The organism is Bacteroidia bacterium (assembly GCA_041391665.1).
GTDB lineage: Bacteria > Bacteroidota > Bacteroidia > J057 > J057 > JAGQVA01.
Genome location: JAWKNO010000003.1, coordinates 2,133,843 through 2,181,087, shown reverse-complemented (window position 1 = coordinate 2,181,087; position 47,245 = coordinate 2,133,843). Strand labels below are relative to the sequence as shown.

34 protein-coding genes (1 of these 34 running past the window's edge) are annotated in these 47,245 nt (G+C 46.5%); 23 read left to right on the top strand and 11 right to left on the bottom strand.

Going from position 1 to position 47,245, the window contains the following annotated elements:
• From R3D00_31540 to R3D00_31530, 3 genes are all read right to left on the bottom strand, one after another.
• A partial coding sequence (locus R3D00_31540; protein MEZ4777750.1) for a PEP/pyruvate-binding domain-containing protein occupies window positions 1–1,761 on the bottom strand: 1,761 nt, incomplete at its 3' end.
• Between the two features lie 107 nt (window positions 1,762–1,868).
• Window positions 1,869–4,145, bottom strand: coding sequence for a glycoside hydrolase family 2 TIM barrel-domain containing protein (locus R3D00_31535; GenBank protein MEZ4777749.1), 2,277 nt, complete (start codon window positions 4,143–4,145; stop codon window positions 1,869–1,871).
• Window positions 4,146–4,250: 105 nt separating this feature from the next.
• Complete coding sequence (locus R3D00_31530) at window positions 4,251–8,957, bottom strand: gliding motility-associated C-terminal domain-containing protein (GenBank protein MEZ4777748.1); 4,707 nt, start codon at window positions 8,955–8,957, stop codon at window positions 4,251–4,253.
• A 147-nt stretch (window positions 8,958–9,104) separates the two neighbouring features.
• Between R3D00_31530 and R3D00_31525 the strand changes: the two genes are divergently transcribed.
• Together R3D00_31525 and R3D00_31520 are read left to right on the top strand one after the other, a co-directional pair.
• Window positions 9,105–9,674, top strand: a complete 570-nt coding sequence (locus R3D00_31525; GenBank protein ID MEZ4777747.1) for a sigma-70 family RNA polymerase sigma factor — start codon at window positions 9,105–9,107, stop codon at window positions 9,672–9,674.
• A gap of 12 nt (window positions 9,675–9,686) precedes the next feature.
• Window positions 9,687–10,457, top strand: coding sequence for a hypothetical protein (locus R3D00_31520; GenBank protein MEZ4777746.1), 771 nt, complete (start codon window positions 9,687–9,689; stop codon window positions 10,455–10,457).
• On the opposite strand, the gene R3D00_31515 is transcribed toward R3D00_31520, so the two are convergent.
• Window positions 10,454–13,345 (bottom strand): CHAT domain-containing tetratricopeptide repeat protein, encoded by a 2,892-nt coding sequence (locus tag R3D00_31515; GenBank protein ID MEZ4777745.1) that lies wholly within the window; start codon window positions 13,343–13,345, stop codon window positions 10,454–10,456. The two genes, R3D00_31520 and R3D00_31515, sit on opposite strands and share 4 nt — an antisense overlap.
• A 301-nt stretch (window positions 13,346–13,646) precedes the next feature.
• On the opposite strand from R3D00_31515, the gene R3D00_31510 reads away from it, so the two are divergent.
• A complete protein-coding gene (locus R3D00_31510; protein ID MEZ4777744.1) occupies window positions 13,647–14,060 on the top strand; it encodes a T9SS type A sorting domain-containing protein in 414 nt (137 codons plus the stop codon).
• Here R3D00_31510 and R3D00_31505 read toward each other — a convergent pair whose 3' ends face one another.
• Window positions 14,061–15,500 carry a hypothetical protein gene (locus R3D00_31505; protein ID MEZ4777743.1) on the bottom strand — a complete coding sequence of 480 codons (1,440 nt, stop codon included), beginning with the start codon at window positions 15,498–15,500 and terminating at the stop codon, window positions 14,061–14,063.
• A 286-nt stretch (window positions 15,501–15,786) separates the two neighbouring features.
• On the opposite strand from R3D00_31505, the gene R3D00_31500 reads away from it, so the two are divergent.
• Genes R3D00_31500 through R3D00_31485 form a run of 4 tightly spaced genes read left to right on the top strand, consistent with a single transcriptional unit; the run spans window position 15,787 to window position 20,136 of the window.
• A complete protein-coding gene (locus R3D00_31500) occupies window positions 15,787–17,628 on the top strand; it encodes a hypothetical protein (GenBank protein MEZ4777742.1) in 1,842 nt (613 codons plus the stop codon).
• Window positions 17,629–17,673: 45 nt separating this feature from the next.
• Complete coding sequence (locus R3D00_31495) at window positions 17,674–18,171, top strand: hypothetical protein (protein MEZ4777741.1); 498 nt, start codon at window positions 17,674–17,676, stop codon at window positions 18,169–18,171.
• A gap of 12 nt (window positions 18,172–18,183) precedes the next feature.
• A complete protein-coding gene (locus R3D00_31490; GenBank protein MEZ4777740.1) occupies window positions 18,184–19,122 on the top strand; it encodes a DUF6175 family protein in 939 nt (312 codons plus the stop codon).
• A gap of 12 nt (window positions 19,123–19,134) precedes the next feature.
• Window positions 19,135–20,136: a hypothetical protein gene (locus R3D00_31485; protein ID MEZ4777739.1), complete on the top strand. Its 1,002-nt coding sequence runs from the start codon at window positions 19,135–19,137 to the stop codon at window positions 20,134–20,136.
• 399 nt (window positions 20,137–20,535) lie between these two features.
• Here R3D00_31485 and R3D00_31480 read toward each other — a convergent pair whose 3' ends face one another.
• A complete protein-coding gene (locus R3D00_31480; GenBank protein ID MEZ4777738.1) occupies window positions 20,536–20,811 on the bottom strand; it encodes a transposase in 276 nt (91 codons plus the stop codon).
• A gap of 291 nt (window positions 20,812–21,102) precedes the next feature.
• Here R3D00_31480 and R3D00_31475 point away from each other — a divergent pair, with 291 nt between their 5' ends.
• From R3D00_31475 to R3D00_31425, 11 genes are all read left to right on the top strand, one after another.
• On the top strand, window positions 21,103–21,984 hold the full coding sequence (locus R3D00_31475; GenBank protein MEZ4777737.1) for a hypothetical protein: 882 nt from the start codon (window positions 21,103–21,105) through the stop codon (window positions 21,982–21,984).
• A 768-nt stretch (window positions 21,985–22,752) separates the two neighbouring features.
• The gene (locus R3D00_31470; GenBank protein ID MEZ4777736.1) at window positions 22,753–24,183 is read left to right on the top strand and encodes a PhoPQ-activated protein PqaA family protein; all 1,431 of its coding nucleotides are present in this window, start codon (window positions 22,753–22,755) and stop codon (window positions 24,181–24,183) included.
• A 10-nt stretch (window positions 24,184–24,193) separates the two neighbouring features.
• The gene (locus tag R3D00_31465) at window positions 24,194–25,252 is read left to right on the top strand and encodes an alcohol dehydrogenase family protein (protein ID MEZ4777735.1); all 1,059 of its coding nucleotides are present in this window, start codon (window positions 24,194–24,196) and stop codon (window positions 25,250–25,252) included.
• Between the two features lie 204 nt (window positions 25,253–25,456).
• Window positions 25,457–25,954, top strand: a complete 498-nt coding sequence (locus R3D00_31460) for a hypothetical protein (GenBank protein MEZ4777734.1) — start codon at window positions 25,457–25,459, stop codon at window positions 25,952–25,954.
• Between the two features lie 193 nt (window positions 25,955–26,147).
• Window positions 26,148–26,708, top strand: a complete 561-nt coding sequence (locus R3D00_31455; GenBank protein ID MEZ4777733.1) for a hypothetical protein — start codon at window positions 26,148–26,150, stop codon at window positions 26,706–26,708.
• 55 nt (window positions 26,709–26,763) lie between these two features.
• Window positions 26,764–29,160 (top strand): gliding motility-associated C-terminal domain-containing protein, encoded by a 2,397-nt coding sequence (locus R3D00_31450; GenBank protein MEZ4777732.1) that lies wholly within the window; start codon window positions 26,764–26,766, stop codon window positions 29,158–29,160.
• A 74-nt stretch (window positions 29,161–29,234) separates the two neighbouring features.
• A complete protein-coding gene (locus R3D00_31445) occupies window positions 29,235–30,686 on the top strand; it encodes a sulfatase (GenBank protein ID MEZ4777731.1) in 1,452 nt (483 codons plus the stop codon).
• A gap of 142 nt (window positions 30,687–30,828) precedes the next feature.
• The gene (locus R3D00_31440) at window positions 30,829–31,143 is read left to right on the top strand and encodes an HPF/RaiA family ribosome-associated protein (GenBank protein ID MEZ4777730.1); all 315 of its coding nucleotides are present in this window, start codon (window positions 30,829–30,831) and stop codon (window positions 31,141–31,143) included.
• Between the two features lie 46 nt (window positions 31,144–31,189).
• A complete protein-coding gene (locus R3D00_31435) occupies window positions 31,190–31,531 on the top strand; it encodes a hypothetical protein (protein ID MEZ4777729.1) in 342 nt (113 codons plus the stop codon).
• Window positions 31,532–31,545: 14 nt separating this feature from the next.
• The gene (locus R3D00_31430; protein MEZ4777728.1) at window positions 31,546–31,878 is read left to right on the top strand and encodes a hypothetical protein; all 333 of its coding nucleotides are present in this window, start codon (window positions 31,546–31,548) and stop codon (window positions 31,876–31,878) included.
• 108 nt (window positions 31,879–31,986) lie between these two features.
• Window positions 31,987–32,589: a YhgN family NAAT transporter gene (locus tag R3D00_31425; GenBank protein MEZ4777727.1), complete on the top strand. Its 603-nt coding sequence runs from the start codon at window positions 31,987–31,989 to the stop codon at window positions 32,587–32,589.
• A 47-nt stretch (window positions 32,590–32,636) separates the two neighbouring features.
• On the opposite strand, the gene R3D00_31420 is transcribed toward R3D00_31425, so the two are convergent.
• From R3D00_31420 to R3D00_31405, 4 genes are all read right to left on the bottom strand, one after another.
• Complete coding sequence (locus tag R3D00_31420; protein MEZ4777726.1) at window positions 32,637–33,314, bottom strand: DUF1080 domain-containing protein; 678 nt, start codon at window positions 33,312–33,314, stop codon at window positions 32,637–32,639.
• Between the two features lie 10 nt (window positions 33,315–33,324).
• On the bottom strand, window positions 33,325–34,614 hold the full coding sequence (locus R3D00_31415; GenBank protein MEZ4777725.1) for a Gfo/Idh/MocA family oxidoreductase: 1,290 nt from the start codon (window positions 34,612–34,614) through the stop codon (window positions 33,325–33,327).
• 34 nt (window positions 34,615–34,648) lie between these two features.
• Window positions 34,649–35,344: an amidotransferase gene (locus R3D00_31410; GenBank protein MEZ4777724.1), complete on the bottom strand. Its 696-nt coding sequence runs from the start codon at window positions 35,342–35,344 to the stop codon at window positions 34,649–34,651.
• A gap of 113 nt (window positions 35,345–35,457) precedes the next feature.
• Window positions 35,458–37,563, bottom strand: a complete 2,106-nt coding sequence (locus tag R3D00_31405; protein ID MEZ4777723.1) for a hypothetical protein — start codon at window positions 37,561–37,563, stop codon at window positions 35,458–35,460.
• Between the two features lie 128 nt (window positions 37,564–37,691).
• Between R3D00_31405 and R3D00_31400 the strand changes: the two genes are divergently transcribed.
• The 3 genes from R3D00_31400 to R3D00_31390 all read left to right on the top strand — a co-directional run bounded on the left by R3D00_31400 (window position 37,692) and on the right by R3D00_31390 (window position 42,057).
• Entirely contained in the window at window positions 37,692–38,339 is a 648-nt protein-coding gene (locus R3D00_31400; protein MEZ4777722.1) for a response regulator transcription factor, read from the top strand.
• A gap of 84 nt (window positions 38,340–38,423) precedes the next feature.
• Window positions 38,424–39,659: a T9SS type A sorting domain-containing protein gene (locus tag R3D00_31395; GenBank protein ID MEZ4777721.1), complete on the top strand. Its 1,236-nt coding sequence runs from the start codon at window positions 38,424–38,426 to the stop codon at window positions 39,657–39,659.
• 64 nt (window positions 39,660–39,723) lie between these two features.
• A complete protein-coding gene (locus R3D00_31390; GenBank protein ID MEZ4777720.1) occupies window positions 39,724–42,057 on the top strand; it encodes a TonB-dependent receptor in 2,334 nt (777 codons plus the stop codon).
• A gap of 9 nt (window positions 42,058–42,066) precedes the next feature.
• On the opposite strand, the gene R3D00_31385 is transcribed toward R3D00_31390, so the two are convergent.
• The gene (locus R3D00_31385) at window positions 42,067–43,182 is read right to left on the bottom strand and encodes a ThuA domain-containing protein (GenBank protein ID MEZ4777719.1); all 1,116 of its coding nucleotides are present in this window, start codon (window positions 43,180–43,182) and stop codon (window positions 42,067–42,069) included.
• Window positions 43,183–43,373: 191 nt separating this feature from the next.
• Here R3D00_31385 and R3D00_31380 point away from each other — a divergent pair, with 191 nt between their 5' ends.
• Both R3D00_31380 and R3D00_31375 read left to right on the top strand, forming a co-directional pair.
• Entirely contained in the window at window positions 43,374–46,712 is a 3,339-nt protein-coding gene (locus R3D00_31380; GenBank protein MEZ4777718.1) for an ATP-binding protein, read from the top strand.
• A gap of 90 nt (window positions 46,713–46,802) precedes the next feature.
• Window positions 46,803–47,245: the 5' portion of a phospho-sugar mutase gene (locus R3D00_31375; GenBank protein MEZ4777717.1), read on the top strand. Its footprint extends 1,297 nt past the window's final position; only the first 443 of its 1,740 coding nucleotides appear in the window; it begins with the start codon at window positions 46,803–46,805; its stop codon lies off the right edge, out of view.

Sequence of the window (47,245 nt, the reverse complement as noted above, 5' to 3'; positions counted from 1 at the left end):
AAAACTGCGGGCAACCTGTGCGTCGTGTGGGGTATCGGCATTGGCCCATACACCCATGCGGGAATATTTTTCGGCGATAGTAATCAGCGTACCCAGATCTCCGCTGAGTTCGGGTTTTTTGGTGCGGATTTGGCCGTTATAGACATGACCCGCGGTACCATTGATGGAAATCCAGTCGCCTTCCTTGAGTACCTGATTGCCGATCGTGAGCGTGCGGTCTTTATAACTAATGTGCAATTCGCCTGCGCCGGAGACACAGCATTTGCCCATACCGCGGGCAACTACCGCTGCGTGAGAAGTCATACCACCGTGAGTGGTGAGAATGCCTTTGGCGAGGTTCATGCCTTTGATATCTTCGGGAGAGGTTTCTATTCTGACCAGAATGACCGACTCCCCTCTTTCAGCCCATTCTTCGACATCTTCAGCAAAGAAGACAATCTGCCCTGTAGCTGCGCCCGGAGAGGCGGGAAGGCCTCTGGCGATAACAGTAGCGGTTGCCAGTGCTTCCGGGTCAAATATCGGGTGGAGGAGTTCGTCAATTTTGGCGGGTTCTATTCTCAGAATGGCTGTTTTTTCGTCTATAAAACCTTCGCGGAGCATATCCATGGCGATTTTCACCATTGCCGCGCCTGTGCGTTTGCCGGTACGGGTTTGAAGGAGCCAGAGTTTTCCCTGTTGAATGGTAAACTCAATATCCTGCATTTCGAGGTAGTGTTCTTCGAGCCGGAGGCGAATTTCGTCGAGTTCGTGGAATACGTCGGGCATCACTTCTTCCAGTGATGGATAGTTGGCAGCTCTTTCGGCTTCGCTGACATGGGCGAGTTTTGCCCAGCGTACAGACCCTTCCAGGGTGATTTGCTGCGGGGTACGTGTACCCGCCACAACGTCTTCGCCCTGTGCATTGATGAGGTATTCGCCGACAAAACGATTTTCGCCGGTTGCAGGGTCGCGGGTAAATGCCACACCGGTTGCAGAATCATTACCGGTATTTCCAAAAACCATTGCCTGAACATTGACTGCTGTGCCCCAGGCTTCGGAAAATCCGTTGAGCTTGCGGTAAGTAATCGCACGTTGGTTCATCCAACTGTCAAAAACGGCCGTAATGGCGCCCCAAAGCTGATCCCATGGATCGGTAGGGAATTCCTGGCCGGTGTGGCTTTGTATAGCATTAAGAAAACGAGAGGATAATTCTTTCAGGTCAGAAACGGTAAGTTCCGTATCAAGCGTAACGCCCTTTTCTGATTTCAGATCAGTTATAATTACTTCAAAAGGATCTTCATCTTCTTTGTTCTGTGGTTTCAGGCCCATGACCACGTCTCCGTACATTTGGATAAACCGGCGGTAAGAGTCCCATGCCGCTCTTTCATTGTTCATCTTCTTCGCAAGCCCTTCCACCACTTCGGCATTCAGTCCGAGGTTCAGTACGGTATCCATCATACCTGGCATCGACACTCTTGCGCCTGATCTGACGGAGAGAAGAAGGGGGTTTTCTTTACTTCCAAACCGGGTACCTACGATAGTTTCTGTTTCGCTCACGGCGGCGGCTACCTGTTCTCTCAGCAGGGCAATTAGTTTTTCCTTACCGATGGAATAATAGTCGTTACAGGCTTCAGTCGTTATCGTAAATCCGGGAGGTACAGGAATTCCGATCAGATTCATTTCTGCAAGGTTTGCACCTTTGCCGCCCAGCAATTCTTTCATTCTGGCATTACCTTCAGCGTGTTTGTCGCCAAATGTGTAAACATACTTTAACTTTTCCACGGGATGATTCTTTAAGTTGGCACGAGATAACCAAGTATTTCGTACCAAAGCTAGAATCCACGAAGAAGGATGCAGATGATATTAGGCGCTGAGGTAAATGCTTTTTATCACCTTCCCATGCCTGTGTACCAAAGTGCGATCTGCAGGGCAAACAGGAGAATCAAACCTGTCAGGAATAGGTAAAATGCGATTTTCCAGATGCGGGTTTTCCATGGTTTGCGTTTCCTTTTTTGGCGGCTGAAGGCACTTCTCCATAGATAGATCAGTATGAAAAGGCCTGCAATCAGCGCTGGTTTTACATAAGGAAGCAGGTCGAAAATTTTGGAAATGACGGCCATTCTCGATTCGAGAACCCATACGCAGGCGTCTTCATATTCTTTTCCGTTTCTTTTTCCCGTAACTTTTATCTGGTTATTGCCGGGCTCAAGGGTGATTTCCTCCCAGACAAACACGCCATTTTCTCCTGTGGTCGTACCTACCGATTTTCCATTGACCCAGAGGGTTACCTCATCGGTATTGGCATAGACTTTTACCGGAGTTTTTTTGTCGTTTCGGAGCGTATATCTTCTGGAAGTAATGTACAGCACAGGTTCTTCTGACCAGTTGGCTTTGTATAGATAAAAAGCGTCTTTTTTGACCTTTCGGTCGTAAGTTACAAGTCCTTTATCGTTTCGCCCGGGGTGGTCTCCTTCTCTTCGGAAGTCGGCACTAAAGTCAAACATGTTCCACAAAAAGGTTCCCCATACATAAGGCCGCTCTTTAAATGCCTTGTAATGCGCTTCGTGGTAATAGTTTTGCCACTCTTCGGGGTGCGGCGAGCCAAATGGATTGGGCCGGCCGGGATCAATTTCGTGCTGGTAAATACTTGCTCCTGCACCGTATTCGCTGATTCCGATTGACCAGGATGGGTATTTTGCGTGAGTTTTGTCCAGCCACTCCCCTATTTTCTCCGGATCGTTGTAATACCATCCGAAGTATTTATTCCACGCAATCACATCCGTAATATCGTGGATCGGCTCTTCTGTATCAAGCATGCTGGCAGCCGTTGTGATGCGGGTGGGATCTTCTTTATGGGCCAGATTGTTGAGCTTTTTCACCAGATCGACCGGACTTGCATCTTTCGGGTTTTGGATTTCGTTGAAAATACCCCAGAAACAGATAGAAGGGTGGTTGTAGTTCTGCCGAATCAATTCGGTAAGCTGCTGCATGGCATTGGCGTGAAACTCCTCAGAGTTGATATATCCGTTGTTTGAACGGCCAAAGCCCGGCATTCCGACAAAAGGTATTTCCGCCCAGATGACCAGCCCTGCCGTATCGGAAAGGCTGTACATTTCTTCCGCCTGCTGATAGTGCGCGAGGCGAATGGTATTTGCCCCCAACTCCATGATCAGATCCACATCTTCTTTGTGATCTGCTGTTGAAAGTGCAGATCCCATATCTTCCTTGTCCTGATGCCGGCATACCCCTCGCAGCGGATAGGGAATTCCATTCAGGAAAAAACCTTCACTGGGGGTAACGTGAAAATAGCGAAGTCCCAGAGGTTCGGACAATTCCTCAATGACCTGATTCATTCGATACATCTGAACCCTTACCCGATAGAGATAAGGATCTTTGCGACCTTTCCATAGGTGCGGTTTGTCAATATGTAGCGATTGGACCATGGTCTGGTTTCCTGGCTCACAGCGATACACTGAGTCTGCCGTGAGGACAATATTTCCTTCTGCATCAAATACTGTCGAACGAAATAAAACCAGTGCAGCCTGTTCTTCTCCGTGGGAAATAATAGCCGAAAGCTCTATTTCAGCGTGGTGCTCAGATACGAGTTTTTGTTTGAGGTAAATCCCTGATGAGCCATAGTCGAGCGGTGAAATACAGGTTTTGCTGGTGACCAGCAGGGATACCGGACGGTAGATTCCTCCATACAGGTTAAAATCCCCAGCCAGCGGGAGTATTTCTTCGGTGATTGCATTGCTGGCAATTACTTCGATATTATTTTCCTCTCCAAAACGGATAAAATCGGTGATCTCGTAGCAGAAAGCCGAATATCCGCCTTTGTGTTCGCCCAGAAGATTGCCGTTAAATGAAACCCGGGCACTGCTCATGACTCCTTCAAACCGTATAAATACGCGCTTTCCCTGCCAGTTTGGTTCTGCAACCAATGTTCTGACATAACGACCCTCGCCCCTATAATAGGGAATTCCGGCCTGAGCGTCTTTTGCATTCCACGTATGGGGAAGGGTTACCTGGCCCTCAATTTTATTTCCGGTTACATCTGCGCCGCTAAATTGCCATTGATCTGAAAGGGTGATTTCCTGGCGGGATTGTGCGAGGGTCGCAACCATTCCGGCGAGGAGGTAAAAAAACATTAGGTACAACTGTTTCATGACAATGAATTAAGGCGTCGGGGCAAATTAAGAAAAACCGGGGATTTATGTGTATTATATCTAAATCCTTGTTAATCATTCATTTCTGTCCGTACAGCTAATAACTTAACGTATTAACGTAATCGTCCCCGCCCGCTCAAATTTTTTGCCTGTATTAAAAGTGCCTCTTACTACATAGGTGTAAACGCCTTCCGGTGCCGGATTTCCATTTTGCGTATGGCCATTCCACCCCTGATCCAGTGCCGGAATCGTAGCGATCATTTCTCCCCACCGGTTGAATATCATGCCGTGGAGTTCGACAATTCCTTCCCCGCCAAAATAAAATATATCGTTGTTGCCGTCATCATTGGGAGTAAAAGCATTGGGGAAAAATATGGCTCCGTCAGGGAGAATTTCGATGGTAAGGGAATAGGTCGTCGGACAAACCCAATATTCGTTGTATGCCGTAAGTGTGATCGTGTAAATGCCCGGGTCGGCGTAAGTGAATAATGGATTCTCTTTGTCTGACATTCCCTGGAAAACGCCGAAGTCCCATTCGTAGCCTGCCGCTCCCTGTGACCGGTTGATCATCTGCAAGGGCTGTTGGGAAAATGTAATGGGTTGATCTGTGGGGGGAGATGTAACAAAGTCGGGAATAGCGGGTGGTGTATTTCCCACAAAAACAGAGAGTGAATCCATACATCCCAGCGCGTCTGTAACCCAGGCGGTGTAGGTTCCTCCGAAAATATTATTTGCTTCCGGACCGTCAAGCCCGGGTATCCCATCCCACCGGAAATTGTAAGGCATGGTTCCTCCGATTGCGGTTACTGCTGCAAAGCCATTGTCCCAATCGCAAAATGCATCTGAGGTGGAAACCAATCCCAGCAACAGGGTGTCGGGCTGTGAAATAGTAAGCGAGCTGGTATCTGTACACCCGAGCGAATCGGTGATGAGGATAGAATAGATTCCGGCAGATAGATTTGAGACAGAGGGAACAGACGCCAGCGAAGGGTCATTCCATACTATTGTATGTGGCAGATTTCCTCCTGAAATGGCTGCGGTGAGACTGCCGTCATTTCCGCTATGGCAACTCACATCTTCTCCTGAAAGCATAACCACCAGCGTATCTGGTTCGGAAATCGCGATCTGACTGATCTGCTGGGTACAGCCGTTATCATCCGTGAGCAATATATCATAATTGCCGGGAGAAAGGCTGTCAAACAGGCTGTCCGCAACGCTTATACCACCGTTTAACTGAAATCCATAAGGCTTTATTCCTCCTGAAGGCGAAACGCTGATCCTGCCGTTATCTTCACCAAAACAGCGCACATCTGTTTGTGAAATCAGGCTGAGAACAAGCAATGGCGGCTCTGTAACCGTATCAGAAACTGCGGCAAGGCATCCCTGCGAATCCACAACGGTGAAGGCATAATTGCCGGAAGGTAAATTCGCGAACAGCGAATCGGCCTGTGGGCTGCCATTGTTTACCGAATAAATATACGGCTGCGTACCGCCAGAGACGGTTAACCGGATACTGCCTGTGCTGTCGCCAAAACAGGCGACAGGAATATTGTCAAAAATATCAGCCACCAGCGTGTCGGGCTGGCTGATGACTACGGAAACTGTATCGGTACAGGCATTGTCGTCGCGTATCACTACCTGATAATTACCGGCAGCGAGGCTGTCAAACACAGGCGAATTGCCAAATCCTGCGCCGTCTATTTCATAAGTGTAAAGTCCTGTTCCGCCGGAAACCCCTATGCTAAACCATCCGGTTTCATTTCCCCAACAATCAACAGTCGTCAGCGAATCAATGACCCCGGCCAGTAAATCTGGTTGGGAGATGGCCGTATCTGCCATTGCTACACATCCGCTGTCGTCGGACATGACGATTTGATACACGCCTGCGGGCAGACCTGAAAAGACGGAGTCGCTTTGCGCTATTCCTCCATTCAGGGTAAAAGCATACGGTTTTACGCCCCCTGCTGCGTGGAGCGCAATGGTCGAACTGCTGTCATTAAAACAGAGAATATCGCTGACACTTGCAATAGAAAAATTGAGCGGCTGGGGTTGTGTGATATAATAGGGAATGGGCACAAGACATCCGTTGGCGTCGTATCCGAGTAGGGTATCGGAAGAAGCGGGCAGACTGCTGAGCGGCTGTGTGAGCGGGAAAAAATTTATGCCGTCGGCAGTATATTGATAAGGGCCCGTACCGCCGATGGCTTTGAAGGTGAGCATTCCCGTGCTGTCGCCAAAACAACTGACATTGTTTTGCTGGTCGATACCGATGGCAAGCCCGGTGGGCGTGGTGATCAGGGTATCCACGGTAGCCAGACAGCCATTGTCGTCGAGTACACTCAGGGTATAAAACCCTGCATAGAGCGAATCAAATACCGGCTGATTCTGGAATGGAAATGCGTTGATCGCATATTGAAAAGGAGCTGTCCCGCCTGATCCGGCAACGCCTAAAACTCCGGTATTATTCCCAAAACAATCGACATCCTGCCGCTGGTTAACCGAAGCAACCAGCAGCGTTGGTTCGGTAATCGTTACGATCTGGCTGTCGGTACAACTGCTGTCATCCCTGACGACGAAGGTATAACTGCCCGCTGCCAGTCCGGTAAATGCAGGACTGCTGCTGAACGTGCCGCCACTCAGCGAAAATTCCCAGGGAGCCGTTCCGCCAGCAACAGACAGTGTCGCCGAACCGGTATTATTCCCAAAACAATCAACCATAGAAAGCGCCGGATTCTGGAAAGTAAGTTGGGGAGGCTGGGTAATCTGAACGGGAAATGTTGCCACACATCCGCTGTCATCCTGAATGCTGACGGGGTATATTCCCGCTGCCAGTCCGCTGTAAATCGTATCGTTGGAAAATGGCCCATTCGACAAGGCAAACTGATAGCCGGCAATACCTCCGGAGGCGCTGACGGCAAATACGCCCGTAGCATTTCCAAAACAATTTACATTGGAGATTACCTGTGAATTCAAAGAAAGGGGTGCCGGTTGGGTAATGATAAAGGTCGTGGTACTGATACAGTTTAATCCGTCTCTGATCCAGGCGGTATAAGTGCCCGCGGTCAAACCCGTAAAAGACGCACCCGGTTGGAAAACGGTTCCGTCAAGCGAATAGCTGTATCCGCCCGTTCCGCCGCTTCCGTTTAGGAAAACTTTGCCCGTATTACCGCCATAGCAGGCTACAGATATGGTTTGGGTAACTGCTACATTCAGCACCGGATTTTGAGTAATGGTAATCACCACCGTGTCCAGGCAGTTGTTGGCATCGCGGACAAAGCAGTTGTAAGTACCGGCTGCGAGGTTGTTGTAGGTGGGAGAATTCTGAAAAGGTGAGCCATTTACAGAAAACTGGTAGGGGGTTGTGCCACCTGTAGCCTGAACCTGAAACGAGCCTGTGCTGGCACCTCCGCAATTGACATTCTGTTGTTGCAGGAGGGAGATATTTAGGGCAGGGGGTTCTGTGATGGAGAAATTGATCGTGGTATCGCAGCCATTTCCATCCAGGACCGTGAGTGTATATGTTCCCGGAGAAAGCCCGGAAAGAAGATTCTGGTTAGCATTTGTGCTGGCAGTTTGGAGGGTAGTTCCGGTTCCGTTTTTCCAGGTGAAAGTATAAGGTGCGACGCTGGAAATAGTAGCCAGCGCCGAACCGTTGTTGTTTCCATTGCAGGAAACATTTGTAATATTGAGTGAGGGAGCGGCCTGTGGCAATACGACAATACTATCGGTCACGGTATCGCAGGGAGTAAAGACGGTAACCCCATAAGTGCCTGGCAGGGTGATGGTAACGGTGGAGTCCGTACTTCCATCAAACCACAGATAGGAAGATTCCGGTGTGGAGGCATTCAGGATAAGGCTGCTTCCATTGCAAAGGAATGTCTGAGGAGGGAGAATGTCTGTTATTGGAGGTCGAATAGAAATATTGATGGTATCATAGCGAATGACGCAGCCGTCGGTAACCTGCACGGTATAAGTGGCAGGTCCTTGTGGTGACACTACAGGGTTTTGGATAAAGGGATCGCTGAGGTTGGCAGTGGGAGCCCAGATGTAGGTATCACCTGCGCCGGCATCGAGCTGGAGGGCGGAGCCGGGGCAAATGGCCGTATCGCGGAGCGACTGATAGAATGAGACGAAATCGAGGCAGAATGCCTGTTCGTTGGTAAAGGAGCCGGTAGCGGCAGTAAATCCCCAGTAAACCATGGGGTTGTTGTTGAAGGTACTTTGGATGATATTTCCGGAGTAGGTAATTCGCAGTAAGCAGTCAAAATATGCCCTGAGGATCATGGAATCAGCGTTCCAGGTGACGCGGAAGTCGTGGTAGTTGCAGTCTTCGACATTGGGTGTGGCGCCGGAGATGGGAACAGGGCCTGCGAGGTTATTGGCATTGTTGTGGGCGATGCTGCCGTTGCGGAGCACGGCCATGTGGTCATAGGTAGGGTCGTTGAGGTCGGTATTTTGCCAGGTATCGAGTTCGATGGCGATAGAGGGAGAGATGCCGGCGTAGCCGAGTCCCCCCCCGGCGGAGCCGACGGATGTGCTGACCCTTTGGAGGACGAAGGCCATGCCATCGGCGCCATTGGCATCATTGCAGCCCAGTTTGACCTGAAAGAGCAGGTCGAAGGACTGGGAAATATTCACCTGATTTAGGTACCATACAGAGGCATTCTGGAATGTGCCAGGGGTTGTGAGACGAAAACAATCTCCGCCGAGGTTTAAGGCTGTGCCATTGAGGGCATATTGGGCGGACATATTCATCCAAAACCACATGGCCAGCCATACAAAAGCAATAGAACGTCGGCTTATCCTTTTCATAGTTGAATCAAAAATCATACGGAAAATTCGGGAAATATATGGTGGGATACAAAACATGTATTTTATTGTGAAATCATTGTCAAATCATATTTTTTTGGTAAAATTGTTTACCTTTCCATTTCTCAGAACTCTTATATCTGGATAACTATGCCTAAATGTGATGCAGCCTCTCTGCTGCAAGAGATTACAAACTATTCAGCTTCGGTTTCTACTTCAGTTTCAGCTTATCGGAGGTTAATGGATTGTTATTATTCAGAAGGAGTAAAATCTCTTTTACAAAAGGGGTGTCCGGAAGAAGATGCAAAAGATATATGTTCAGATTTTTTTCTAAGACTATGGAAAAAATACACACAGGAAGGCGGCTGGAAGGTCAGAGACTTTGATGGATTGTTTTTCACAAGCCTGAAGCGCGACTGGTTTCGTTTGGCCCGAAAACAAAATTCTGAAACAGATTTTCCTCCCAGCTATGATGAAAATGAGGAAATGGAAGATAATAGCGAAATGGAAAGTATGGTCAGAAAACTAAACCGTGCATTGACTAATTTAAAAAAGGAAAGCCTGATTTGCTATAAAATCCTTACCTTATTTTATATGGAAGGGAGAAAAATGGCTGAAATTGCAATTGCGATGGACTATGAGTCGGCAGATGGCGCAAAAACTCAAAAAAATAGGTGTATTAAGCGGCTGAGGGGTGTTTTTGTTTCAATCAGAGAATAATTTTTTTAAAAAATGGAACATTATCAGGAAGACCTCGACCGCCTGTTTCGCGGTGAAATGCCCAAAGCAGAACGAGAACAGTTTTTGAAACGAATGGAAACTGACAGCGAACTGGCTGAGGCCTTCCGGTTTCAGGAGACCATGATTCTCGCATTAGCAGATCAGGTTGCCCGGGAAAATTATGAAAAATCCAAAACGGAGCCTGCTGCTCAAAACAAGCGACTGCGAAATTTTCCCCGCCTGTATATTTATTTCGCTGCGGCTTCGGTTGTGTTTATCGGGGTATCATTTTTTGTGAAATTCTTATTTTCCAACTCTCAATTTCCGGATGGGATAAACTATGAACTTCGCCCGATGACTGAGGTAAAGGGCGACGGCGCTGAAGGATTAATCGCACATCCCGAATCTATGGGAGATTTTCAGCAGAATCTGCGTTTTCTTGTGAAAGAAGCCGATTCTGATTCGCTCCTCACCCTCGATTCCGGCCCCATATCCAAGTCAGAAACCGTACGCAGATATTATGCGGGGGTAAACTATCTGTATGCGCCTGCACCAACCAAAGATTTGGAAAAGGCGGAAAAATATTTGCTGAATGTGGCCCGACATGGAGAAGAAATGAATGACCGGCTGCCTGCCTGGCTGCAACTTTCTGTGCTCTACCACGAAAAAGGTGATCAGGATCGGGCCATTCAGGCACTCCGGGAAGTAACCCGCGATAGCTCCAATCCTGAAAATAAATATTACAGGCTCGCGCTTAAAAATCTGGATATTCTTTCACCCTAACCCTGGCGTCTTCTCCTGAAAAAAAACATCGCCAGCAGTACCCCCATAACCAGGCCCACCAATATATACCCGTACAAGCGTGAAGACGACAGGCTGATCGGTGCGTGGTCACCGATAGTCACCATGGCAGCCCAGTAAAAGGGATGATTGTTTCCCTGGCTGCGAACATACTGCATCTGTGCCTGCTTTAATGCCAGATCGCGGTCTGACCCTTTTTTCAGATTTTCGAAGTAGTCTTCCATAAGTACGCCGGCTGCTGCGTCTTCCACCTGCCAAAGGCTCATCATCACCGAATGCGCCCCGGCAAATGTAAATGCACGGTCGAGGCTGAGAATTCCCTCCCCTGAAACACTTTTTCCCACTCCCGTTTCACATGCGTCGAGGATAATCTGCTGGTTGGGGAAATCTGATTCGTATATTATCTGAGCCGTAAGCGAATCTGCCGCCGAAAAAAGGATACTGGAAAATGCGGGATCGCTGGCATCTGCTTTTCCATGTGTGGAAATATGGCAGATTTTAAATTGCGCCCCTTTGTCCAGAAAAACTTCCATCAGATGCCCGGGCGATTTGGGTGAGGTATATGCACGCGAAGAATAACCGAGGTGATTTTTAACCGTCCGCACCGTTTTTCGCGAATATTCAAGTTCGTTTTCCACCGGCCAGGGTGCAAATCCGGCATAGTTGGCGATAAACTGCGTATCGCTTTTTCTTTTGGATTCGCGAAATGCGATGGCTGCGGAGTACTGATAGTTGATAGTAATTTTTTCGTCCATGACCACATACTCCCACGGTGAAAGGGTTTCTTCATTTGCGGGAGGAAGGGATGAAAGGAAGGTATTGAAATTGAGGTAGTTGAGCTTTCCATCCCGTACGATATGCAGTCGCCAGGGCTGGTCGGAGAGGTTTTTTAATATATCTGTCGCTGGCTGGAGGATCTCGGTGTAAAGCTTATGAGCGGGAATAGCAATATGGTTGTATTTCCAGTCTTTCCCGGCATTGTCTGCCGGAAGCAAAACGCCGGAGACGCTCATACGGAAATTTTCAATCAGCGAATCAGGTACTCCGCAGGTACTGAAAGTAACCACTGTATCCGGTGTAATGAGAAATGCGTAAATGGCTTCTCCCGTTGACAGATACTCCAGCATGGCTTCATTTTTTTTCAGCAGTTTTTGCTGTACAGTTGGGATAGTAATGTCATTTTTCCCGAAACGCAATTCGTAGTAATCGGGAAAGGTCTGCTGATAGTATTTCTCCAGATTGTTCCAGGCGGCTTCTGTCGAGGCGAGTGCTGCAACGACCGGGGCATTTTCTCCCAGATTTTCTCCTGCCTGTTTTCGGGTAAAAATCTCCGTTTCCAACCTGCGGCGGTTTTCTGCAAGAATCCTTTCCCGGATAATAGAATCTGCCGGAACCTTGCCGAAGCGTTCGACTTCCCCTCTTTGGATCCCATAAAACAAAAGATTGTATTTATTGGCTTCGGAGTATTTCCATGCTTCCTGATGGTAAAATTCTGCCCGTTCGGGTTCCAGTTCGGCGAGAAGGAAAGCCACATGTACTGCATTTTCATATAAAGCGGAGGCGGAATCGGCGAGACTGAATTCAGTCTCTTCCTTTGCAAAAAAATTGATCTGAAGAAGTGAATCAACAATGGAAAGTGCCAGTTCGCTGGTATGGAGCACGTGTTTGAGGTCATTTACAATCTCAAACGCAAGTCCTCCGGTGGCGATGGTGGCCTGGCAGGGTTGAGTGTTGAGTCTGTCAAAACAGTCCTCCGCCATATATCGGGCCTTGAGGTAAAGCGCCTCTACAGACCGGAGGTCGTGGAGAATTTCGGAGGCAGAGGGGTTGATATCCAATGAGCTTTCATGGGAGTAGTTGACCGATTGTTTCGCAATCGCCCGCCGGATATGGGTCATAGCTTGAGGTTTATTACCGAGGGCATACCAGGTACGGGCGAGCTGGAGATGCGTCAGCACATCCGACCGGTCGGAACTTTCACCGATTTGGCGGGTGATGTCGAGCGATTGTTCAAACCACTTTATGGCTTCCTCTATTTTTTTCCGCTTCCGGTTGATGATGCCGAGGTTGTAGGTATCTGTTTCGGCTGAAGCTGCATTTCCTGTCTCAGCCGCTAAGTTAAACGCCTGATGATAGTAATATTCTGCAGAATCTAAGTTTCCCAGGTGTTCGTGGAAGTTCCCCACCTTACTAAGGTACAAAGGATATAATAATGCACTGGCAGGATTGGCTGAGATGAGTTGGCTTAGGGTACTTTTGGTGTTTTCCAGGTACTGCCCTGCTTTTTGAGTTTTCCCGGCTTTAAGGTATAATATGGAAAGAAGATGTTGGGTTGTCCAATCCTCATGAAACAAAACCAGCTGAAGTACTTGTCTGTTTTTTTCGTTTTTCGTAGTGTCTATGAGGGCGTTTAACCTGTTTTTTTCCTTTTGAAGCAGGCTATCCATTGTAACACCTACTTCTAGCGCTTTGTTTATCCTGCCAGTTTCTGCCATTACAGGTATTGTGTTTGCATAAATTAATAGCTGATCGGGGTAGTTGTCGGAACTGTATTTATCCAGCGTATCCTGTACGGGCAGCAGGTATTTGTGCAGCGCATATTCGTACTGTTCTCTTTCAGAATATAAAGCTGCGATCTGAATCATGGCCCGGGTATAGACTTTCCATACTTTGGCTTTGAGCGATGCATCAGCAATCTCCTGAAACCGTACAAAAGCCGAATCATAATTGTTTTCGAATAGAAGTTGTCCTGCATCAGTAATCTGTTTTATGAGGCTGTCAGTGACTGCTGGGTTTACCTCAACTGTTGAATTTTCTGACACAGGATCATTTTTCCCACAACTGAGAAAGGTCGCTGAGAAAATAGCCATGCTCAAAAAACACCAAATAGTGGCTGCGGTTGGTATCAACCGGAAGTGCGGATATCTCATTTTTTACAAAACTTAGGTTTGGCGGGTTAATTTTTTTTGAAGTGGTGTTTACCTTTTGGCAAACCCATACTCTTCTTTATATAACATAAAAAAGGAATTTTTTATTATAAACCGTTCTTTTTTGCCATCCCATGTGAAATGCATGCAACTATTGCATGTGGTGGTTTCTGAAAGCGCTTTCTGATCCTTTGCGGCCCTTAGGGGCGCAGTATTCATTTTTCAAAATTTAACAATTACTAAAATGAACTTCGTAAACTCTTTCCGTCAGGAGGGGGCTGGGTCAGATTTTGCCTTACGCTCCGCCATCCGTCCGCTGTTGCTGGTTGTCATTGCCATTATCGTTGTTCCTCAATTGGTACAGGCCCGTGGGGTTGTAATTAAGATTGATGATATCCAGGCCAAGATTTCCCATCCCGATTCTTCGGTAGTCATTGCTCCGAATCCGGTCTATGACTATGTGGAAATCACGGCAGGTGCAATGGCCAACATCAGCCATCTGGATATTGTGAGTTCCTCCGGCACGCTGGTATTTTCCACTTCGGTAAACGGCTCCGGCACCTTTGAAACAGATCTGGCGCCCGGGGTGTATTATTTCCGCATCCAGACCAATTTTGAACTGATCGTAGAGACAGTGGTCATATCGGAAGATTTATAATCATTCTCCGACCTTCAGTTCCATCGCCTTTTTGATAAACCAGACCCGGCCCGTGAGGGGCTGGGTTTTTTTTATGGTTTCGAGAAATTTGTTGCGATCTTTTTTTGTTTCGATTTTCAGTAGTTGCTTGAAAATTTTTACACGGTTGGCGTAAGTATCTTTATCCAGCCTGGGGATATTATTGGCCTGCCGCAGTCGCTGGGAGAGGGTATGGAGTTCGTCGGGAATGCGGGGGATCCCGGTTTTGGTTTCGTACATAGCCTGTATGATCAGAAACTGGAGGTTGATACCATAAAACGGATCAGACAGAAGTAAGCCTGCATAAACCGACTCAAATTCTCCCTTATAAAACGAAATCGCTGCTTTATTGATCTCATAGGCATTCTCCCGAACCCCATCATCGAGAAAAGGTTTAAAATCCTCCAGAAAAGCTTCGGCTTTTTGGATATAGGAATCTTTTTCCGCATTATCATCGCAGAAATAGGTATAGTTGAGGTACAGGGAGATGACTGTCCGGTACATCTGCGGGCCGATCCGCTGCGGGCCTTTGGAAAAGCTATTTTCCACAATATCGATCAACACATCAAAGTCCTGTTTTTGCTCAAAGTGTTTGGAGCGGCGGGTAAAAAAATTAAATACCAGGCGAGAGAGTGCAGTGTATGAACTTTCGGAGAAAACGGGCTTCAGTTCGCGTAGCTTGATATGGGTTTGGTAAGACGATTCGGGTAGGTTCTCTTCTTTAAAGGGTATTTGTTTGTAGAGTTCATACACCTGCCGATAGACGATAAAAGGCGAGCGGGGGTCTTCGTTTTCCGGTTTTTGGGTAGCCCATTTAAGCAGGGGCGCAAGCATTTTGGTGGGATCGATATTTTGCGAAAACAGAAGCAGTGCGACTTCAAGTACTTCGGATTTGATGCTGTGTGTCCAATGGCTGGCGACTTCTTCGGCGAGGTCTTCATTTTTGCGGAGTTTGTTGGGGAAAATATTGAGATGGGCCTGAAGGAGGTTGGTTCGGTGAAATTTTTCGCGATAATATTCGGCACCTCTCACGGGGTCTTTTTCGAGGCGGTTGTTGACTTTCGTGTTATAAATCTGAAAGAGATCTTTGTCGCCGCGGGACTGTATTTCTTCGAGCAGGGCGGTATCGCGTATATGCGACTGGCTGCGGAAGGCGGCACACGCGAGAAAATCTTCGATTTCCTCCTGAAGCTCTCCCCGGAGATGGTCCATTCTTTTTTCGAGCGGGTTGCCGTTTTTTCCGGTGATTTCTCCGATTTTATCCCAGGATTGTTTCTCTTTCCATGCGAGGAAGAGCGTCACCATATCCTGCTGTTTGTTTTCCATACGGGCGAGGAGGCAGGCATCAAACTCACGCTGTTCCTTGGGTGAGAGGAGCGCGTAAATCTTTTCGAAGAGGTAGATTTTGGCGGTGTCGGGCATTGGGGTGGAATAGGTAAAAGAATACTTGCTTAAGGTAGTATTTTATTTAAAACCCGGCAACAGGAACAAGCACCACATAAATAATGCCCAAAATGCAGGATCGAAGCCTTATGAATGACTTCGCGAGATAATGATGTGGGAGGTTGGGGAGATAATATTCTGGTACGGCTATATGATTCAAGTCATATTTGTTTCACTCTATCATTTACCCGCCAAAACAGTAGTTATGAAACAAGTTACTTTTTTATTAAGAAGTGCACTACTCCTTTTGTATTTAGCTTTATTAATGTCTCGCTTAAATGCACAGGAGCCAGATGCCAGACAATCCCGGACATATGACCGGAATTCCCTTACAGTTGTCATGGCAAATTTTCCGGATTTGGACAAGCGCGCTGCTTTGAATTGCGAGCCGATCAGTGTTCCAGTAAAGTACGACGCTCATATTATCAAAGATCAGATATTTCCAGTAAACTTTAGCCGAAACACTTACGAAATTCCCCAGAAAGAATCTTCTGAAACCTTAAACAAAATAGGCGCTTTCCGAAAGCTAAAAAAATCCGTACAGGATAATCCTGCCAAAATTGATACACAGCAAGTCAGGGAACAATTTAATCAATGGCTAATGGACAATAAGGTGGGAAATCAGATCATTGCCAAATGGTTTGATCGCACAGAAGATGGTGTATTCATTGTGGATGGGACTTTTAGGGAGAGGGCGCTGTATAATGTCAATGATATGCAGGTCATCAACTCCAAAGGTACAGTACGAGGCAATACGGCTTTGATGGATGACGCAGATAAACTGGTAAATCTTACCTACGTTCTTGTTTTGGACATAGCCCGGATGGAATCAATGAATAATTATTACACACGAAGAGAGACCAGCGCATCCTCCCGCACGAAGGTCGGGTACCGAGCAGATGTCCGGGTTCATTTATTCAAACTCGATTTTGGAGATTCTGTTCAAAGTATATTCTGGAATGATTTGTGGGTCGAATCAAATGACGATAGTAAACTGATCGCTTCACGCAAAGAAGCATTTGATAATATGTCATTCCCGTTCAGGTATGAAAGAAGTTATGAATTTAGTGCAGAGGGAGTGCAGGACAAAAATCCACCCCAGAAGACAGGCGGAGTAATAAATGCGATTGCGCGCGCTTCTTTCTCTGCCAAAAGCGATGATGAACTGTTTGCCTCATGCATGAATAATGTAATGAATAAAATATTAAGCGGTCTGGAGGGAAAGGGGAGTAATGAGAATTTTGGTATTGCAGGTAACATTTTAAAGACAGATCCAATCAGTGTAAAACTGGGCACCAAAGAAGGAATTAAAGTGGATAATCGATTTTTTGTGATGGAAGACCGCCAAAATGCCAAAGGTGAGTTATACTCCAAACGAGTAGGAGTAGTGAGAGTTTATGAAATTGGGGATAATGCGAAAGTGGCAGATGGCAACATTCTTTCAGGCACTTCGGTATTTTATCAGATTCAGGGCAAAAAACCCTATGAAGGAATGTTTCTGAGAGAGAATAATGGATTTGGGGCAAATGTAAGTATAGGAATGGAGAGAGGACTGATTGGGGGAATGTCTGGATTTTCGGTCAGAGGAGAGTTCAACTTATCTCAGGGCATATCTTCAGGAAAACCCGGGCACTCAATTCATGGGCTTTGGCTTTATGGAAGTGTGGTATTTGACATGAACTCCAAAACCAGAAAGGATATTGAAAACACGACGCCTATTTTGATACAAACCATTTATCCAGGCCCCAATGAGACAGACTTTATCCGTTGGTCGGGTGGATTTATGCTGGAAAGATATTTTGCCCGTAATTTCCATTATAGTGGTATGGTCGGGTATGCTCAGGAAAATACCAGTAACCTGGCAGGTGCATTATATAACCTGTATTTACAGCAGCATATGGCGGAAGCTGGTGGCCGACTGGGTTTCAGTCTGCATCCCAATATGCAAATCGAAGCGGGAGTTGTGGCACGTATGGCCATTAGCAAGCCTCGAATCAACGGAGAGGATGTCGATAAAGCAATAAAACTCAGTTCCTCTTACGGAGATATCTTCACCGGTCGGGGTATTGGTATCAGCACTTTTGTGGGAATGAAGATTACTCTTTAAAGTATTACATACAACCTGAAATAATTGAAACTAATCATAAAAAACATGCGAACATTATTTATCACCTTCTTACTCATATTCGCCTCTGCAGAACTATTTGCACAGAAGATGCAACTTGCAGGATATACTCCTGATAACTACGAAGTAGAATGCGCCAGTATCGCAAACCAGGGCGCAAAAATGCTCAAAATCTGGGGTTATGGCAGGAAGCCTGATCTGGCAATCATCCAAGCTAAACGCAATGCAGTTCATTCAATGATATTCAAAGGTGCATTTGCGGGCGTATGTACCATAAACCCTCTTGTTAAAAGTGCGGAACTTGCCGAGCAGAATAAAGAATACTTTGACGAATTCTTCGATGAAGGCGGCACCTATTTGCAATATGTTGCAGTAAGTGGTGGTGCGGCACAGGACATTGTGAGAGTAAAAGATCGGGGCCGAAAAGTATATAAAGCTTCGATTGTCGTTCTTGTACAGTACGACGTACTCCGAACCCGTCTGGAAAAAGACATCAAGCTTCCCTCACTGACAACTGGATTTTAAATTCTAAAGAAGATGAAAAAAATCTTATATGTTTTATTTTTTTGCCCGATGCTTGTCATGAGCCAGGCAAAAAAACCTACGTTAATGGTTCTACCCAGTGATGCGTGGTGTACTCAACAGGGATTTATACAGGAATTTCAGGATGAAGGGAGAAAGGTGGTTTTACCTGATCTGGAGAGAGCTGTAAACAGTGATATGGACCTATTAAGTGTGATTGCTAAAATCAATGGACTACTGGCCGACCGGGGTTTCCCGGCAAAGGCTCTTGATCAGGAGCTAAAAAGCCTTAGCACAGATAATGCATTAGATGATGTGGGTATGAGCAGAGACGGAGGGAGCGTGTTGGAAAGCCCAATTGACAAACTCTACAAACACGCTCAATCAGATATTATTATTCAAGTTCAGTGGAAAGTTAATAAAACAGGTCCAAAAAACTCTGTAAAATATACACTCAGGGCACTTGATGCTTATACCAATAAAGAGGTAGCTACGGTGGACGGGACAGGAGAGCCGTCTTTTGAGGCTGAGATAAGCCGTCTGCTTGAGGAAGCGATAATAGCTCATATGGATAATTTTTCAGATAGATTACAACGGCATTTTGAAGATATGTTTGAAAATGGCAGGGAAATCACACTGCGTATCCGCATTTGGGATTCATGGGGGCAGGATCTCTATGAAGAATATGGGGATAGCGAACTGGGTGAGATTATAGAAGACTGGCTGGCTGAAAACTCGGTCAAAGGCAGATTTTCTACTACAACCTATTCGGATACTTATATGTATTTTGAGCAGGTACGAATGCCAATGTTTGATGACAGAAACCGGGCAATAGACGCCAGAAGATGGGCTCGTGAGCTTCAAAAATTTCTTCAAGACGCTCCATATAATATCCCTTCACGCCTCGATACAAGAGGGTTAGGTCAGGCTACTTTAACCCTGGGTAGTAAGTAAATCTAAAACATCATGAGAAAACTAAAATATGTATCTGTTATTGTATTGACAATAGCGCTTATTAAACTATTACCTGCCCAAAATAGCAGGTATAGCCAAATTCCTCTTTCCGTAGCCTTCCCAACCGAAATGGATTCGGTCCCGCAGAATGCCCGAAACCTGTTACAAAACCGGCTTCAGCAGGCAGCAAATCAAACAGGCGGACCAGCCGCAGTGAGTCCCCGTTTTGTATTGACAGCAACCCCCACGATTCTTGGCAAAACAATCGTAGCAGGTAGCCCTGTAATGATTACTTATTCTATTGAGCTCAACCTGTATGTTGTTGATTTCTATGATAAGAAAATTTTTACCTCAACCTCCGTTGGGTTAAAAGGAGTAGGCGAAACAGAAAGTAAGGCCATCAGTGCCGCATTCCAGCAACTCCGGGCAACAGATTCACGGGTTACAGAATTTTTGAAAGAAAGTCGGACAAAAATTGGCTCATATTACGATAAGTATTGCAATCAGGTTCTTGACCGGGCTTACAATCTGACCAATGAGCATAAATTTGCAGAAGCATTTCATACACTGTCTTTGGTTCCGGAGGCCTGTACCTCCTGTTATGAACAGGCCAATGGCCAAATCATAAGTTTTTACCAAAGATACCTGGACTACGTGTGTGCAGAAAATCTCGCCAAAGCGCAGGCAATATGGGTTGCTGGTCAAAACGGACGTAATGCCACTGAAGCTGGTAAATATTTATCTCAAATTCTGCCTGACGCAGCATGTTATAATGATGCGCAAAAGTTGATCATCACTATGCAGGAACGGGGAATTCAGGAAGACTGGGAATTCGAAATGTCAAAATATTATGATGACCTCAGGTTTCGCTGGCAGAAACATACAGACGAAGTTGAACTTGAAAAACTCCGCATTGAGGCTGCACGGCAAGTGGGAATTGAAGATGCGAGAAATAAGCCTGTTTATTACTACACGGGTTGGAGTTTGTTTGGCTGGAGATGGTTTGTATGGTAATTTTTTTGGGAGATTTAAATATAATTTTTCCTGAGACCTTCATTGATTTCATGGATTTAAATGATGAAGGAAAAAGAATAATGTTTACTTTTAGAAAATAAGGAAACAGCGAAAAATTCCATAAATGTGTATGAAATCAATTTATACACGCCTGGTTTTTGACCAGGCGTGTTAAACTTTATTTTTATGTATCAGCCTCTACGCCTCAAACTCTATTGCAATAGCGAGTGCCTTTGCACATTTTGGTTGTTTTGTCTAGGTATTATGGTGATCCAGCCATTATCCCTCGTGGCTCATAATACAAACCCGAACGAGAGATACCCAGGACTCGACATTGACCAGCCAAACTCAGGCTTCGATCTGAACGATCCACCATCGCGCGTTTCGTTTCAAGTGGCATCATCGCAATTTTTTTTTAAGAAACTCCAGTTCCACTTTTTGCTCCCCGATGATTTGTAGTAGGCGGGCTTTCTCCTCGGCCGCCTCGTCCTGAGCTGATAACTCCGGCTGGGAAAACACAGACTCCGCACTCGATAGAAAGGTGCGCTTCCACGTGGTAATTTGTTGAGGATGAAGCTCGTATTTTTGTGCCAATTCCGTCAGACTTGATCGCTCTTTCAGCGCTTCAAGCACCACTTTTGTCTTGAATTGTGAGGTGAATTTTCTTCTTCCCATAACAGTAAATTTAAGGGTTTTGGACAAACTAAACTTACTGTCCTAATTTTTGGGGGGAGTACGGTGTGAACTCTCGGAGCACGAATGGGCATAAGCCCCCCCCATTTTCTGGGAGATTCACACTTTTTTCTATCTGATTTTTAAAAATTTCCTTCTCACTTTTCCTCCGGTAAATGAAATCTCCTGACAGGGGTTGGTTTACTGGGGCCGCTTACATTGTATTCGGCCTCTTTTTTTTGATGCTTGTGCGTATTCCCAATTATTCCGTATCATTCCGCCAAATTCGGAAATATGCATCCCATCTTCCCTGACATCATCCAAAACTACCCCCAACTCAAATACGCGCTCCTGGAAGCGCAAACCTTCGATTCCCGCCACTTCGGGTTTCCGCAGATCTACTACGATATCATGGAAACCGACAAACTGCGGGTGGGCAAGTTTGCCGATACCTTTCAACAGTACAATTACTTCAAAGATCTGGTCGTCTGTGAAGCGGGTGTCGGCAGGCTTGCTTTAACCCAACACTACCTCCCCTTCGTCAAAAAGGCTTACCTCATTGAAAATAATCCTGACCTCCAGCCCTTCCTCGAAACCGAAATCGCCCGAATGGGCCTCTCCCATAAAGTAGAACTGCTGTTTGGCGACGCCCGCAAAGTCTCTCTCCCCGAACCCGTAGACGCTCTCATCGGCGAATTGATGAGTATATTCTGCGCCAATGAATTTCAGGTGCAGATTTTCAGACATTTACGCCAGTTCTTAAAACCGGATGGGGTAATGATTCCTGAAAAGATTGTCAATACCGCACAAATCTGTGAAGCCGAATTTGAGGGAGAAATCGCGCACTACCCGCTGTGTTTTATGCGCCATTTACCTACCCTCTTGTCTTTACCCGCAATCGTAAACACCATAGACCTGCGAACAATCACTGCGCCTGTTGAAACGTTTTCGACGCCCATCACCTGCCTAAACCCCGGCCAGGCAAATGCGATCCTTCTCAATTCCTATGTTCATCTTTCGGGGCAAAATGCATTTACAGGAACTGACAGCCTCATGCCGCCTACCGTGTGTAAACTTAGCGCGCATCATGCCATCAGACCCGGTGATATTTCTATACTTTCCAGCACCATACGCTACGGCACTTCTCTGGAGGAATGTATTTTTTCATTGGAATAGGCGTTTCAAATATTCTCCTAATAAAATGCTCGTCAACGAGCATAAACCTAAATCTCGTAGTGATCCGTAAGTTGTTTCTCCGCTGGATAAACAGGGGCGGCGCACTGCGGCGCAATCAATAAAAAAATAAAGGGCCGGGCACCGGTTTGGCTACAAACATGGGACCCCGCCGGGGTCTGGCTTCGCCCGGTGGAATGTGGGTAGAGAACCTGATGGCGTAGGGGAAGTATGTAGCTGAGATTTCTTCGATTTGTCGCCGTCGTTCGGCTCTCGTAATTCCGCAAGTCCCCCATTAAAAGGGGGACGCTATGCGGAAGGGGGTTCGTCATACGCGCGCTGCAGCGCAATCAATAAAAAAATAAAGGGTGGGGCACTGGTTTGGCTACAAACATGGGACCCCGCCGGGGTCTGGCTTCGCCCGGTGGAATGTGGGAAGAGAACCTGATGGCGTAGGGGAAGTATGTAGCTGAGATTTCTTCGATTTGTCGCCGTCGTTCGGCTCTCGTAATTCCGCAAGTCCCCCATTGAAAGGGGGACGCTATGCGGAAGGGGGTTCGTCATACGCGCGCTGCGGCGCAATCAATAAAAAAATAAAGAGATCGTGGCTGTAATGCCTAACAATATTGTGACCGTGACGGGCCTTGTGTCAAAGACAATCATATTGTGTCCATATAGTTATTCATTATTATCAGGTGCGACATTTTGGTTTGCGCCCGAAGGGGCATTCGAAATTATTTGTAAATTCCGCAACTACTATTAACCTGAGCTATGAAATACGTAAACCTGCTACTGCTTTCACTTTTTGTTTTTCTGTTTTCCTGCCGCCCTGCGCCAGAGCCTTTTGCCGCTGTTTCCCTCAATCCGTTTGAGTCGTATGTGCAGACGGTTTCGCCAGATTTTGCATGGGAAACCGTTGATACAATTCCTGGTGAGGGTTATTCTGCCTATGTCATCCGCTTCGTATCTCAACGATGGCTGACAGAAGCTGAAGTCAAAGATCCTGTCTGGTGGCACTGGCTTACCATCGTTGTGCCTGACGAGGCCGAAAGTAATACGGGTATGCTTTTTATCGGCGGGGGAAACCGCAAGCGCCAACAACCTGCCAAAGCCAGCGACCTCGTTCTCCAGACCGCTCTGCTGTCTAAGTCCGTCGTGGCTGATCTTCACAATGTGCCCAACCAACCGGTCGAATTTGTCGGCGATGATTTTGGCCCCCGCGAAGAAGACGAACTGATCTCTTACGGATGGCGAAAATTTCTCGAAGGTGGTGCCAAAGATGAAGATGCCAAATGGCTGGCACGGCTTCCTATGACCACCGCTGCCGTTCGCGCTATGGATGTGGTAGAAGCTTTCTCCCGGAAAAGTCTGTCTCACCCTGTAAATCAATTTGTAGTAGCCGGTGCCTCCAAACGCGGATGGACAACCTGGACCACTGCCGCTATGGATAAACGGGTAATTGCAATTGTTCCAATCGTCATAGATTTGCTCAATATTGTTCCTTCCTTCGAACACCACTGGCAGGTATATGGCCAATGGGCACCCGCAGTAGGTAATTATTCTCAGGAGGGAATTATGGAATGGCAGGGCTCGGCAGAATATGCGCGGATGCTCGAACTCACAGAACCTTTCTCCTACCGCGACCGGCTGGATATGCCCAAAATGATCATCAACGGTACAGGTGACCAGTTTTTTCTCCCCGATTCCTGGAAGTTTTACTGGAAAGATCTGATCGGCGAAAAACACCTTCGGTATGTTCCCAACAGTGAACACTCCATGCGCGAAACTGATGCCCTCGAAACGCTCATCTCCTTCTACCAGAGCATTGTTACCGAAACCCCACGTCCTGATTTTGACTGGAAGGTGGAAAATGGCGAACTGGTGATTCAGACTTCCCCCGAATTTGTACCTCAGTCTATTACGCTGTGGCAGGCGCACAATCCGAAAGCCCGCAATTTTCAGGTGGACTCGATCGGCAGAGCTTATCAACCCATGGACATACCGCTGGCTACAGACGGTACATACCGGCTGAAAGCAGACAAGCCGGAGGCGGGTTATACTGCATTTTTTGCAGAACTAACTTTCCCTGGCGTTGCAGAAATTCCCATCAAACTAACAACGGGCGTTGTCGTAACCCCTGATACTTATCCGTTTGCTGCATTTGCTCCGGTAACGCCCAAAGGTACAAGACTGAAAGAATAAACCATTCAAAATGAAAGCACTTACTTTTCAGGGAATTCGCGATATACGTTATGAATCTGCTGCTGACCCGGTAATTGTGGCTCCGGAGGATGTGATTGTGAAGGTATTATATACGGCAGTATGTGGCTCTGATCTGCATATTTATCACGGCAGGGAATCGGGGCTGGATACTGGTACGGTTATGGGGCATGAATTTGTCGGAGAAATTGTCGAAACCGGAAGGGCCGTAAAAAAATTAAAAAAGGGCGACCATGTTGTGAGCCCATTTACTACCAATTGCGGGGAATGTTATTATTGCCGGATCGGGCTTACCTGCCGCTGTGAGCGTGGGCAGTTGTATGGTTGGGTGGAAAATGGCCATGGCCTTCACGGCGGACAGGCAGAATATGTGCGGGTTCCGATGGCTGATACAACGCTTGTTCGGTATTCGGCGGAGATGGATGCCACACAGGTTTTGCTGACCGGCGATATCATGGCGACAGGCTATTTTTGTGCAGACCAGGCAGATGTGCGTCCCGAAGGCGTATATGCTGTGGTCGGTTGCGGGCCGGTAGGGTTAATGGCGATTTTGGGAGCCAAAGCGCGTGGCGCTGAAACAATTTTTGCCATAGACACGATTCCGGAAAGACTGGAATGGGCAAAAAAACTGGGAGCTATTCCGATTGATTTTCAAGAAAGAGATTCGCTGGAACGCATCCGCTCGCTGACACACGGGCGGGGAGCGGATGGCGTAATGGAAGCCGTCGGAAGCTCATCCGCAGCGAGACTGGCCTATGACCTGGTGCGTCCCGGAGGCATTATATCAACGGTGGGCGTCCATACAAGTCCGGGATTTCCCTTTTCTCCGGCACAGGCCTATGACAAAAACCTTACCTATAAAATCGGCAGATGTCCGGCGCGGTTTTATATGGAAAAATTGTTGGAAAGTATACAGGCCGGCCAGGCAGATCTCCGTCCATTTATTTCTACAATCATGCCTTTAGCGGAAGGCAGGACTGCTTATGATCGATTTGACCGAAAAGAACCCGGCTATCTCAAAGTAATACTTAAGTCTACAGAGGGTGTTTGAAAAATATTTGCAGGGATAGCAAATATTTTTTGCCACATCTTGCCAGGACTCGTATATTACTTGAGTTATTATTGATCGCGCAGGCATAGATCGCTCCTGATGTGAACAACATATCAGTCTGGGAACCTAGGAGAGCAGGTATTCAGTAGGTGGTTTTGTCTTTAGCCGAACGTGCAGGTTGGGTTTATGTCTTAACTTCTTGCCATGCTAAAGGGAAAAAATTTCCATACTAATCCTCCGGTTCTCGTCGAACTGAAAAAAAGAACTTACCAATTTTCCACTCTATCAGTGTACAATTATCCGTTGGCAGATTTCCTCTATCCGATGGATCGAAATCTTAGAATTGCCGAAATAGAGATATTCGAAGAAGAAGCTGAAGAGGCGACGCCCATTCTCCGGCCAGGAGATACATTGTCTGACTTATTAGCTTTTCTGGCCAATCAGCCTGGCCAGGTATTGAGTATGCAATTTTCACTTGAAAATCAATTGCAAATTGACTCAAATGCCTTAGATGAGCTTTTTATGGATTTTCAGAATCACTTTGATGTGGGGCATATTCTGGATCATATATTCATTAATCATAGTATTGAACCGGTTTCACATTTGCCCACCTTTCGGGCACCGTTTTGCTCGGAGATTTCTCACGGGAAAGTATCCTATTATCAATCGCTAAACCACTTTTTTGCAAGCCAGCGTGATTAACAAAGGTTCTTATCCAAATGGGTAGCTGGTTTTTCCGGTGTTTCTCCCTATTCACCACTTTGATGGAGGATTTCCTGAATTTACCTTCCTCGTTTTGCGAACAGGTACTCCTGAATTTCACCCAAATAGGTAATTGAATAAGCCTTTCACTCCGAACTATTTTTGTCTCATAACTTTTTAAACAAACAAAGTCATGAGACAAATCTTAAAATTAGTATTCGTATCCACACTTTTTTTTCTGTTTTCCTGTAAAGGTGAAACTCCCGGCCCCAATGATAAACTACCCAATGCTGTGGCTAATATTCAGGTCAAACAAAACGGGACAAGCATTAGCGAAATCAATTTTGAACTGATAGAACAATTAGCCGTCGGTGGGGCTGCCAGCGGTGGATCTTATCTTGCCTCACTGGATATGTTCACCATGACTATTTCTGCCAATCTTACCAATGGGCCTACTTTTAGTGTCACTGCAAAAACCGGTGGCGTTAAAACTGGTAATTTTGATATCACAAAAGTTACCGGGAGCGGAAATGAAAATTATGCATCGCTGATATTAACTGCTGCTTCAAAATCCTACCAGTCAACCTCCGGTACATTCAAAATTACCAAAGCTGATCTGTATCAGGATGTCGTAGGGGTAGCTGACTATTTTGTCAATGTGGAAGTGAATATAACCATGGAAAACCCTGCTGACGCTACGGATGTAGTTACTGTTGAGGGAACCATCACGGGAGTCAATATCAAAGCACAATAACCCCGTCAACATAAAATCAAAAAATCTGTTATCTTCATAGGTAACAGATTTTTTTATGCGTCCAGCTTTACTCCGTTTGTTGTGTTTTTGTATGGTGAATATCTGGCTTATGGGCAACTTTCTGGCTCAGACAGATACGGAATACTGGTTTGCTGCACCCGATGTAAGTGCTGTCGCCGGGGATACGCCCGTTTTGCTGGTAATTGGCAGCGCAGGTGCTTTTTCTGATGTAGTAATCGATTTTCCCGCCAATCCGTTATTCACTCCATTGACCTACGATCTGTTTCCCAGCGAAATGGAGATCATTGACCTCACCCCCTACCTCAACCAACTGGAAACCCAGCCTCCGGATTTTATCCTGAAAAAAGGGCTCCATATTACCGCTACCACACCTATCACTGCCTACTACCGGATTGCCGCAACCAACCATGCCGATGACTACAATCTTCGCGGAAAACAGGCACTGGGGAAAGAGTTTTTTATTCCCGGCCAGACACAGTTTATCAATGTTCAAGGGGCTTCTTTTTTTGATATGGTCGCCACACAAAATCAGACCACCATTCAAATTACCCCCGCTTCAAATATTCAGAATCATGTAGCGGGTGTTCCTTTTTCCATTGTGCTAAACAGAGGCGAAACTTTCTCCTGCCGCGAAAGCGGAACCAATCTGGCCGGCAATCTCGTGGGGTCTTACATACTCGCAGATAAACCCATTGCGGTTACCGTCTCCGATGATGCCTTGTCGCTGGGAACGGGTTCGGGAAATGATCTTTCCGGAGATCAGATTATCCCGGTGAAAAGCCTGGGAACTGATTATATTGTCATGAAAGGGGAGGCAAATGTCGAACGCGTTTACCTTACGGCCACAGAAGATCTGACCGTTGTGAACATTCAGGGGAAATCTCCCATAAACCTCAGCCGCGGCCAGACCAGTGTCGTTGACCTTTCTCTGAATGCAACTGCCATCACCAGCACTTTGCCGATATATGTCTGGCACCAGAGTGGTGCTGGAGATGAGCCGGGAGGAACCATTATTCCGCCGATAACCTGTACCGGGACCCGCGTAGTGAAATTTGTGCGCCCCTTCAGTGATAATTTTTTCTTTTACCTCCTTACCCGTGCAGGCAATGAAGATAACTTCCGGCTAAATGGCGCCTCCAATATCCTTGCTTCCTCCTTTTCTCCCGTTCCGGGTACCAATGGACAATGGATGGCGGGACGAATAGAGGCGCTGGGTTCTCTCGTTACCTCCACCAACCAGATCGATAATACCTCCGGGGTCTTTCATATGGGAATGATTAATGTGGACATCGGAAAGCAGGCCTCTTACGCCTATTTTTCCAACTACAGTCCACTGGCGCTGGGCGAAGAAATATTTTTCTGTAAAGGAGACTCCGTAGTGCTCAATGCCGGAGCAGAAAACAGCAATTTTCTCTGGAGCACCGGCGATATGACACAGCAGATTGTGGTTTCTCAGCCGGGAAAATACTGGGTGAATGCAGATTTTGAAGGATGCCCGCTGAGTGATACGATTCGCGTAGGCGAAATTTCTCCGGAAATAAACCTCGGTCCTGACACGACCATTTGTGCGGAAGATGGACTTACGCTCAACCTGAATATCCCCGGCGCAACATACCTCTGGAACGATAGCCTGAGGACGCCATTCCGCACGATCACAACTGCCGGAACCTATTGGCTAACCGTCAATCAGCAAGGCTGCCTGGTTTCGGATACCCTGATTGTACAGGTACAACCTCTGCCTCCCCTTGACCTTGGCCCCGATATCACACTCTGTGGCGGGCAGAGCGTTACACTCAATGCATCTGCGGCCTTTGCTACTTATCGCTGGCAGAATGGAAACACATCTGCACAGCAGCTGGTCTCCACCGCAGGCACCTATCATGTGGTGCGGATGCTTGCCGGGTGCAACCAGCGCGATACGGTGGAGGTGTCGGTTTCTTCACTTACTGTACCAAACGGGCTGGATACTACCCTTTGTCAGGGCGACAGTTTGCGCGTTGATGTTACTACCTCAGGGGCAGATTACCTTTGGGAGGATGGTTCGGAGGAACCGGTGCGAATCATTACGGAGCCTGGAAGGTATTTTGTACAGATTTCTGACAACTGCGAATCGGCACAGACAGACTTTTTTGTCGGCGTTACAGACTGCGAATGTTTTGTCTTTATCCCCAATGTCTTTACCCCCAATGAAGACGGAATCAATGACGATTTTCGGCCAAGGGTAATTTGTCCACTCGAAAGTTATGGGCTGGTGATTTTTGACCGTTGGGGCAAAAAAGTATTTGAAAGCCAATCCCCGCAGGACTATTGGACAGGCAGCATCGGCAGCAGACCGGCACCGGCGGGGGTGTATTACTGGGCGATACAATTTCGCAAGGCGGGAGGAGCCACTACGCAGGTGACGAGAGGAAATATTACGCTGATGCGGTGAGGGAGAGGTGGATTGAGGCAAAAATTAATCAGGTAATTGGAAAGATTACGCAAAAAAAGAAAATAGAGGAAAATATGATGAAGTATCTGCTACTCATTCTTGCTTTTGGGGTTTTGTACAGCAATGGCAACGCTAAGCCCGTTCCCCCCAATTTTATCATATTTATCGCCGACGATGTGAGCTGGGATGATTTTGGTTGCTACGGAGACAGCCAGGTTCGGACCCCCAATATAGACAAACTGGCCTCCGCCGGATTAAGATTTACGAATGTGTATTTAACCGCCAGCTCCTGCAGCCCCAGCAGAAACAGCATCATGACTGGAAGATACCCGCACAATACAGGCGCCGCTGAGTTACATACAGAACCACCCCTGGGAATGCTTTCTTTTGCAGAAGTATTGCGGTCAAATAATTATTATTCCGCTCAGGCCGGGAAATTTCATATGGGAAAATATGCCAAACGGGGATTTGACCGGGTATATGAAAAGTCTGACGAAAATGGCGATGGGGGGGAAAGGATGTGGGTAGATGCCTTAAAAGAAAGGCCACGGGACAAACCGTTTTTTATGTGGTTTGCTTCCTATGATGCACATCGCGCCTGGGGGCCAAATCCATTTTCCGGAACCCACAACCCTGCAGAAATCACCCCACCATTTTATCTGGCAGACGGGGATGAGACCAAAGTGGATTTGGGAAAATATTACGACGAGATCAAAAGATTTGACTATTCGATTGGGGAAGTTGTGGATCAGCTTGTGGCCCAGAAGGTGCTGGAAAATACGGTCATTATTATTATGGCGGACAACGGACGACCCTTTCCCCATAGCAAAACAAGGGTGAATGACCGGGGAATGAAAACACCGTTTATTGTCCACTACCCTGCCCTGATAAAAAAAGGAGGCAATACCTGCAACAGCCTGATCAGTGCCATTGATATTCCCCCGACTATGATGAAGCTGGCAGGGATCGATTCGGTTCCGGCCCAATTTCAGGGATATAGCTTTGATCAGGTGCTTACAACCCCTCAAAAGCCCTTCAGACATTATGTATTTGCCGAACACAACTGGCATGATTACGAGGCACATGAAAGAATGATTCGAAACCAGCACTTCATGTATATCCGCAATTTCCGCCCGCTGGCTCCGCAAATGGGCCCGGCAGATGCCGTGGAAAGTCCGTCCTTTCAGGAATTGGTGCAGTTGAAAGACAACGGAAGTCTCACCGCTATTCAGGCCGATGTGTTTGCAGTGCCGAGACCCAGGGAGGAGCTATATGATTTGCAGCGGGATCCCCTTCAGTTACTCAATCTTGCTTCTCTGCCTGAATATGCAGATACTCTCAAAAACCTCAGCGATAAACTGCAGAAATGGATGATTGAAACCGGCGATGATGTACCGGAGAATCTCACCAAAGACTGGTACCAGCGAGAACCCGGATATCTGAAGACTGAAGACCATAATATAAGAGGGGAAATGCCTGGCGCAAAGTCAAAGGCAACCCAAAATAACCATAAAGGGGAGTTTTGAATGAGATTTATCCGTCCCGCTCAGACAGGTTAGTAATAATGCAAATATTACCGAAACTAATCAGGCGATAGTAAGTAAAAGACATAAAGAGGGAAGTATATTGAAAAATATAGCTATCTATGTTATTGTAAATTATCTAAATATGAAAGTACAGTTTAATACAGACAAAAACATAGCCGGAAACCACAGGCTGGAGGCTTTTATCAGTAGTTCTTTAGCCGAAGATCTGGCTCGTTTTAGCCATCATATTACCCGCATAGAAGTTCACCTTTCAGATGAAAATGGACAAAAAGCCGGACAAAACGACAAACGTTGTCTGCTGGAAGCGCGACTTGAAAACAGGCAGCCGATCGCGGTTACTGACTATGGCAACACGATTGAGGAGGCTTTCTCCGGTGCGACAGATAAGCTGAAAGCGGCACTGGGAAACATACTGGACAGGCTGAAAGAACATTAATCAGCGCACCGGGATACTGAATAAAGTTTAGGTGTAAGTTCAACAAATGAATAACTCCGTAAAACTGCAACTAATAAAGCTCGGCCACACATTGGTCTGGGCTTTTTTTGTTGCCGTGATTTTTTATGTGTTATACTGCGGAATCTCCAATGAGATAAGCGTCTGGACATGGGCTGCGATAGCCTCCGTCATAGCCGAAGGAATTGTTCTGTTGATTTTTAATATGTATTGTCCATTGACGGTTTGGGCCAGGAAGTATTCTGACTCAGACAAGGACAATTTTGATATTTACCTGCCCAACTGGCTTGCGCGATACAACAAACACATCTTCACCACCATTTTTGTTATCGGGCTGATCCTTGTGTTGGGGAGGGTGGCATTAACATAAATAAAAAAATCATTATGTGGTCAACGCAATCATTTTGGTTTGATATCGCCATAGTCAGCATCATTTATGCGGTCGGCAATATGACTTTTGGACATTTTGAAGAACAAACACCTAAGTTTCGAAGAGTCGGGAAATATCTTCTGACCATTGTAATAGTCTGTTTGCTTACCCATTACTTCGGGCGAACAGTTTCCATGGGCTTTTTGGGGCTATTTTTGGTGCCATTTTTTTATATTCACGGATATTACCTGCCCAAAGTAAAAGGAATCAATGGCTGGACTGGCGAACCCAAAAGCAGGTACTACGAGTTTCGGGGGTGGAGTAAAGACATTTTTAAAGAGGAATGAGAAAGTTTCTTATTTGAAAAAATCTGCAACAATCGATGAATGTTGATTACGCCTGACTTGATACTTTCCAGTCAATTTTTTCTTCCCACAAAATAGTAGCTTTGCCCCATGGAAGACATCAGCAACTCTATTTTATCTGCAGCGGTGCTGCTTTTCTTTTTGATGGACCCGTTGGGCAATATCCCCGTGATGCTGTCTATCCTCAAAGGTATTGAGCCTAAGCGTCAGCGTGTGATCATTGCGAGAGAACTGGGCATTGCGCTGGTGATTCTGCTGATTTTCCTGTTTGCAGGAAAACCCCTGCTGGATTTTCTTCACTTGCAGCAGGAAGCGGTTACCATTTCCGGTGGGATAGTCCTGCTCATCATCGGTCTTCGAATGATATTTCCCCGGGCAGAAGGTGTCATGGGGCAAAACCCCGAAGGTGAGCCTTTCCTCGTTCCCATCGCCATACCCATGATCGCCGGGCCTTCCGTATTGGCTATGCTGATTTTGATGACCCAAAGCAATCCGGGCAAGCTGACCAATTGGTTTTTCGCACTTATTGTCGCGTGGGCATTTGCTGCTGTCATTCTCATGCTTGCGCCCGTCTTGCTGCGTATTCTGAAAGAGCGCGGACTTAACGCTTTGGAGCGTCTGACCGGTATGATCCTCGTCATGATGGCGGTGCAGATGCTGATCAATGGATTCAGGATTTTGATAGCAACATGATGAATAAATCGATTCCGGGCAGCACTGTAAATACGAAACAATTTACCCTATTTCCCGCTTAAATCCTTGATTCTGATATTTCTGAATCTCAATACATCTCCGTGACCTAAGAAGCCGATATGGCCGCTGGTGCGTTGAAGTCCTGGGTGATCGTGTCCGTCCATGGTGCCGTCTTTGCTGGCTTCGAGGAAGTCCCCATCTACAATCGTAGTTCCGTTGAGGATAACTTTGATCTTCGAACCCTGCACAATCACTTCTTCTTCATTCCATTCGCCCACAGGTTTGAGGAAATCGCGTTTGGCGGGGATGACACCATACACTGAGCCGTGATATTGGTAGGGTTTCAGGCTGTCGTATTTCGGGGAAGTATTGTCAAGGATCTGAATTTCTTTTCCCACATAAGCGGCGTCCCCTTCCAGCGGTGCATGTATGCCCAGACCGTTGTTGGCGCCGGGTGTGAGCTGAAACTCAAAGAAAAAATCAAAATCGCTGTATTCTTTTTCTGTATAAAGATTTCCTCCGCTGCCTCCTCCTTCCGGATCAACCACTATCATCCCGTCTTCCACTCTGTATGATTGTTTATTTCCTACCCAGCCATCGAGGTTTTCACCGTTGAAAAGTGTAACCAGTTCCGGTTCAGTGCTCTTTTGAGGCGTACTGCATGAAAATATCAGCAGGGTGATTGCTGTCAGTAAAATGGTCGAAAAGAAAGTTGTTGATTTCATAGGGTCATCATTAAAAAGCTCTGTACTTTGTATCTAATAATTGATTGGCTTCTGGTTCTGCAAATCTGGAAGTTTCATTGTCCCAGTGTAAAGTCTTATTGGGGAAACGGTTGGCAACCACACCCAGCAGGATCGCTTCTGTGAGCCTTGCTGCGTAGGAAAATGGTGCACTGGTTTTGTCGGTGCCGAGGCAGGCATCTACAAACTGGTGGTAATGATCTTTTTTCTCAAGCTCCGGAAAATCTATTTTTTCATATTTCCCGTTGACGATGAGTTTGGGATAATCAATATGCGGGAGCAATAGTCTGCCTTTTTCCCCAATAAACATCGAGCCCTGATCCGGGAGCTTTTCTCCATCGGGCAAACGCAGGTCTTTATGGTCTTTGGGCGCGCCGGGTCCGTCATACCACACCCATTTTAAGGTTGGTGCCGTATATTGCGTTCCGGGAAATGTATAGGTAACGGTATTATTTTCCGGATGCCCGAATCCGGTTGGTTTTCTACAACTGGTTTTTATGGTTTTGGGTACATCCAGTTCCAGTGCAGTATAGGGGGTGTCAAAGATATGAACGCCCATATCCCCCAGTGTGCCGCAGCCATAGTCAAGAAGTTTGCGCCAGTTGCCGGGATGATAGATTTTTTCCTTGTAGGGTCTTTCGGGAGCAGTTCCCAGCCAGAGATTCCAGTTTAGTGTATTGGGGACGGGATCACTTCCTTCGGGTGCGGGCCCGTCATATCCCCAGTTTTTGGGCGACCATGCCCTTACGGTTTTGACTTTTCCGATGATGCCCGACTGGATAAGCTGGACTGTGCCCCTATACTGGTTGAAAGAGTGAATCTGAATGCCCATCTGGGTGACCAGGTTGCGGTCTTCCGCCATTTTGCGCATGGCTCTCGCTTCCGAAACATGGTGTGTGAGAGGTTTTTGACAATATACCGGTTTGCCCATTTCCATGGCGCGCATCGACGCGGGTGCATGGGTGTGGTCAGGCGTGGAAACAATCACTGCATCTATAGAGTCGCTCATCTCCTCAAAGAGTTTTCTGTAGTCAGAAAAAACTTTCGCATGGGGGTGTAGTTTTTGCGCTGCTGCCAGCGAATTAGCATCCACATCGCAGAGGGCGGTAACCTCAACCAGCGGGTGGGAGGAAATAGAATTCAGATCCGAAGCGCCCATTCCTCCGACCCCGATATGCGCAGTACGCAAACGTGCATTTGGCGTAAATGCCTGGATCGTGGAGGGCAAAAGGGATACTGTATATAAGACAGCGCTGTTTTTTAAAAAGTCTCTTCTTTTCATTTGCCAGTGATGTTAATGAAAATTTGAATATAAATTATCCCCGACCAGCCAAAAACTTTCTGATCCACTCCGCAACGATTTCTCTGTCAGGCGTTTTTTCCAGGCTACTGATTCCCATTTCAACTTTTTCTCTGCCAATCCGCTCCACCCGGTTTTCCATCAGCGCACGGTCGTAAACTGGACTAAACTCCGGATGCGCCTGTATGCCGAGCATATTCTCCCCTACCCTGAACATCGCCACCGGACAGTCTGCTGCTGCCGCCAGATGAATACTGTTTTCCGGCAACCGTATCACCTGGTCCTGACACATCATCAGCAGGTTGACTTCGGATTGAAAAGGCTTCATCCACGGCTCTGTCTGTAAAATAGAAAAGGTGTGAACGCCCACGCACCAGCCATGTGGTGATTTTTCGACCTTGCCGCCGAGTGCCTCTCCGAGCATCTGGTGCCCAAAACAAACGCCTGCGTATTTTTTACCTGAGGCATAGATTTCCTGTACAAATGTTTTGAGCCGTAACACCCATTCCACCTCATCATACACCGAAAACCGCGAACCCGTGGCGATATAAGCATCGCAGGCTTCCGCATTTTCTGGAAACTCCCCGTCGATTACCATAAAGGGAATAAGGTCGAGGTCGGGTAAAAGTGCGCGGAACATCGTCGTGTAGTCCGGCGAAATGTGGTGAAAATTTTCGTTGATATGGTCGCAGACGAGAAGGCCTGTTTTCATAGATAATGATTGTCAAATTTTACTTTATAAAGGAGTTTCCCCACAGTTTTGGATAGCTCTTTCCAGCGCCCAGTGCAATACCCAGTGCGATGTAGTTTTTATTTTTCATAATCTCAATGTATCATAAGTTTTGATTTCAGCCAATCCAACTCCTCCTCAACTTCAGCCGCCACGGCTGACCAGTGAAAATATTCGCCATTATTTCTTTCATAATGCTGCAAAGGCATAGGCTGGTAAACCGGTGTTGTGATTTTTACAACTGAATCCCAATGACCCGTTGCCATTTCCAGCCATTTGACTGACTCTTCAAGGGCTGTTTTTTCTCCTGAATCTTGATATTGCTGGTACGCCACTGCTGCCCGTAGTTTGTGGGAAAAATACATGCCCAGATAGGCCCAGGTCTGTATATCTGAGACTTCGTACAGCAGATCGTTATTGTTTTCTGTGTGGATACTTTCTGTCTCTCCGATCGCTGCTTTGCAGAATGAGTCTATGGAATCTGCCAAAACCAGCGGTGTTATTTTTCCGGAACCCGCCTCCCCCGCCAAAAACTCTGGTATGCTGAGATAATCGGGTTCCAGTGGTTGCTTTTTGCTCATTTGATCGAGAGAAAGGAGTTTCATTTTGTCATTGCCCATGAGGCTCAGCATACCTTCACTGTAAAGCGTATAATCCCAGGTCGCATTCCACCACGAGCCGATAATCAAGGGAACCCGACTCACTTTTTTCTGCGCTTCAAACAGTGATTTTCCCTTCTCTGGAAAACGCGACTCAAAAGCATTGGCAAACACTTCATCTTCGGTTGCAGGATTATACAACAGCCGTCCCCATTGCTGGTAATACATCCATTGCCGGTCGAAGGCATATCGATAAGAGGTATTGGGTAAAGCCGTGATATAGTCTTTGGCCGGTATATAACACTCTGAGCCGACATAGTAGCCATTTACATATTCGTGGCCGTTTTGAGAAATATGTTCGCGGATAAATTCGGGCTGTCCCCAGCGAAGAACAAAAAAGTCTTCATTGCGAATCATCCACGCGAGTTTGTAGTTTTGGGGTGAAGGATTCCAGTACGCATCGGTGAGTTTTCCTCCATGCACTTTTTCCAGTTTGGTGGAAGAATAGGGGTGCGACCAGTTGAATTTGAGCTCAATATTGATCGGACCATCGACGCAGGACAGTGAGTCGAGGGTTTCTCTGGTCATTTTTTCTACCGAAACATCCGTACTTCCCCCGCTGCCTTTGCCCGCTGAGAGTGGTACGCGGTGAATGAATTTCACCTTTCGGGAGGCCATTCGCATACCGGCTACATAACTGTCGAGCAACCATTTTTCCCGTTCTCCGGCAGTCATTCCGCCCATACCTTCCCCCAGCGTAATGCCCAGTCCGGAGAGGTCAGGGTATTTATCAATGACCGCTTTTACACTTTCGCGGGTATAGTCTTTGATGATTTCGGAAGTGTCGCCCTGCTCTACGAAGTAGTCGCCTTTGATGCAATATTCGGCTACATGATGCGCTTCGGCAAATTCGGGAGAAACAAAAATGTTCCAGTTGATCAGATAGGTCTCGATGCCTCGTTCTTTGGCCATGCGAAAAAGTGCTGTCCAGAAAGACTCCCATTGCGCCATCTCTTCATCGGAAAACCCGCAGGCTTCGGGGTATTTTTCGGTTTTGACCAGGTAGTTGAATGGATGGAGATTCCACAGCGTCAGTTTGTTGAAGCGGTTTTCGGCCATCATATCGAGGAAGGCGTGCCAGAAAACCGTATCGCGGCAGGTTTCTTCATGCAGTTGTAAGGCTTCACCATTTCTGTAGGAGTCCCACGGGAGGTTAAACTTGAGTGCGCGGAAGGAAAATCGCGGAGATTCTTCGATGTCTTCAATTTCCATTTTTCCCGCCTCCAGTTGGGTTTTGACGTAGAGCAATCCATACATTACCCCGACTGCATCTCCGCCGGTTATGGTGATATCTTTTCCGGATGAATGAACCGTATAGGCTTCATCGCCCAGGAGATTGTCTTTTTGGGTGATAATAGTCCAGTCCGGATTTGAGTCTTTAAAAATAAATAATCCCCTTCCATCCAATGAAGCTAACCGGGAGATTGCGTATTTGACCGGAGGATCGGTAAGGTTATTTTGAATCCGGAAAGAGGTTTTGCCGGGATTGCAGGAAGCAAATCCTATGACAAGGGTAGTGATCCACAAAAGCGTAATTTTCATAGGGGCAAGGTTTAGGATGAAGATAGAAGAAGAAAGTGAAAAAAACCATGAATATGTCTTTCAGAAAATTTTCGGGCTTCCCCCGATTAGGGGAGGAAGTATTCAGGCTGATGTAGTATTTTTCCGGAATGAATACACCTTCTATCAGGGTTGCGATTTTTGAGGATTACGTGCAATTGCGCGATGCCCTGACTATGCTGATCAATGGTACATCCGGATACGAAGTAGGAGGGAGTTTTGGTGACCCGACGAATCTGGAGGAAAAAATCCATCAAAGCAATCCCGATGTGGTGCTGATGGACATTTCCATGCCCGGGAGAAACGGCATCGAAGCAGTCGGGTTGATGCGCCAGTTTTTCCCCCATATTCAGGTGCTGATGCTTACGGTTTTTGAGGATGAAGACCGAATATTTCAGGCGCTCTGTGCCGGGGCAAATGGATATTTGCTTAAAAATACCCCTCCAGGGAGGCTTCTCGAAGCAATCAGGGAGGTACATGAAGGCGGTGCGCCCATGTCTCCGGGCATTGCCCGGAAAACCCTTCACCTGCTTCAAAAATTTGGCGGAAAACCGGATGCCTCGGCCTATGACCTCACCCCGAGAGAAACCGAAGTTCTCGCACAACTGGCACGCGGTTTTTCCTCCAAAATGATTGCCGCCGAACTCAACATTAGCTATGAGACCGTGCGCTCACATCTGAAATCTATTTACGACAAACTTCACGTCGCTTCTATGACCGAAGCGGTCGCCAAAGCCCTTCGCGAAAATCTTATCTAAATATCCCTAATTCTGGGGAGGTATGTTACAGACCAGTGACAGAGTTTTGTAACAGGCATTTTGTTAACAAAAATTACAATAACAATGAACCCTGTACACAGAAAACTGACGTATCTGCTATCCCTGATCGCACTCCTGAGTTTAGGCGAAATCAGCATGGCACAACGAATCCCCGGTACGTGGGAGCAAAAAGCTTCTATGGGCTCCGGCCGGTTCTGGGCCTTTAGTTGCGCGGCCAATGGTAAGGTTTATGGCGGTACAGGCCGCACTGCTTTTAGTGGCAATACGATCGGCGATTTCTGGGAATATGATGTCGCAACTGATACCTGGACACAGAAGGCGGACTTTCCCGGTGGTGTGCGGGAAGGGGCTGACGGATTTTCTGTTAATGGACGCATATTTGCAGGATTTGGCACCCCCTTTATTGCCTTTAACTCTGATCTTTACGAATACATACCGGCGACAGATACCTGGGAAACCAGAGCAAGTGTGCCCGGTGGGGTTGGATTTGCTTACAGTCATGGTTTTGTCATTGACAGTATGTATTACATGGGCCCGGAAAATGGTACCAATAAAATGTATGCATACAATGTGAATACTGATATCTGGACACAGGTGGCTGATTTTCCGGGAAAAGACCGACGTGCACAGGTAGCCTTTACCGCCGCAGGTAAAGGGTATATCGGTTTGGGATTCTGGGTGTTTGGCAGTGTTCAGGGCGATTTTTTTGCCTATGACCCTGTGACAGATACCTGGGCAGAAGTGGCGGGGCTTTTACCTAAATCCGATCAGTCAACGGGTTTTGGTATCGGTGAGTTTGGGTATGTCCACAATGTAGGTGGTAATCAGAAAGATACCTACCGCTATGATCCCTCTAAAGACGAGTGGTTTTTTGAAGTCAATCACCCCGGCGACCGCATCGCCAACGCAACCTCCTGTGTGCTTGACAGCAATGCATATCTGGTTTTTGGCGAACGAACCATTAGCGGGGGCAACTCTGCTTCTGACCAGATATGGAAATTTACGCCTGGCAGAGATACAACCAATTCTACCGCCATTTCCCGCGAACAGTATGCGCCCAAAGTATTTCTCGGCACAACCATGGAAGGCAATCTGTCTGTAGATATTTCAGGTGAAAACCTCGCGCAAACTACCACGGTTATTCTTTCCGATCTCAGCGGAAGAAGGCTGATCAGTGGGCAAATGAATATTCCCGGGAATACAACTTTTGAGACAGCCGGATTGGCTTCCGGGTTATATCTCGTGAGCCTGTACGCTTCAGGTTACCCGGTTTACACACAAAAATGGATGAAACCATAACAAGTGAAATGATTATGTCTGGTGGTTGTGTGGGGTATCGGAAATTTTCTGCAAATTCGGGGCTATGCAACTGTTTTTCAGAATCGTTTCGGTCATCCTGGCTATATCTGGTATTCCCGCACTCTATTCCCAGCAACTTACCCAAACCATTCGGGGAAGGGTGATTTCTGACACGGAGGAGCCACTACCCGGCGTCCAGGTATTTGTATCCAATTTGCCCGCAGTAATCGGCACATTTTCCGATTCCTCCGGGCATTTCGTTTTGGAAAATATTCCCGTCGGGAGACGTACCCTGGAAGCAAAACTCCTCGGTTACGGCGAATTTATGCGGGATAATATCCAGATCAACTCTGCCCGCGAATATTATATCGATATCGTATTGCCCACAGGTATCCAGATGGATGCCGTAGAGCTCAATGCCTACGTAGGGAGCGACCCGATTAATGAATTGTCTGTCGTAAGTGCCCGAAGGCTTGATCCGGAAGAGCTTCAGTACCACGCCGCAACGGCCAACGATCCTGCCCGTCTTGCTCAGGGATTGCCCGGCGTGCAAAACGGGCTGGACATCCGCAATGATGTTGTCATCAGGGGAAATTCGCCGATCGGATTGCTTTGGCGCCTGGAAGGAGTAGATATTCCCAATCCCAACCACTATGCCGGCCCGGGTTCGGGCGGAGGTGGTATTACCGCTTTCAGCGCTTCTATGCTCAGCAGTTCGGACTTCTCCACCGGTGCTTTTCCCGCAGAATATGGCGATGCGATTTCCGGCGTTTTTGATATGCGTTTCCGCAAAGGAAATATGCAGCAGCGGCAGCACACCTTCCGCGCGGGCTTGCTGGGGCTGGACTTTGCTACAGAGGGCCCTATTGTCAAGGGTAAATCATCGTACCTGACCAACTTTCGTTATTCTACCCTGGGCATTCTCAATAAAATGGGCATTTATCTCATCAGCCCCCGCAATGACAACAACTTTTACGACCTGTCTTTTAAAGTTCAGCATCAGGGAGATAAAAACCAGTTTAGTGTTTGGGGGCTGGGAGGAATGAGCACCCAGTATCTCCGTCCGCTCGATGCAGAGTGGAAAACCTTCCGGGATTACTATATCTATGATTACGGTACGCAAATGGGCGTGGTCGGAGCAAGCTGGAAAAGAGTCATTGACGACAAATCATACTTTCAGCTAAATGCAGCGCTGATGGGGCAAAATGCATTTACTTATGATGATACCCTTTCTCCGATGCTCGATACAGGCAGGGTAAAAACCGAAAGATATGTTACCGTGCGTAACTCGGTAAGTATGTACTACAAGCGAACGGTCAATGTGCGGTTACAGATCAAAACAGGCGTGCTCGCGAGTCTGATTCATTACGATATGCTCGATGAGAAGTGGAATGATACTCTGTTTTTTCTGCGCAGGGTGATAGATGTGAAAGGAAATACCTGGCAGGCGCAGCCCTATTTTCAAGCCAGTATTCGGGTAAATACAAGGGTGATTTTGAACGCGGGCGTCCATGCGCTATATTTTGGATTGAATGGTACGGGTATGGTTGAGCCACGCCTGGGTGCGAAGGTGGTAATTGCTCCTACATCAACTATATCGCTGGGCTACGGCCTTCACAGCAAAACGGTACCTTTTGGCAACTATTTTATCGATATAGATGGGCAGATGCCCAACAAGGATCTGAGCCTGATGAAATCCCACCACCTGATTCTGGCTTTTGACCAGCGGTTGGGGAAGAGTTTTCGCCTGCGGCTCGAAACCTATTACCAGCACCTGTATGACCTGCCGGTAACGACTGATCCTGACCGAAAAATATTTGTGTTGAACCGCCTGTGGGGATTTGATTCCGAATATCTGGAGAGTGTAGGCACGGGCGCCAATTACGGACTGGATCTCAGCCTGGAAAAATCATTCTCACAAGGATCATTTTTTGTATTGTCGGGCTCTACGCTTCGCTCCTATTTTAAGCGACCGGGCGACGAAACCAAATACCCGTCTAATTACGATGCGAGGTTTTCGGGCAATTTTACCGGCGGGCAGATATTTCCCCTGGGAGAAAACACTTTTCTGGAGACGGGCATCCGGTTTATTTTTAATTCGGGATACCCCATTACTCCGATACTTGCGAGCAGAATAGATAATGATGGATACGATGCCCCAGTCAACTGGTCTAAGCCCAATCAGGACCAGTTGCCGCCTTATTTCAGGCCCGATGTTCGCGTTGCCTTGCGGCGCAACCGCGCCAAATTTGCCTGGTGGCTGGCACTTGATGTGCAAAATTTCCTGAACCGCAAAAACTCGTTTGCCTGGTATCAGTTTGACCGAGACCTAAACCGTTGGGTCGTGGGCAGGCAGAGCCCGCTCACGCCCGTATTGACTTTTTGGCTCGATCTTTAGTATTTGTTTCTACCGCAGATCGCTGATCTGGAGATTTTTTTCATCCCAGTACTCATCCTTGTGAAAGTTGTATGCGGAAGGGTTAAAAGTACCTTCGATATTGGCAGAAGCTTTTTCCGGCACTTCCAGTCCGGTGAGCCAGTAAGCGGCGTTGACAAACATACGGCGTACGCCTTCTGATGTCATATCCGTAGCAGCGCCCATGGTGGTTGCAAATGACCTCCCGGTTTTTCCTCCGGGAAGCTGGTAGGATTTTGTCCAGGCTACAGGCATCATCGGATCGTTGGGGTTGCCGACGTCTTTATTTGCGGGGTTGGTTGTAGCTACCTCGCTGTCGGAGGGGCGGAGACCGTAAAAAGGGTCATTTTCATCTATTTCTCCCGGGCGGTTGGTTACCTGTCCAAGCACTAGCGGCTCCGAATCACCCGGCAGAGGTAATCTGACGCCATATACGTCGGTAGCGGCCCAGATATCGCCATTGGAAATGCCGCGCATGACAGGGTGATCAGTGGCCGCGATGACACCATGTGTGCTCTGGTGTTTGTGGTGGCCGTGATGGGAAATCCATTTTTCCCCTAAAACCAGTCTGCCAAAACCTCCCTGCCACTCAGCCATATCACCCTCGTAGTAATTGCCATAGTGAAGCCATTTGCTGGTCGAGTCTTTGACATTAAAAGCATGAGTGGCGGTGCGGATGCCAATGACAGGTTTGCCACTTTTCAGGTAGTCATCGATCATCTGCATCTGGTCGTTGGGCAATTCTCTGAACCGGGTAAAAATGACCATCAGGTCGGCAGTTTTGAGGGCTTCGAGGCCGGGGATATTGTGCAGATAGTTGGGATTGACGGTACCCGGTTTTTCGGGATCCTGTGCGAAGAGGACCGTGCAGTTGAAACCATGCTGGTTGGCAAGAATTTTGCCGAGCAAAGGAAGTGCTTCTTCAGAGCGATATTCTTCATCTCCACTGATGAGTACAATATTTTTTCCTGTTCCGGGGCCAGATGCACCGGCAAAATTTATCCATTCATTAGAAATGGGAGTGTCGTTGGAAGATTCAGGTTGAGATTTTGGGTTACATCCAGCCAGAAAAAACACAGATAAAATCAAAAAAATGACAGATTTCATAATAGTAATTCGTTAGTTTTAACAGGATGAATATAGAAGTATTTACACAAAGGCTCTAAAGTTTTTGATTAATCACCAAATCTTACATATTTATTGTATTAAGATATTTTAATGTGATGTAATTGGTTTCAAAAAAGGAAATTGATTTTTAAATTTTCGTATGTGAAAAAGGCAAAATACAGGATAACAATATGAAGCATTATCAGTGGCTTATCCTAATTTATCTGCTATGTGGATTTTTTTCAGTATATGCAGAAATTCCGGAAGCGCTCCCTCCCGGAGCGGCGGTGCTGACTGACCGGCTGGCAACTGAAAAATCCGAAGAAAAGAGAATGGAGACCTATGGCGAACTGGCTAAACTATACTTTTTTGTCAACACGGATAAATGCCATGAATACGCCACAAAAGCCTATGAACTTTCGCTGAAAGTTAAAAATAAGAGCAAGCAGTGCTACTTTTTGAAAATCATGGGGTCAAGCCGGTCGATGTCAGGAGATTATGTAAGCGCCATATTGGATTATCAGCAGGCATTGATTATCGGAAGGTCGATACAGGACACGGCACTGATTGATATTCATACGGCAATGGGCATTGCCTATACTCAGATCAGCGATTATGATGATGCGTTATATCATTTCAATCGGGGAATTGTATTGAGCGACAGTATGCAAATGCCATGGAAAGCTGCTGCAGCCTTGGGTTGCATAGGGCACTTATATGCCGAAAAAGGTAATTTCCAGCATGCAATTCCGGAAACTCGAAAAGGATTGCGGTTAGCTGAAAAACAACAGCACTTCAGGTTGATGGCTTACGGATATAAGGATATGGCCTACAGCTTTACCAACCTTGGATATCAGGATTCGGCACTATTTTATATAAAAAAAGCACTGGATATTTCTTCAAATCAGAAAAATTTTCCATTTATTTCCGGCGAATCTTACGTGGTATTAGGTCAGATATATCAGAAAGCCGGCTTATATGACTCGGCATTAATCGCTGCGCAGGAAGCAAAAAACCTTGAAAAACAGATAATGGCTAAAAAAATAGCTATTAACGCAGAGGAGCTTTTTGCACGAATTTATCTCGAAACCAACCAATGGGATAAGGCGCGCACACATGCCCAGGAGATGTTGGCAATCGCTACGGAAGCAAAATATACCATGCTTCAGAAAACAGCCAGTGAGTTGCTTGCCACCATTTATCAAAGACAGGGTGAATTCAAAAATGCTGCTGAATATTTCCATTTGGCCGGAGAGTTAGCTAATGAAATCTACCAGAAAGAAAGTGCAGATTATAAAAAACTGCATGATAAACTATCCGAGATATCTAAAAGAGAAATAGAAAATCAACAGCTGGTTGAGAGGATTAAAAGGGATAAAGTGCTATTGCACAAGAGCAATATTTTTGGTGTAACTATGGGACTGTTTGCCGTGGTAATCATCATCGCATTTTTTTTGATTTACCTCAGCCGAACCTTTATCACCGGAAAACCTTTGTTGAGTGTCAGTTTCTCCGAACATGAAGAAGATCAGCGACTCCAGTTTACACGAAGGCTTTCGGTCGTTGTGTGTTTACTGGTAATTCCCATACTCGCACATTCTATTTTATGGGGAAATATGGCTGACATCATTGCCAAAGTAGCATTTATGGTGCTGATGATCGTCATGCATTTCCTGGCAATCAGACGGCAACTTCGGGCTATATTTTACGCGGGCTTATTTCTGGTTTATCCGATTACGATTCTTCCATCTGCATTAATTGGTTTGACCTTTGCGCTGCCGCTGATTCCTGTTACGATTTTTCTTGTGTGGAATTATCTCGCTCAACGACCTCTGGAGCAGATATTAAATGCCGTTGTTATGGCGGTAAATTTTATCCTCAGCTATTTGGTCAGCGGTCGCTTAATCGTATTTAAAGAGGAGAATGTGGAAACACTTGACATCATGGTCAGCCTGATGGCACTTCTTATGATTCTGATCACTCTGATTTATACCAACCAGCTTGTGTATGATTCGAAAGAGGTAATCGCGCGTAACAATCGCTTCCTTCGTCAGATTTCAGACCTTAATCCGCATTTCGTTTTTGCCAAAGATACTTCCCGCAGATTTATTTTTACCAATAATGCTTTGGCAGATACCTTTGGTAAGTCAAATGATGATTTGTTGGGAAAACGAGATGATGAGATTCACCCCATCTTCAGCGAAGACCCCCAGTTCATGGAAGACGATTTGACTGTATTGGAAAAAGGCGAAGATACATTCCGGTCAAGGGAAAAAATATATGATTTTATGGGTAATGAAAAATGGTTGGAGACCATCAAAAAGCCCATTTTTAATGAGAAAAATGAAATTATCGGCCTGTTAGGGGTCGCGTCAGATATTACCGATCGCATAAAAGCAGAAGATCAACTTCGAAAAAATGAAGCAATGCTGAATGCGATTATTAACAGTATTCCCGATCCGGTACTGGCGTTACGAGATAACTATACCCCGATTTTTTACAATAATAAGTTGTTGACAGGGTTTTTGAATCAATTTGGAAAAGGACTTGATGCTCAACCTATCTGGACAGACATGTTCTCCCCCGAAATAGTTGACCGGTATTTTCAAATTTTTTGTCAGGCATCAAAAGGGGAAATTGTTCGGGTTTCTGATGTTTTTCCGGGCAAAGACGCTGTAATGTATGCTTCGCTGACCTTCTCACCCATTATGGATAGTCAGGGCGATAATCTGGGTGTGGTCATTATCGTACAGGATGAGACAGAGCTCAAACAAAAGGAAATAGATCTCAACCGAAAAAATGAACAGCTCAAAAATTACATTGAGTCGAATATGAATCTGGAAAATTTTGCCTATCTGGCTTCTCATGACCTCCGGGCTCCTATTCGCACGATCGTGAGTTTTGCACAACTTCTGGAAAAACGACTCGCAGGTGTTCTTTCCGAAGAAGATCGCGAATACCTGGATTTTGTTGTATCCGCCTCCAAAAATATGCAACGACTCATTCACGATCTCCTCACCTACTCGCGGGTCAATACAACCAAAATCAATATTTTCCCGATAAACCTCCCTCAACTTCTCGAAGAGCTCAGAAATGAATTGTTTGTTACCATTGAAGAAAAAAACGCCAAACTTACCTTTCATTCCATTCCCGAAACCATTTCCGCCGACAGAATCAAACTTCGCCAGCTATTGTCTAATCTGATCATCAACGCACTGAAATTTTCCCGCCCAGAGGTGCCCCCTGAAATTGAAATCAGTTGTAAGGTAGAGCAGGATCAGTGGCGTTTCCATGTCAAAGACAATGGTATCGGTATCCCAAAGGAATATCAGGAGCATATTTTCCTCCTCTTCAGGCGGCTGCACAAAGAAGCTGACTACGAAGGCACCGGTATCGGACTCGCTTTATGTAAAAAAATCATCGAACAGCATAAGGGGGAAATCGGTGTAATTTCAGAAAAAGGGAAAGGAAGTGAATTCTATTTTACCATCCCTGTTGAAAAAATCGAATTGAGGTTGCCGCATTCCTAAGTTGACGGTTTTATTCACAGATTCCCAATTAGTCAAAGAAAATCTTTTACATTTTCTTATATTTCGGCTACCAAAAAATAAAACACTCACATGGTAGCAGTTGAAGAAAAAAAACGCGCACAATCCTGGCTCGACAGCAATATTGACGAATCTGCAAAGGCGGAAATCCGCCGCATGATGGCCAACGAAAACCCTGAAGAATTGATAGACTCCTTCTATCAAAATCTTGAATTTGGTACCGGTGGCCTCCGCGGTATCATGGGTACCGGCTCCAACCGCGTCAATAAATACACCATCGGCATGGCGACTCAGGGCCTCGCCAATTACCTCAAAAAATCATTCCCCAACGAAAAAATAAGCGTTGCCATCGCTTATGACAGCCGCAACAATAGCCAATATTTCGGTGAGATGACTGCCGCTGTGTTTTCCGCTAATGGCATACATGTGTATCTGTTTGAAGAACTACGTCCTACCCCCGAACTCTCGTTTACCATACGCACCCTCGGCTGCAAAAGCGGAGTTGTACTTACCGC

Excerpts from the sequence above, each read along its gene's own strand:
- R3D00_31475 (MEZ4777737.1), top strand. The coding sequence starts at position 21,103 with ATGCATCCCATCTTCCCTGACATCATCCAAAACTACCCCCAACTCAAA.
- R3D00_31520 (MEZ4777746.1), top strand. The coding sequence starts at position 9,687 with ATGGAACATTATCAGGAAGACCTCGACCGCCTGTTTCGCGGTGAAATG.
- R3D00_31390 (MEZ4777720.1), top strand. The coding sequence starts at position 39,724 with ATGCAACTGTTTTTCAGAATCGTTTCGGTCATCCTGGCTATATCTGGT.
- R3D00_31515 (MEZ4777745.1), bottom strand. The coding sequence starts at position 13,345 with ATGGCTATTTTCTCAGCGACCTTTCTCAGTTGTGGGAAAAATGATCCT.
- R3D00_31505 (MEZ4777743.1), bottom strand. The coding sequence starts at position 15,500 with ATGCCCGACACCGCCAAAATCTACCTCTTCGAAAAGATTTACGCGCTC.
- R3D00_31470 (MEZ4777736.1), top strand. The coding sequence starts at position 22,753 with ATGAAATACGTAAACCTGCTACTGCTTTCACTTTTTGTTTTTCTGTTT.
- R3D00_31395 (MEZ4777721.1), top strand. The coding sequence starts at position 38,424 with ATGAACCCTGTACACAGAAAACTGACGTATCTGCTATCCCTGATCGCA.
- R3D00_31400 (MEZ4777722.1), top strand. The coding sequence starts at position 37,692 with ATGAATACACCTTCTATCAGGGTTGCGATTTTTGAGGATTACGTGCAA.
- R3D00_31420 (MEZ4777726.1), bottom strand. The coding sequence starts at position 33,314 with ATGAAATCAACAACTTTCTTTTCGACCATTTTACTGACAGCAATCACC.
- R3D00_31510 (MEZ4777744.1), top strand. The coding sequence starts at position 13,647 with ATGAACTTCGTAAACTCTTTCCGTCAGGAGGGGGCTGGGTCAGATTTT.
- R3D00_31480 (MEZ4777738.1), bottom strand. The coding sequence starts at position 20,811 with ATGGGAAGAAGAAAATTCACCTCACAATTCAAGACAAAAGTGGTGCTT.
- R3D00_31410 (MEZ4777724.1), bottom strand. The coding sequence starts at position 35,344 with ATGAAAACAGGCCTTCTCGTCTGCGACCATATCAACGAAAATTTTCAC.
- R3D00_31450 (MEZ4777732.1), top strand. The coding sequence starts at position 26,764 with ATGCGTCCAGCTTTACTCCGTTTGTTGTGTTTTTGTATGGTGAATATC.
- R3D00_31490 (MEZ4777740.1), top strand. The coding sequence starts at position 18,184 with ATGAAAAAAATCTTATATGTTTTATTTTTTTGCCCGATGCTTGTCATG.
- R3D00_31535 (MEZ4777749.1), bottom strand. The coding sequence starts at position 4,145 with ATGAAACAGTTGTACCTAATGTTTTTTTACCTCCTCGCCGGAATGGTT.
- R3D00_31495 (MEZ4777741.1), top strand. The coding sequence starts at position 17,674 with ATGCGAACATTATTTATCACCTTCTTACTCATATTCGCCTCTGCAGAA.
- R3D00_31435 (MEZ4777729.1), top strand. The coding sequence starts at position 31,190 with ATGAATAACTCCGTAAAACTGCAACTAATAAAGCTCGGCCACACATTG.
- R3D00_31485 (MEZ4777739.1), top strand. The coding sequence starts at position 19,135 with ATGAGAAAACTAAAATATGTATCTGTTATTGTATTGACAATAGCGCTT.
- R3D00_31525 (MEZ4777747.1), top strand. The coding sequence starts at position 9,105 with ATGCCTAAATGTGATGCAGCCTCTCTGCTGCAAGAGATTACAAACTAT.
- R3D00_31430 (MEZ4777728.1), top strand. The coding sequence starts at position 31,546 with ATGTGGTCAACGCAATCATTTTGGTTTGATATCGCCATAGTCAGCATC.
- R3D00_31405 (MEZ4777723.1), bottom strand. The coding sequence starts at position 37,563 with ATGAAAATTACGCTTTTGTGGATCACTACCCTTGTCATAGGATTTGCT.
- R3D00_31460 (MEZ4777734.1), top strand. The coding sequence starts at position 25,457 with ATGCTAAAGGGAAAAAATTTCCATACTAATCCTCCGGTTCTCGTCGAA.
- R3D00_31425 (MEZ4777727.1), top strand. The coding sequence starts at position 31,987 with ATGGAAGACATCAGCAACTCTATTTTATCTGCAGCGGTGCTGCTTTTC.
- R3D00_31445 (MEZ4777731.1), top strand. The coding sequence starts at position 29,235 with ATGATGAAGTATCTGCTACTCATTCTTGCTTTTGGGGTTTTGTACAGC.
- R3D00_31380 (MEZ4777718.1), top strand. The coding sequence starts at position 43,374 with ATGAAGCATTATCAGTGGCTTATCCTAATTTATCTGCTATGTGGATTT.
- R3D00_31415 (MEZ4777725.1), bottom strand. The coding sequence starts at position 34,614 with ATGAAAAGAAGAGACTTTTTAAAAAACAGCGCTGTCTTATATACAGTA.
- R3D00_31500 (MEZ4777742.1), top strand. The coding sequence starts at position 15,787 with ATGTCTCGCTTAAATGCACAGGAGCCAGATGCCAGACAATCCCGGACA.
- R3D00_31455 (MEZ4777733.1), top strand. The coding sequence starts at position 26,148 with ATGAGACAAATCTTAAAATTAGTATTCGTATCCACACTTTTTTTTCTG.
- R3D00_31465 (MEZ4777735.1), top strand. The coding sequence starts at position 24,194 with ATGAAAGCACTTACTTTTCAGGGAATTCGCGATATACGTTATGAATCT.
- R3D00_31440 (MEZ4777730.1), top strand. The coding sequence starts at position 30,829 with ATGAAAGTACAGTTTAATACAGACAAAAACATAGCCGGAAACCACAGG.
- R3D00_31530 (MEZ4777748.1), bottom strand. The coding sequence starts at position 8,957 with ATGAAAAGGATAAGCCGACGTTCTATTGCTTTTGTATGGCTGGCCATG.
- R3D00_31385 (MEZ4777719.1), bottom strand. The coding sequence starts at position 43,182 with ATGAAATCTGTCATTTTTTTGATTTTATCTGTGTTTTTTCTGGCTGGA.